This is a genomic window from Maribacter sp. (assembly GCF_039974175.1).
GTDB lineage: Bacteria > Bacteroidota > Bacteroidia > Flavobacteriales > Flavobacteriaceae > Maribacter_C.
The window spans coordinates 115,344-173,014 of record NZ_JBDWJN010000003.1 but is presented as its reverse complement, the minus strand read 5'-3'; the positions used below and the strand labels follow the sequence as shown (position 1 = coordinate 173,014).

Below are 57,671 nucleotides of genomic sequence, written 5' to 3'. Positions count from 1 at the left end.
CGAGTGCCATTAAGTGTTGCTATAGCAACAGATGGTGAAGACTGGAATCGCGTGTTCGATTTAGAACCATTAAGAGAAACGACTGATAAAAAGGAGGAAGAGTATTCTTATCCAACGGTAATACAAACTCAAAACAACCAAGTACATATCGTTTATACCTGGAATAGGAAAACAGTTAAATACGTAATTCTTGATCCAGATAAACTTTAATGAATACCAATAAGATCCCCCAATGGATTCACTAACACAAATCGTACTAGGCGCCGCCGTTGGTGAAGCCGTTTTAGGGAGGAAAGTAGGGAATAAAGCAATGCTTTACGGTGCGATTGCAGGTACCATTCCCGATTTGGATGTTTTGGCAAGGTATTTTGTTGATACCGTTACGGCTACCGAATGGCATCGTGGTTTTAGTCACTCCGTTTTTTTTTCGATCTTGTTTGCGCCCATTTTTGGATGGCTGATTTGGAAAATTAATCCGAAGTCAACAGCTACTTTTAAAGACTGGTCTTGGCTGATGTTCTGGGGCCTTTTTACGCATCCTATATTAGATGCTTTTACCACTTGGGGCACGCAGCTTTTTTGGCCATTAAAGATGCGCTTGGCCTTTCAGAGTATTTTTGTAATCGACCCTTTGTATACCTTACCTTTTTTGGTGTTTTTGATTTTAGCAATGGGTCAAAAACGAACTTCACCCAAACGTAGAAAATACAATCAATGGGGAATCTTAGTGAGCAGCAGCTATTTGCTCATCACCTTACTTTTAAAGGGAGTAGCTTATAAACAGTTAAAAAACGGGCTCATAACGCAGGGCATCACCTACAAAGAAATGGATATTCGCCCCACCCCATTTAATACACTATTGTGGACGGCGAATGTTGATACCAAGGACGCGTATTTGATAGGGAATTATTCTTTTTTTGACTCAAAACCAATTGCATTTTCATCCTATCCAAAAAATCATGAGTTATTGGGAAGTTTAGCAACAAAGGACAAGGTTGTTCGTCTCATAGCTATCACCGAAGGATGGTTTACGCTTTCTCAAGAGAACGAAAAATTGCTTTTCAATGATCTTCGGTTTGGTTTGTTAAGTCTAAAACCAAATGAGACTAAATTTGCGTTCACCTATGAGCTGAAGAATACGGAACACGGACTCGAGGTTGTGGAGGCGCCTAAAACACCATCGGATGCGGAAGGGCTTTTTGAGAGCTTATGGAATAGAATATGGGGAAATTAAAGAATAAAAGAAAATGAATAGATCCTTGGTATTTGCTCTGGGTGTCTTAGGAGCCCTATTATTTGTCATATCCAGTATTTTGGGAGGTTTATGGATAGATGGTTACAGTTTTGTTGGCCAATACATTAGCGAAAGTTTTGCCACCGGCGTGTCAAATGCGGAATACTTACGCTTTATGTATATAGCTAGCGGAATATTATTGTTTGTATTTAGCCTACTGACGCCCAATTTTTTTCCAAAATCAAAAGGTGGTCAAATTGGCTTTTTGGTGTTTGGAATTCTTTACGGATTGGGGAATGTTACTGTGGCCTTGTTTCCTTGTGATGAAGGCTGTCCTATGGGGATGGAAGATTCTAGCTTTGCTCAAATAGTTCATAATACTTCTGCCTTTTTCACTTATTTGATAATCCCTTTCTGTTTAATGGGAATTGGATTTTCATTAAGAAGTACACTAAAGGGCGAGAGTTTTCCAATGATCTCCATAATTTGTGGAGCTATCGCTTTTGCTTTTGTTGTACTTTTATTCGGAAACCCAACCGGTTCGTTCATTGGTTTGTTTCAAAGAATTATAGAGGGTAGCATCCTTTTTTGGGTGATCTATACTAGCTTTTATATCCGAAGAACAAATAATAATTAGTTTTTATGAAGAATTATTTTATTGCTTTTCTAGTCGGTTTATGCATTTGCTGTACTGATAAGGAAAAAGAGACCACCTTGATTAGCTACCAACAATGGCATACCATTACATTGCCTTTTGAAGGCCCTAATACGAGTGAGAACGCTGATGAAAACCCTTTTTTAAATTACAGATTGATTGTTGAGTTTGAGCATGAAGAAACCAAATATGTTGTACGAGGATTTTATGCTGCCGATGGCAATGCCGCGGAGACAAGTGCAGAATCGGGAGCTGTTTGGCAGGTGCATTTTACACCAGATCGTACAGGAGCGTGGAGGTATAAGGCACAATTACATCAAGGTGAAGAAATTGCATTAAAGGATGATACCATTGCCGGAAACGCATTGGCAATAACAAATGCTTCCGGAGAATTTATGGTAATCCCGTCAGATAAAAAAGGAGCTGACTTTCGTGCGCATGGGCGTCTTGCAAACGACCAAGGCTACTTTCGATTTCAAGGTTCCGGTAAATATTGGATAAAGGGTGGGGCAGATAGCCCTGAAAATTTGTTGGCTTACGAAGATTTTGATGGTACCTATCGTATGCAAAGTTCAAATGAAGATGGTGAAGCAAAAACCAATGATACCATACATAGTTATGCACCACATCTGGCAGATTGGCAAGAAGGTGACCCTACTTGGCAAAATGGTAAGGGAAAAGGCCTAATTGGTGCAATGAACTATCTAGCCTCCAAAGGTATGAACGTTGTTTACTTTTTAACACTCAACATCAAGGGCGATGGTAAGGATGTATGGCCGTATGCAGCTACGGATGACTTTACACGTTTTGACATAAGTAAGTTGGCACAGTGGGAAGTGGTTTTTCAACACATGCAATCGAAAGGCATATTGTTGCACATGGTTTTGCAGGAAACCGAGAACGAGACCATGCTCGATGAGGGCGATACGGGACCGATGCGACAATTATATCTAAGAGAAATGATGGCACGCTTCGGGCATCACTTGGCAATGAACTTTAATTTAGGTGAGGAAAACGGGTTTGCAGAATTTAGTCCGATATCGCAAAATGATGCGCAACGAAAAGCGATGACCGACTTTCTTACCAAAATTGACCCATACAATCATCCCATCTTGTTGCACACACATTCGCATGAACCGTATCGCGCATACATACTTGATTCTATTGTAGGTTTTAAGAACCTCGATGGACTCTCCCTGCAGGTTGACAAGCGCGAGGGGGCGGCAGCAGTTTTAGAAACCTGGAAAACCAAAGCCCATGAGTCGGGCCATGAATGGATGATTACCATGGATGAGATTGGTATGTGGCATACGGGTGCGCAATCTGATTCGATAACCCCGCATCACGATACCTTAAGACAGTATGTGTTATGGGGTACCTTATTGTCTGGCGGGGCAGGTGTGGAGTGGTATTTTGGTGCCAGAAATCGGTACAACGATTTAAATACCGAAGATTGGCGTACGAGAGATCGGTTATGGGAACTCACAGGGTATGCTATGGACTTTTTTCAACAACACCTACCCTATTGGGAAATGAGCCCGGCGCATCATCTGGTCAATGCCGAAGGAGCCTATTGTTTTCAAAAACCAGAAGAAGTATATGCCATTTACTTTCCGAAAGATCATGCGTTGAATCTACCGAACTCGAAAAGATATTCGATTAACCTAGCCACCCACGGAGATACACAGTATCAGGTAAGGTGGTATGATCCCTTAAATGGGGGCGATTTGAAGACCGGCTCTTTAAAGACGACTGATAATTCTGAAGGCAATGTTACATCATTGGGTAATCCGCCCTCTAGTGAGGAACAAGATTGGGTGGCCTTAGTGAAGCGGATAGCACACTAACAGTGCTCATGTTGACCCTTATGAGAATCTTGTCGTGCTATTGAAATCTGAAAAATGCTAACGACCGTTAGTGTATTGATAATCAAGGTCTAGCGCTATCAAAGGCTTCTTACCTGTATATCGTGAAAGGCATCTGCCTGCAATTTTAGGAGTTCTTCCGCTTTTTGTTTTTTATAAGCATAGACCTCTTCTTCCGCTGCAATTTCACCGTAAATCTTTTCGTTCAGTGAAGTGTCTGTATGCAATACTTGCTCGCGTTGTTGTACTTTTTGCACTACCCAGGTTTTGATAGCACTTTCTTCATCTTCCAATTTCAAGTCATATGCACCTTTAGGCGCTAAAAGCTTAGCAATAATAGGCGAGGTTTCGATGGCCAAAAACAGTAAAAAAATAAAAAATGAAGGCAACCAAGGTAGCTTTTCCAAAGCATTGATACGGGCCATGAGTCCGTCGAAGCCGTCTATGATGGGTTGGGAATTTTTCACTATATCAGCGTACTCGGTGTTCAAGGCCGCGATTTGGCTTTCGATCCCTGAGATTTTTGCTGCATTGGCTTCTTTAAGCTGTTTTAACTCGGCTAGGGCAGCGTCATGCTTCTCACGTTTTTCAGCATAAACAGGACCCTTTCCCAATAACATAGTGCCAGAGGTGCCCTCTGCTTCTGTGATATAGGTATCGTACAAAGCATTGGTTTCCGCCTCTTGGTCTACAATTTCCGCCTTTAGTACAGCAATGTCTTGATTTAATTTTTCCACTGCAGGCGTATACTGTAATGCCAATTGCTCCTTGTTGGCTAGGGTCATCGCATTCTTTTCTTCCAACAATACCTGATTGATTTCCTTTTCGAAAATCTTCATTTCCAAGGGTTTTGAAATGACTATGGCAATAATTACTGCTAATGCGATTCTTGGCGTGGCTTGCAAGAGCTCGCTGCTAAAACTATTTCTTTTTTTGATTGTTGAAACGATAAATCGATCGAGGTTGAAAATTAACAATCCCCAGATCAAGCCAAAGAAAATAGCAGCAACGATATTGTCGAAAACGGTGTAAAGCGCATAACTACTGGCAATGAATGCCATAACGGCCGTAAAAAACACTGTCGCGCCAATACCGGCATATTTGTTTTGTTCTCCTTCGGAACAGGTTTTTAAGATGGAAGAATCTGATCCAGAGCAGAGAATAAAGAAGTTTTGTAACATGATGTCGTTTTTTAGATCGCGCTGTAGGCGTGAAAGGTTGATGAATGATAATGCTAAAGTACAGTGTCAACCTGAGCATAGTCGAGAGGATTTAGGTTGGTTCTTGACGGTACTCAATCTGACTCTTGATTGCTATTAGAACGCAAACTAGGGGTTTTTGTTACAAAAAAAGCCCTCTAAATGAAGGCTTTAACATTGGTTTGTGATTAAGCTTAAATACTATCAAATGATTATTATGCCTTACTCCAAAAGTATACTCTGGGTTTCCCTTGTTTTGGTCGAATGGTGTTTACGCGTTCGATAAGACTATTTTTGGTAAGCCATAAGGCTTTCTCAGTTGTAATAGGGCTATCATTGTGATAAAAGAGTGCATCTTTGGCTATCATCTCTGTCAAGTCAATTGCAGCATTTGGATTTCTGTTTCGGTTTATATTTTGATTGTTAAATGCTTTCAAATCTGTGAGTTGAATGATATAACTTCCATCATTGTACGCCTTACTACTTACTTGAATTGAAGTGTTGTTGGTTAAAAGTCGATTGGCTTCGACAGAGGAAATTGGCCTGTCATTGAAATAGAATTTCGGATTGGTCTCAGAATTCTTTTTCAAAACCTTTCCGTTTTTATTTACCTGTTGCCCATTAGCATTAAAATAGGAAGTTACACCATCCTTTTTACTGTAGAAGCCCTGGTCGCCATTAATCTCTATGTTTCCTGTTTCAATAGATGTAGGAACGCCAGATCTATTGAGATAAATAGGTTCTTTAGAAATTTTCACTTTAGGTTTTTTAGACCGCTTTCCACTGCTTTGAATATTCAGATCTTGGTTGTTTTTTAAAAGTTCAATCGCCTTATCTGAAGTTATCTGTTGTCCTTCGTAGTAAAAAGTAGCTCCTAATTTGGCCATGTCAATGATATGGTCAAGTGGCGATTTAGGTGGCGGCGGTGCAACTGGGTTTTTCAATTCAACAGGCGCCTCAAACCCCATATTTTCTTCAACTTCTGCGACTTCCTCCACTTCTTCAAGCGCAACCGCTTCTTCAACTTCGGCGACTTCCTCTAATTCAATCTCTTGTGGAGAGGGTGGCGATGGCGGAATAGTACGCTTGTTCGCGTTTTTTGGCTTTGGTGCTTTTTGTTCTTTTAGTGCTGGGGGTGGGTCTGGGAATTCTGGAAAGGGTTCTGCGTCTGCTTTTTGTTTGGCAGACATCAATCCATAAATATATTCCATTCGCTCCACATCGTTCATTTGAATTCGAATACTCTTGCCTTCGTAAAGCATTTTGTTGTATTTTTTGGCCAAGGTAGTGTACTCAGCCATTAACTTTCGCGAAGCTCCGTCTTGGATGTTCTTGGGAAGACATTCAGGAAATGGTTGTGCATTTTCTTTTTGTACAGCACTCATTTTTTTGAAAATAGCTTCCAATACCTTAAGATCATCTAATGGTATTTTCCGCTGTTCTATGGCAATGGCATTGTATTTTGTAGCAAGCTTAGAGTAGTTAACCAACTCTTGATCGGAAGCTTTTTCCTGCATTGCACTATTGTTAATTGGAGTGCTAACTTCTATTAATTTGGTTTCGCTAAACGCCAAGAGCAGCACGGCAAGTAGCGGTAGTAGTAATAAACTCCTTAGAAAAACAGCTTTTTTCGATGTGTGTGTTTTCATGATGGTAAATCGTTTTTTGATTGATGAATAATTGATGGCATTGGCCAACTTTGACTGATACTTGTTCTGACTGTCGGGTGATAAGTACGACAGCAATGTATTTTGATAAGTAGTTTTATCAATGTTTTTATTAAGCACGGCTTGATCGGCTAAGAATTCATGATTTAACTTTATGGCCTTTTTAAATAGATATACTAAGGGGTTGAACCAAAAAATAACTTGTAGCAACTCGATAAAAACAACATCTAAACTGTGTTTTTGACGGGCATGAGTTTCTTCATGAAGCAGTACCTCCTGCGGTATTTCGTTGGCTTCAAATTTCTTTTTATTCAAGAAGATATATTTAAAAAAAGTATGCGGAGGAAAATTCTCTTTTATTAGTACTTGAATAAAGCTTGAGGATTTTTGCGTATGATTTTGCTGTACTCTGCGAAAAATCTGAAAAAGGTTTCTAATAAACCGCAAGCCGAAGAATAAGAATCCGCAGATATAAATAGTCCAAAGAATCGGTGCCACATCCAAAACATCATTTTCTAGAGCCACAGGTACTCCAATGTAATCATAATCCGTAGCGGGTAGCGATTGCACTTCGGCATAGGCAATAGGTTCTACCACAACATATTCTGTAAACACAAGGGCGGGTATCATTAATGAAGCTCCAAGTGCTAAAAGCAGATAGAAGCGCTTAAAAACATGCATGTTTTCTCGCTCCAAAAGGAGTTTGTAAAAGCCAAAGAAAATAGCCATACATGCCGCTGATTTGATAATGTAAATAAGCATGATTACTTCTTTTTGATTTCGTTATCTATTAAGGCCTTCAATTCGTGCAATTCCGCTTTACTTAAATTGGTTTCCTTGGTAAAAAAGGAAGCAAATTGCCCCGGACTATCATTGAAAAAGTTCTTGATGAGCCCGTTTACATGCTTTGAAAAATAGTCTTTCTTTCTTACCAGTGGAAAATACTCTCGAGACCTTCCAAAAGCTTTGTAATTCACAAAACCCTTATCGGTCATACGTTTTAAAAGGGTAGCAACCGTTGTGGTAGCGGGTTTGGGATCTGGGTAAGCATCTAACAAATCTTTCATGAAAGCTTTCTTTTTCTTCCAGATAATGTTCATGAGTTCTTCTTCCGATTTTGACAGCTGCATATGCTACGTTTTTGGCCCTGAGGTTTCAGGATTGTTCTACAAACATAGAATAAATTTTTTAATTCTACAAATGTAGAATATAAAAATATGCTTTAGCCATATAAGAATATAGGACTGCGCTATGAAATTTTTACTTGCTAAGTTCTTTTGAACTGGCCAAAATTGAGATTAGGGCGGAGAATAGTCCAATAACCAAAAGTAGGTTGCCGTTTAGCATGCCAAGTTCCCAGTTAAGAATTTTAAATAAAGAGGCCATCACAATGTAAACGGTGGCCAAATCGGCAAGGATAAACGATAGGTTCTCTCGATCAAAATTGCCAAGTAAAAGACCAGTGTTCTGAGTGATATCTTGAAAGGATAGAATGATTTTTTTAATATAAAGTATAAGAAAAGCTATGAGCGCCAACTTGGTTATCAAAGTAAGCACATTTACATAGGGCAAAGCAAAAAGGTCGAAGGCATAATTGGCTGAAAAGGAAATTATAAGCAGTAGTCTTGTATAATCGAGGGGTACTCTTTGCTCTTTTTGATAAACTTGAATGCTGAGAAAAGTCACCATGCCAGCGGCTCCGAGAATTATTAAGATTACGGGCATAAATTTAAAAAGTGCGCTAAATACAGTAACGGAAATACTCAGCCTGAAAAACAGGGCCGTTTTTTCTTTTGAAATCGACATGGAACATTATTTTGCATAGTAGGTCAGTCAAGAACGAATAAAAATAACTTCTAGTACTGCAAATGCGAATAATACGACCAACGGTCATTAATAAGCTATAAAGCGATAAGTTTGCACTGATGAAAAATAGCAAATGAGTTTATTTGAGCAATTAAAAGATAGAAGTAGATCACAATGCGAACTCTGTTCAGCGACAGATAATCTAAAAGTTTATGAAGTGCCCCCAGTATCAAAAGGCGGAATGGATGGAAGCCTTTTTGGCTGTGAAACATGTATTGGTCAAATTGAAAACCCCGATACAACTGACCCCAATCACTGGCGCTGCCTGAATGATTGTATGTGGAGTGAATACGATGCTGTTAAAGTTGTGGCCTGGCGAATGCTTTCTCGATTGAGGTCTGAAGGTTGGTCTCAAGACCTTCTCGATATGATGTATTTAGAGAATGAAACTTTAGAATGGGCCCAAGCCACCGGTGAAGGTGTAGCGGAGGGAGAGAAAATAATACATCGTGATGTAAATGGCGTAGTGCTCCAAAATGGAGATAGTGTTGTTCTTATTAAGGATTTGAAAGTAAAAGGCTCTAGTCTGGTTGCTAAGCAGGGTACCGCTGTACGCAGAATTTCTTTAGATCGTGAAAATGCCGAATACATTGAGGGCAAAGTTGGCCCAACACAAATTGTAATCATCACGAAGTACGTGAAGAAGATATAAATTTCGAGACATGAGACCAAACTTTATTTTTCACGGTCATGTTGCTAGCTTTTAAAAGCGAAGCGATCTTGATTCTTTTTAGGAATTCATCTCCTTAAAATACTGATAGAAATATGGAATCGTCTCAATACCTTTCAAGTAATTCCATACGCCAAAATGTTCATTAGGAGAGTGAATAGCATCACTATCCAATCCGAAGCCCATAAGAATTGTTTTGCTTTCTAACTCTTTTTCAAATAGTGCTACTATGGGTATGCTCCCACCGCTACGTTGCGGAATAGGTTTTTTTCCAAAGGTGGTTTCGTAGGCTTTAGAAGCTGCTCGATAACCTATAGTATTTATAGGTGTAACATAACCTTGTCCGCCATGATGAGGTGTCACTTTGACCTTTACCCCTTTGGGGGCGATATTTTCAAAATGGGACTTGAATAGCGCTGTGATTTCTTCCCAATCTTGGTTCGGAACCAAACGCATTGAGATTTTGGCGAATGCCTGGCTTGCGATTACGGTTTTGGCCCCTTCACCAATATAGCCCCCCCAGATGCCATTCACATCTAAGGTAGGGCGAATTGAATTTCGTTCGTTGGTTGTATATCCTTCCTCTCCGTAAACGGAAGTTATGTCTAGGGCATCTTGATAATCTTCCAAAGAAAATGGTGCTTTGGCCATTTCAGCGCGTTCCTCGAGAGAGAGTTGCTCTACTTTGTCATAGAACCCGGGAATTGTAATATGATTATTTTCGTCATGAAGACTAGCAATCATTTTGGTTAATATATTAATCGGGTTAGCAACAGCCCCGCCATAGAGTCCCGAATGTAAATCTCGATTTGGTCCTGTTACTTCAACCTCAACATAACTCAATCCGCGTAATCCTGTTGTGATAGAAGGTACATCGTTGGCAATCATTCCGGTATCGGAGATCAGGATAATATCGTTCGCTAATTTCTTCTTGTTGTTGGCTACATAGATACTTAAATTGTCACTGCCTACTTCTTCCTCTCCCTCAATCATAAATTTTACATTGCAAGGCAATTGATTCGTTTGCACCATATACTCCAAAGCTTTTACATGCATGAACAATTGCCCCTTGTCATCGCATGAGCCCCGTGCAAAAATCGCACCTTCTGGATGTACCTCGGTTTTTTTTATTACGGGCTGATAGGGCGGTGAATCCCATAATTCCAGAGGGTCAGCAGGTTGTACATCATAATGGCCATAAACCAGAACTGTTGGAAGGTTCGGGGCGATAATTTTTTCACCGTATACAATGGGATAACCATCAGTTTCATGAATTTCTGCAATATCACAGCCTGCTTTTAGAAGAGATGCTTTAATAGCTTGAGAGGCATCCAATACATCTTGTGAAAAAGCTGGATCTGCGCTTACTGATGGAATTTTCAGTAATTCGATGAGTTCGTTGATAAAACGTTCTTTGTTTTGGGCAATGTAATCCTTCGGGTCTTTCATGTATTTTAATATATCTAAAATCTAAATTAAGAAAAAGAACTTTTTGCTGCGCTACTATTTAGAGAATTGATTTTTTGCTTTATATTTGCACCCCATTATATGGGAAATACGCAGCTCCTTTAAAGTTTCGGAGTGCTGGTGTATAGAATTGTATTGAAATGCAGGCGTGGTGGAATTGGTAGACACGCTAGACTTAGGATCTAGTGCCGCAAGGTGTGAGAGTTCGAGTCTCTCCGCCTGTACAAAAGGAAAAGCTCTTCTTCAATGAAGGGCTTTTTTTATGCTCTGATCTTGGCGCACCACTATAGCAAGGAGCGATAAGAAGTTTGCCATAACTTTTTTGGGGTGGCCGCTTCGTAAAACGACCCCTTGTTACATTAAAAAAGGCCCGTCTTCTCAACGGGCCCGAATTATGGCAAAAGTCAAAATATTTAAAACATTAAATAGGTAATAAAGGTCGTTTGGGGAACACTATTCGTAAGGATTAAAAGACACCCACAGCCCATAGAATCATAGCCACGACGACGGAAAGCAAAATGCCAACCAAAACCACGACCATCACGCTGAGGAAACCGTTAAGTAATCTTGCTCCTTGAGTAATTTCCTGTTCCATTTTCTTGATAGTTTTCTCTAATTTACGAAATTACGGGCTAGATTACCCAGTTTTGGCCAATATTTCGACTAACTGTTTCGTATTTAACAGCTTCAGGGGATAAAATACCGATTTTATCGATAAGATGAATAGATGTTAATTTACTGATTTTCCTTTTTACTACTCAATTTTTTACTCAATTCTTCTAGGGCTATGCCCTTTGTCTCAGGCATTAAGAAGTGAACAAATAGGAGTTGAAGTACCATCATAAAGGCAAAAAATCCGAAAACCGGTCCAGGTCCTACCCAGGTAAACAGAAATGGAATAGAAGATGGTATCAACCAAGCCAAGACCCAGTGTACAGAGCTTCCAAATGCTTGCCCAGAACCTCTTAAGTGATTTGGAAAAACTTCTGATATAAAAACCCATATTACCGCTCCTTGACCAATAGCGTGTGAGGCAATAAATAGAAAAAGGAATATAGGTACGGCAATACCTTCCCAATTGAATAAAAATGCGCAAGCAACCAAGGTCAATGAGATGATATATCCAAAAGAACCGTAGTACATTAATTGTCTTCTACCCAGACGGTCTATTAAAAATATACCGACAAGTGTGAATATCAGATTCGTAACCCCAATGCCTACGCTGCTTAAAAGTGCTGTACTTTCACCTAAGCCAGCAGCTTCAAAAATTCTTGGCGCATAATATAGAAAGGCGTTAATACCAGAAAATTGATTAAAAAAAGCAATAAGAAATGCAAGCATAAGCGGAAAACGATACTTTTTAATGAAAATGTTTTCCGATGCATTGGTTCCTTCATTTGCGTGGGCTACATCCGCCTGCATATCAGCTAAGGTCATGTCATTGCTCATCGAAGCTAAAACGATTCGCGCTTCTTCAGCTCTGTTTTTGGTCAAAAGCCATCTCGGACTTTTAGGAACACTGGTAACAAATAAAGTATAGATTACAGCCGGAAAAGCTTCAACACCAACCATCCAACGCCAGTCGTTTGCAGCCACCCCGCTTAAAACATAATTCGAAATGAAGGCGGCAAGTATTCCAACTACTAGCATGAGCTGGTAAAAACCAACCAAGCGACCCCGGTGTTTTGCCGGTGCAATTTCTGATATATAAGCAGGTGCGGCCACGGTAGAAGCTCCTACTCCCAGCCCTCCTATAAATCTAAAAACACCAAAGGTAACTGGGTCAAGAGCAAGTGCCGACCCTATGGCTGAAACCGAATATAGTATACCAATCCAAATGAGGGTGTTTTTTCGTCCGATTTTGTTTGTGGGTATTCCACCTAAAATGGCGCCTACCAAAGTACCAAATAGCGCCATTCCTATAACTACGGTGCCATGAAAGGCATCAGAAGAATTCCATAAGAGCTGTAATTTTTTCTCAGCACCGGAAATAACAACTGTATCAAAGCCGAATATAAAACCGGCAAGTGCAACAATTAGCGATATTCGTACAATTTTAGGGTCCATAGGTTGGTTTTGTTGGTTTGTGTAAAACTAACAAAAAAACCTATATCATTGTTCCACCTAACTAGCGGATGGCGACTAGTGGCTTTAGTGTGTCGATCGCCTTTGACTTTTTCTTTTTTACTTCTTTATCAAGAGTTTTTTTGATAGGTTTATGCCTATGTGGTTTTGGAAAGGACTCCTCCGATTTTTGGCGGTCTGTTGAGGGAATCTCATTTTTTTTTGGATCAACCTCATGTTTATCGCTAATACCATTTTGACAGGAAATCAAATAGTATAGGAATAGTATCGCGAATACGATTCGGGAGAATTTCATAACTGCTAAACGTTGAGGCTACAGTAATTTACGAAGGTAATCGACAATTTGGATGCTTGCCCCCTTATTTTTAGCGATATAGGAAGCATTAATATCACCAGTTCTTTGAAGTAATTCTTGACTGTCTAAGAGTTTTTTGACTTGCTCACCAAAACTCCATTCATCAAATATAGGGAGTAGACCTTTTAAGGAAACAAGGTCTTCCGTTTCTTTAAAGCCGGCATAATTCGGGCCTATAAGTACCGGTATTCCATAAACTGCGGGTTCTAATGTATTGTGTAGTCCGGTTGCAAACCCTCCACCTACATAGGCCATATCTGCATAGCTGTATATCTTAGTAAGCATGCCTATGGTATCGATGATGAGTACCTCATAATCGCCAGGGTTATTTTCTTCAAGCTTGGAGTAAATTAAGGTCTTCTTGGTAATAGCACCGGCAAGGCCTAAAATCTTGTCCGTTTTAATGGTATGCGGAGCAAGAACGAATTTTAGATTTTTAGGGGCGTGGTTGATGTAGTTGATCAGAATTGACTCATCCTCAGGCCAGGTGCTTCCTGCAATAAAACAGCGACGTTCTTTTTTAAACGCTTCCATAAAGGGGAGTGAATTGTCTCTCTCTAGAATTTCAGAAACACGGTCAAGTCTTGTATCTCCAGATATGGTCGTGTTCTTTATTTGAATAGATTCTAGCAGTTGTTGCGAGTGTTCATTCTGCACAAAAATATGTGTGAAAGTTGCCAAGGCTTTTCGCATAAAGCTTCCATATCCTTTAAAGTAGATTTGATTCTTTGTAAAAATGGCAGAAACCAGAACTGTGGGAATTTTTTTGGCCTGAAGCTCAAATAAATAGTTTGGCCATATTTCATATTTTACAAAAATCGCTAGCTTGGGGTTGACGGTATCAACAAATTGTTTTACGTTATGACGTGTGTCCATCGGAAGATAAGTGACTACATCTGCCGCTGAGGTGTTCTTTTTAACCTCGTAACCCGAAGGAGAAAAAAAAGTTACGAGAATTTTATAAGCGGGGAACTCATGTTTCAACTTCTCGATGATAGGAAGACCCTGTTCAAATTCTCCTAAGGAGGCGGCGTGCATCCAGATAATAGCGTCGTTTTTGGAAATAGCTTTTTCAAGTATAGCAAAGGTTTCCTTTCTCCCATGTACAAAGAGCTTCATTTTTGAACTGAAGAGCGCCGCTATTTTCAAGTGGAACCAGGCAATATGTGCAATCAGATTGTAGATAAACTTCAAATCGAAATTCTTTGCAGCGAAAATACGTTTCTTTCAAAGAAAATCATTACCCGTGGTTTCGTATTTTTGTTGTGTAATTTTAGCACCTGATTGTAAATTCATCTAATTCTTTCGCATGAAGAAAATACATATGGTTGACCTCAATGGTCAATACCATGCTATCAAAGAGCAAGTAAACAATTCAATTTCCAGCATTCTTGAAACGTCGGCTTTCATCAACGGATCAGACGTGAAAGCTTTTCAAAAAGAGCTTGAGGCCTATTTGGGTGTAAAACATGTGATACCCTGTGCCAATGGAACAGATGCGCTTCAAATAGCAATGATGGGATTGGGGCTAGAGCCAGGCGATGAGGTTATCACAGCAGATTTTACTTTTGCAGCTACGGTTGAGGTGATTGCCTTGTTGCGATTGACACCGGTTTTGGTTGATGTAGAGCCAGATACCTTTAATATTGATGTTGCGGCCATTGAAAGGGCTATTACTTCAAAAACCAAAGCCATCGTTCCGGTTCATTTGTTCGGACAGTGCGCGAATATGGATGCTATTCTTGAACTCGCAGAAAGACATAACCTATATGTTATTGAAGATAACGCACAGGCCATTGGGGCAAACCATACATTTCAAAATGGCAAAAAACAGAAAGCCGGCACAATGGGGCATGTGGGTTCAACGTCGTTTTTTCCTTCCAAAAATTTAGGATGTTATGGTGACGGTGGTGCCTTATTCACTAATGATGACGCATTGGCCCATACCTTAAGAGGAATAGTAAACCACGGCATGTATGAACGTTATCATCATGATGTTGTCGGGGTTAATTCACGATTAGACAGTATACAAGCAGCAGTTTTAAGAGCCAAGCTTCCTAAGCTCGATGAATATTGCATGGAAAGAAGAAATGCCGCTCGAAAATACAACGGAGCTTTTGACGGTGTGGAAAATATCGTAATTCCAAAAACGGTGAACGACTGCAACGGAATTTGTGACAGCTGCGATTGTCATGTTTTTCATCAATACACCCTAAAGATTACCAATGGAAAAAGAGATGCGCTTGTTGGGCATTTGGCTGAGAAAGGAATACCATGTGGAGTGTATTATCCAATACCTCTACATCGACAGAAAGCATATCTAGACAATCGGTATAATGAAGCAGATTTTGTCGTAACAAACCAATTGGTGAAGGAAGTCATCTCCTTACCTATGCATACAGAGTTGGATGATGAACAGATCAACCATATTACCGCTACTGTTATCGGTTTTGTAAACGGTTAATGACATATATTTTTAGTTTAGCAGGTTATACACCCCTTAAATAAAAGCGCATGAAAATCCTTGTTACGGGAGGTTTAGGTTTTATAGGCTCGCATACCGTTGTGGAACTCCAAAATGAGGGTTTTGAAGTAGTTATCATCGATGACTGTTCTAACGCTGACGAAAAAGTCTTGGATGGAATTGGCGCCATTACCGGAAAGACTCCAATCTTTGAAAAAATAGATTTAAAAGAGAAAAATGATGTTGCTGATTTTTTTCAAAGACATCATGACATTGAAGGGGTTATTCATTTTGCGGCTTCTAAAGCCGTTGGGGAAAGTGTTGAAAACCCCCTGCTGTATTACGAAAACAACATAGGAACGCTTGTTTATATACTAAAGGCGCTGTCTAAAAAGGAGCGCTCCAACTTCATTTTTAGTTCTTCATGCACGGTTTACGGGCAGGCTGATGAAATGCCCATAACAGAAAATGCTCCGGTGAAGGTAGCCGAATCTCCATATGGCAATACGAAACAAATGGGAGAAGAAATTATAGCCGACACCTGTAAAGTGACCGAGGGTTTAAATGCGATAGCATTGCGTTATTTTAATCCAATGGGTGCGCATCCAAGTGCTGAAATTGGAGAATTACCTATTGGCGTTCCGCAAAATTTAGTTCCATTTATTACCCAAACTGGGGTGGGAATACGTGAAGAATTGTCTGTTTTTGGCGATGATTATCCGACTGCTGACGGTACATGTGTACGCGATTATATCTACGTAGTTGACTTGGCAAGGGCACATGTGGTAGCGCTCAAGAGGTTAATCGATAAAAAGAACCGTGCCAATTACGAAATATTCAATGTAGGAACGGGAACTGGAAGTTCGGTTTTGCAGGTTATTGAAAGTTTTGAAAGGGTCTCGGGCAAAAAATTAAACTATAAAGTCGTTGACAGAAGACCCGGAGACGTCATCTCGGCTTATGCCGATACTACAAAAGCCAATAATGAATTGGGATGGAAATCGGAATACACCTTAGATCAAGCCATGAAATCTGCTTGGGATTGGGAACAAAAGATTCGAAATAAGTCTTAAGTTAAAACGAAAAATCAAAAAGGGTAGTGCCACGGAAATTTGTATATTTCGTGGCATTTTTTATTTAAACCAACCTCTGATGAAAAAATTACTATTTGCAATTGCGCTTTTTTCCGTGACCAGCATTTCGGCCCAAGATATTTATCTGCAGTGCGGAAGCATTGTCGATACCGAATCGGGAAAAATTCTAAAGGAAAAAACTATTGTTGTTTCCGGGAATAAAATCAAAAGTATTCAAAACGGTTTTGTAAGTGGCTCTGCCGATAGTGAAACTATTGACTTAAAAACTAAAACGGTCCTCCCCGGATTTATTGATATGCATGTGCATATTGAGGGAGAATCTAGTCCTACTAGGTATATTGAGCGCTTTACAAAAAACCCTGCTGATGTTGCCTTTCAATCTACTGTTTACGCGGAGAGAACCTTGATGGCCGGATTTACCACAGTTCGTGATTTGGGCGGGTCTGGTGTGAATATTGCGTTGCGGAATGCCATTAACAAGGGAGTTGTAATCGGTCCACGTATTTTTACGGCCGGTAAAACAATCGCGTCTACAGGAGGTCATGGAGATCCTACAAACGGTATGCGGATGGATTTAAGGGGTAACCCAGGTCCGAAAGAGGGGGTGGTCAATTCTCCTGAAGATGGCATAAAAGCGGTGCGTCAACGGTATAAAGATGGTTCGGATGTCATTAAGATTACGGCTACTGGCGGTGTAATGAGTGTCGCAAAAAATGGTCAAAATCCGCAATTTACTACTGAGGAGATAACCGCAATTGTGAGCACTGCAAAAGACTACGGAATGCTTACTGCCGCACATGCCCATGGTGATGAAGGAATGCGTCGGGCCGTAGTAGCGGGAATTAAAACCATTGAGCACGGAACCTTGATGGAAGAAGAAACAATGGATTTAATGATAAAGCACAATACCTATTTGGTTCCGACCATATCTGCAGGAAAAGCAGCCGCGAAGATGGCTGATATTCCAGGTTTTCTTCCTCCTGTAGTGGCAAAGAAGGCACGTGAAATAGGGCCGGTAAGTCAGGTTACTTTTGGAAAAGCTTATAAGAAAGGGGTCGCTATTGCTTTTGGAACAGATGCAGGTGTTTCTCCACACGGTGATAATGGGAAAGAATTTGGTTTTATGCATGAGGCGGGAATGCCTATTATGAAAACCATACAAGCGGCAACCATAATTAACGCTGACCTTTTGGGAATGTCTAATGAGTTAGGGAAACTGAAGGAGGGTTTTATAGCCGATATAGTTGCGGTTGATGAAGACCCCACCAAAAATGTGCATACTCTTGAAAATGCTGTTTTCGTAATGAAAGAGGGTGTCATTTACAAACAATAGGGTTTGCGTTTTGAGGAGGGAGCCGTAGTGATGTCTTTTCGGTAAATAGTTTTGTCAACATGAAAATAGTACCAATACAAACGAAATGCTTCCAGACTTTTCCGATAGCACTGCTCTTTTTCAAATGGCCCAAAAAGAGCAATTGTACCAAAAGTTAGTAGTGCAGTTGCAAAAGGATTTCTCCTTAGCCAATGTCAATATTGATTTGTTGCCTGATACAGCCCCTGCTGAATTAAAAAAGCTGCTTCATGAAAAACTCTACTACCTAATTTTAGAAAAATTCGCTGAGTATCTCAACCTATTGTACGTAATCGATGTGCCAGAAAAGGCGTTTAAAGACATGCAGCTAACCGATATTGTCGACGTTTCGGAGCAAGTGACCTTGTTGGTATTAAAGCGAGAGTTGCAGAAAGTCTGGTTAAAGACCAGATACCGTTGAAATCATTCAAATAGCTCTGCTAGAAAATTGGTCAAACTTCTCCACGAACGATTCGTTGATTTTTTGTTGAAGAGCATTCCGGTTTCTGGCGAATTTGCATTGGGGTTCGTGAACGCATGGCCCGTATGTCCATAGGCACAGATATTCCAATCCGCATTTCTTTCGGTGAGTTCTTGTGCGAGTGCTACCGTTTGTTTTGGTGTTGCAAGAGGGTCCTCCCATCCATGGAAAACTAGTACTGCGGCTTTTATAGGGGTATTTTGATTTAGTTCGGGTTTGTCGTAAATGCCATGAAAAGATGCTACTCCCTTTAAGTTTTCACCTGATCTTGCCAGATCAAGAACACATTTACCACCAAAACAAAAGCCAATAGCTGCCATTTTTGTCGGATTGGTAAGTTCAAATTCTTGGGCCGTTTTTAGGCCGAGTTGAATGCGCGCCAAAAGCTCCGCTCTATTTGCATTTAGTTCTCCCATGAGTGACCGGGCTTCTTCTGGTGAGCTTGCCCTCTTGCCTTTTCCGTACATATCAATGGCAAAACCTACATACCCTATTTCAGCCAAGGCAATGGCTTTTTCCTCTTCGAATTGAAGTTGCCCGAAATAGGCATGTGCTACCAAAACTGCCGGTCTTTTTGCTTGAGAAGAACTATCCCAGGCGACGACACCCTGAAAAATGTCTTGGCCGTTTGTGTAGCTGATTTTTTTCGTTTTAATCATTTTAATACTTTAAAAATAAACGCGAACGAAGGGTAACCATGCATTTGCATAGATGCTATCGTTATCATCGTAAAGCACATCATAACGAATGCCAATCGTAAAATTTTGATCGGTATAGCCAACACCTAAAAATAGAGCAGGTGCCCAATAATTTCGTTCTAAGCGAATTACAGTATCATCAAAGGAGCGATTAATGCGCAATTGTTCTAATTCGGCAGAAAGTTGAAGAAATGGAAGTGGGTTGTAAAGAGAAAGAACACTACCTCCATATGCCAGTAGCTTGTCATCTCTAAATTTCGCATAATTAAAATTCAAACTAACACCCGCAGCAAACTGATTGTTGAATTGGTAAATGGCACTAGGCGATATTGAGCCGTTAAAACTGCCATTGGCAAAACCAAGACCAATGCCACCGCCAAAACGCACTTTCTCCCAAAATTGACTTTTTTGGGTTGGATTCTGTGAGAAACCATTAAGACATCCTAGGCAAAGACAAATTCCGAAAACCAACATTTTTAAACCTGAGGGAACAATTTTGTTCATAATATTCGTTTTTTACTAACTAATACCTCCTAAGATACGCCCAGAAATGGGAAATATCGTATTTTTGATATGAATTTATTCCGAGGAGAGATAAAAATTTTATGGATAAATATTCCTTTTTAAACGCTGCACACACTTCTTTTTTCGCGGCGTTATATGACAAGTATTTAACGAGTCCTGATAGTGTTGAGCCTAGCTGGCGCGCCTTTTTTCAAGGCTATGATTTTGGAATGGAAAGTTCTTTAGAAGAGCTTGATCTTCCATCTTCAAATGGAACTGTGGTTATTCCCCAATCGCTTCAAAAAGAATTTCAAGTAGTGAAATTGATTGACGGATATCGCAGTAGAGGGCATTTGTTTACGAAAACAAATCCCGTTCGAGAAAGACGTAAGTATGAGCCAACGCTGGCTATTGAGAACTTTGGCTTGAATGATGCCGATTTAGATACGGTATTTACTGCTGGAGAAATATTGGGTATAGGTCCAAGTTCTTTGCGTAACATCATTAGGCATCTTACCAATATCTATTGCAGCTCTATTGGAGTTGAATATATGTATATTCGAAAGCCCGAACGTGTTGAATGGATTCAGAATTGGTTAAATATCAATGATAATCAACCGAATTACGATAGTGATCGTAAAAAGCATATCCTTAAAAAGCTAAGTCAAGCAGTTTCTTTTGAGAGCTTTTTACATACGAAATATGTAGGTCAGAAGCGGTTTTCCTTAGAAGGGAACGAATCGTTAATTCCTGGGCTGGATGCCATTGTTGAACGTGCAGCTGAAATGGGGGTGGAGCAGTTTGTAATGGGTATGGCTCACCGAGGTAGGCTTAACGTCTTGACCAATATTTTTGGGAAGGCAGCCAAGGATATTTTTAGCGAGTTCGACGGCAAGGATTACGAACAGGAAATCTTTGATGGTGATGTAAAGTATCATTTGGGTTGGACCTCAGATCGCATGTCGGACAACGGCAATAAGATTAAAATGAATATCGCTCCAAATCCTTCTCATCTAGAAACGGTTGGGGCAGTTGTTGAAGGGATTGCAAGGGCCAAGCAAGATACGCAGTATGCCGATGATTTCTCTAAAGTGCTTCCGATCGTTGTACACGGAGATGCAGCCATTGCCGGACAGGGTTTGATTTACGAAGTGGTGCAAATGGCAACACTAGATGGCTATAAAACCCATGGAACCATCCATATCGTGGTTAATAACCAAATAGGTTTTACCACCAATTATCTTGATGCAAGGTCATCTACCTATTGTACTGACGTAGGTAAGGTTACTTTGAGTCCGGTATTACACGTAAACGCCGATGATGCTGAGGCTGTAGTTCATGCTTCTCTTTTTGCATTGGAATATAGAATGCGGTTCAATAGGGATGTTTTCTTAGATTTATTGGGGTATCGAAAATACGGTCACAATGAAGGTGACGAACCTCGTTTTACACAACCTAAGTTATACAAGGCGATAGCCAAGCACTCAAACCCAAAAGATATCTATGCGGCAAAACTAATCGCCGAAGGTATCATTGAGGAGGCTTATGTGAAGGAACTTGAAAATGAGTACAAAGCTTCTCTAGAAGAAGAATTAGAAGATTCGCGAAAAGAAGATAAAACGGTCATAACACCTTTTATGGCAGATGAATGGAAAGGCTTCGAAAACGTTCGTGAATGGGAAATGTTAGATGCAGTAGACACCAAATACAACAAAAAGAAACTAACTGCTATCGCCAAGGTCATTACCGAATTACCTAAAGACAAGAAGTTTTTGCGTAAGGTAGAGCGCTTGGTCAACGATCGGAAAAAAATGTTTTTTGAAACGGATAAGCTCGATTGGGCCATGGGCGAACTTTTGGCCTATGGAAGTTTACTCGAAGAAGGCTACGGAGTACGAATTTCAGGGCAAGATGTAGAACGAGGCACCTTCTCGCACCGTCATGCCGTAATGAAAGTTGAGGAGAGCGAAGAGGAAGTATTGTTGTTGAATAATCTATCTGAAAAGCAGGGGAATTTCCAAATCTATAACTCTCTTTTATCAGAATACGGAGTCGTCGGTTTTGATTATGGATATGCCATGGCTAGTCCGAATACTTTGACCATTTGGGAAGCTCAATTTGGAGATTTTAGCAATGGAGCCCAAATCATGATTGATCAATACATTTCGGCTGCTGAAGACAAATGGAAATTGCAAAACGGATTGGTGATGTTACTGCCTCACGGCTATGAAGGTCAAGGTGCGGAGCACTCTTCAGCTCGGATGGAACGCTATTTACAACTCTGTGCAAGAGATAATATGTACATCGCAGATTGTACCACACCAGCCAATCTTTTTCATTTGCTACGAAGACAAATGAAAGCCAACTTTAGAAAACCCTTAATCGTATTTACTCCTAAAAGTTTACTGCGTCACCCGAAAGCCGTTTCCACCGTCGAGGAATTGGCTTCAGGAGGTTTTCAAGAACTTATTGACGATGCATCTGCCGACCCAAAGAACATAAAGACATTGGTATTTTGTACCGGTAAGTTCTATTACGATTTACTTGCAGCCAAAGAAGAACAAAAACGCGATGATGTGGCCTTAGTACGCCTAGAGCAATTGTTTCCCGTTCCGGCTGATAAAATGCAGGCGATCATTAAAAAATATAAGCATGCTGATGATGTCGTTTGGGCACAGGAAGAACCGAGAAATATGGGGCCTTGGAGTCACCTTTTAATGCACTTTGCAGATGCTAGTAAATTTAGAATTGCTTCGCGGCGTTTCTATGCTTCGCCGGCGGCAGGTAGCTCAGTGCGATCTAAAAAGCGTCACCAACAAGTAATCGACTTTGTCTTTGACAAGACTAAGGATAATATGACACGACCAAAAACGAAAAAGTAATACAGCTAATTATAGATTAATTATGATATTAGAAATGAAAGTTCCCTCTCCTGGGGAATCAATAACCGAAGTGGAGATAGCAGAATGGCTAGTGGAGGACGGAGATTATGTGGAAAAGGACCAAGCGATTGCAGAAGTTGACTCTGACAAGGCAACGCTTGAGCTTCCCGCAGAACAAAGTGGTACCATTACCCTGAAAGCTGAAGTAGGAGATGCTGTAGCTGTGGGTGCTGTGGTTTGCTTAATAGATACATCAGCCGCGAAACCTGAAGGCGGGGAGGCTCCTCAGAAAGAAGAAAAGAAGGAAGAGCAGAAAGCTGAGGTTAAGAAGCAAGATGAAAAACCAGTTGCCAAGGAAAGTTACGCGACTGGAACGGCCTCACCTGCTGCCAAGAAAATATTGGATGAAAAAGGTATTGCGGCATCAGCGGTAAAAGGAACAGGTAGAGATGGGAGAATCACCAAGGAAGATGCTGTAAATGCTATTCCATCTATGGGTACACCTACTGGCGGAAATCGAGGTGAATCGCGTTCCAAGCTTTCCATGCTACGAAGAAAAGTGGCTGAACGTTTGGTTGCTGTGAAAAATGAAACCGCAATGTTGACCACGTTCAACGAAGTAGATATGTCGCCTATTTTCAATTTGCGTAAACAATACAAGGAAGATTTCAAAGCCAAACACGGCGTAAGCTTAGGCTTTATGAGTTTCTTTACAAAGGCTGTTGTTCGCGCTTTAGAAATGTATCCTTCTGTAAACTCAATGATTGACGGTAAGGAAATGTTGTCTTTCGATTTCTGCGATATTAGTATTGCAGTGTCTGGACCGAAAGGATTGATGGTTCCCGTAATTCGAAACGCGGAAAACCTGACGTTCAGGGGGGTCGAGTCTGAAGTAAAACGCCTTGCTATTCGTGCTCGTGAAGGAGAAATTACGGTAGATGAAATGACAGGAGGCACCTTTACCATTACTAATGGCGGTGTATTCGGATCTATGTTATCTACACCTATTATCAACCCTCCTCAAAGTGCGATTTTGGGAATGCATAATATCGTGGAAAGACCTATCGCCAAGGATGGGGCTGTTGTAATTGCACCTATTATGTACGTGGCCTTATCGTATGATCATAGAATTATTGATGGAAAGGAATCTGTTGGATTTTTGGTCGCTGTCAAAGAAGCATTGGAAAGTCCAGAAGAACTGTTGATGGATAATAATGTGAAGAAGGCCTTGGAAATGTAGTAGGCAATAAAATTTATTTAAAGGGTCTCAGGGGTATATACTGCTGAGACCTTTTCTTTTAAAACTGTTTTTATAGTTTCAAGTACACGCAGCTTTTCTTGTAATCTATAATCGCCTTCGCTTTTTTAAGAACGTCCGCCCCGATAATGCCATCAACAGCTAAGGCCTTATGTGCAGTAAGGGCTTCATTTACATGTACAAGATCGAATAAAACAATTTTTAGTTTGTTCTTTTTCCATCGCCCGATTTCTATTTGATTTTTGGTCGAGATTAGGGTTTCCATGTTTGTAGCGCCAGCACCGGCAGCTTTAATTTTAGATTCCTTTGAGCTAAGATTGAAGAACTGTAATTTGTCAAAACCAATGCATGTATTTGATGCTCCGGTATCTAGTATAAACCTTCCGCTTATACCATTAATTTTAGCCACAATTTCGAAGTGGTTCGTAGCGGTAAGTACTAAAGGAATTTTAATGTAGTCTTTTCGCAATAGAAACTTTTTCAAACTTGCCATGTATTCGTTTTCTGCAAAGATAAGTCTATTTTTGCGCCATGATTTTGACTGATACCCATACACATTTATATAGTGAAGCCTTTGATGCAGATCGCGATGAAGTAATTCGCAATGCGATCGAAAAGGGTATAGAACGTTTCTTTATTCCTGCAATTGACTCTACCTATACTCAGGCTATGTTCAATCTTAAGAACGCCTTTCCGGAGCATATGTTTTTAATGATGGGATTGCACCCTACACATGTCAAGGAAAACTATAAGGAAGAGCTGAAGCATGTGGAAGAAATGTTAGCAGCACACAAGTTTTATGCAGTGGGTGAAATCGGAATAGATTTGTATTGGGATAAGTCCTTTTTAAAACTGCAACAAGAAGCCTTTCGGTTTCAAATTCGTTTGGCCAAGCAATACAAGTTGCCCATTGTAATTCATTGCAGAGAAGCATTTGATGAAATTTTTGAAGTGTTGGAAGCGGAAAAGGGAGATGACCTTTTCGGAATTTTCCATTGTTTTACAGGAACACTAGATCAGGCACATCAGGCTATGACGTATAATATGAAGCTTGGTATAGGTGGAGTGGCAACCTTTAAGAATGGAAAGATTGATACTTTTTTAAATCAAATTGATTTAAAGAACATTGTTTTGGAAACAGATTCACCGTATCTAGCTCCGGTACCCTATAGAGGTAAGCGCAATGAAAGTAGCTACCTTATTAAAATACTCGAAAAGTTATCGGATATTTACACCTTGAATGTAGCGGAAATAGCCCGAGTAACAACTGAAAATTCAAAGCAAGTTTTTGGAGTTTGATTTGATTTGATCTTTCTCCGAAAAATCCAACAATCTATTTTGGTGACAAAACAAACTAACATACTATTAATTTATACGGGAGGTACCATCGGTATGGTAAAGGACTATGAGTCTGGAGCTTTAAAAGCATTTAATTTTAAAAAGCTTTTGAAAAACATACCGGAACTGGAACAATTGGATTGCCATATTGATACCACCTCTTTTGATACGCCCATTGATTCATCCAATATCGATACGATACATTGGGTCGAAATTGCTAGTGTCATCGGGACGCATTACGAAAGTCACGATGGTTTCGTTGTGCTTCACGGTAGCGATACCATGAGCTATTCGGCTTCAGCCCTAAGTTATATGTTAGAAAACCTTCGTAAACCTGTAATCTTTACAGGTTCGCAACTGCCTATTGGTGATCTGCGTACCGATGCCAAGGAGAATTTAATTACATCAATTCAAATTGCAGCGCTTCAGGAGCGTGGAAAACCAGTTGTTCAAGAGGTTGGACTCTACTTTGAATACAAATTGTATCGCGCGAATCGAACAACAAAAATTAATGCCGAACACTTTGAGGCATTTGCATCTTTGAATTATCCTCCTTTGGTAGAATCTGGAGTACATCTAAAAGTTTATAAAGAATATCTGCTGCCAAAGAAGAGGGTAAAAAAATTCTTTGTTCATAAGAAGTTAGATAACAACGTTGCCATTCTAAAGCTTTTTCCAGGGTTTAATGAGAACCTTTTAAAAAGTATCCTTGAAACAAAAAATTTAAAGGCTTTGGTTTTGGAAACCTATGGTGCAGGAAACGCACCAACCGAAAGTTGGCTGATTGAAAACCTGAGAAAGGCCATCAAAAACGGCTTACATGTTGTCAATGTTACACAATGCTCCGGTGGTAGTGTCATTATGGGTCAATATGAAACCAGTGAGCAGCTTAAAAAGCTACAACTTATTAGCGGTAAAGACATTACAACGGAAGCTGCAATTACCAAACTAATGTACCTTTTGGGGAGTGAAGTTTCCACCTCCTCTTTTAAAACTGTATTTGAAACTTCCTTACGGGGGGAAATGCAGTAAAAATAACGGTTATAATTTCTGTAACTAATATTTTTTTTGTTATTTGGCCAACCTTTAAGGCTCAACTAGAGAGGTGGCCGAGTGGTCGAAGGCGCACGCCTGGAAAGTGTGTATACACCAAAAGTGTATCGAGGGTTCGAATCCCTTCCTCTCTGCATCGAAGTTTTACTTTTATTATTGCTATTTTTTTTTATCTTTAACCCGATTGATTAACTAACTAAATTTTAAGTTTGAAAGAAATGAAAAGATTATTCTCTATCCTAGCACTGGCTGGGTTGTTTGTATTAAGTACAAATACAGTAAATGCAAAAGCAACTACTGCTACGGTAGTTTCAAATTTATCAACCACAGTTGCTGCTACGGCCGTGATGCTACAAGATGATGCTCCTGCCGCAGCCGATAAGAGTTTTACGCAGGTTCTAAAAGAACAATTTATCAAAGGTGGTGCAGGCTTCATGAGCTTTGTATTGATTTGTTTAATCTTAGGATTAGCGGTGGCTATTGAAAGAATTATTTACTTGAATTTAGCGACTACAAATACATCGAAACTTAGACAACAAGTTGAAGATGCATTAGCGTCAGGTGGAGTAGAGGCTGCTAAGGAAGTTTGTAGAAATACAAAAGGTCCCGTTGCGTCGATTTATTACCAAGGCTTAGATAGGGCTGGTGAGAGTGTTGAAGCTGCTGAAAAAGCAGTTGTCTCTTATGGTGGAGTTCAAATGGGTCAACTAGAGAAAAATGTTTCTTGGTTATCTTTATTTATTGCAATTGCACCAATGCTTGGTTTCATGGGTACTGTAATCGGTATGATTCAGGCTTTTGAAAAGATTAGTGCGGTTGGTAACTTAAGTGCCTCTTTAATTGCAGGTGATATTCAAGTGGCGCTATTAACTACGGTATTCGGACTTATTACAGCGATTATACTTCAAATCTTTTACAACTACATTATCGCCAAGATCGATAGTATTGTAAATGATATGGAAGACTCATCAATCTCGTTGATTGATATGTTGGTAGATCACAAAAAATAAAAGTCCAACCTAATACCAAAGTATAATGTATAAAATTGTAAAAATTGGATTGATAGTTATTAGTGTAATTGCTTTTGTACTATTATTCTTCATGCCTGATAAAGATATGCCCATGGCCGATGCCATGGATAGTGGAGGGCTAAATGCCATGCACTGGTTGGCTTATATCTTATTGTTTATCGCTGTGGCATTGACAGTAGTTTTCGGTTTGAAAAATATGGTTTCTACTCCAGGCGGACTTAAGAAATCATTGTTCGGCATTGTTGGCCTGCTAGTGGTTCTTGGAATTGCATATGGCCTTTCAAGCGGAACCGACGTTAGCGCGGAAGACATGTTAAACCTTAATAACATTGAAACCGATGAAAGCGAAATCAAGAAAGTAGGTGCTGGTATTAACATGTTCTTTATCATGTTACTGGTAACGGTAGGCGTAATCGCATGGGGAGCTATTAAGAAAGCAACCAGTAAATAAGAAATTATGGGTAGAAGAGCAGGAGCACCGGAAGTAAATGCAGGTTCTATGGCAGATATAGCATTCTTGCTGCTTATCTTTTTCTTGGTAACTACTACCATTGAAACTGATGCAGGTCTAGATCGTATGTTGCCTCCTATTGAACCGCCTGAAACGGATGTGATCATTAAGCAGAAGAACATCTTTCAGGTGAATATCAACAAGAACGGCCAATTGCTAGCCGATGATAATTTGATTGATCTTAAAGATCTAAGGGAGAAAGCCAAAGAGTTTTTAGATAACAATGGAGATGGTACTTGCACGTATTGTAAAGGCAAGAAAGACCCTGAGTCATCTGATAATCCTTCAAAGGCGATTATTTCTCTTAAGAACGATAGAGAGACAAAGTACAGTACGTATATTACAGTTCAAAATGAATTGGTAGGTGCCTACAATGAACTCCGAAACCGTGAAGCCGAAAGATTGTTTAATAGAACTTTTGTAGAAATGGAGGCGGATTATTTGAATCCTGAAACAAAAGACAAATTAGACGAGGATGCATATGATGAGTTGAAGGCTAAAGTGAAGAGGATACAGGAGCTATTCCCTCAGAAATTGTCTGAAGCAGAAACTTCTACATCTGCGTCTTCTAGTTAATTTTAAAAGCTAAAAAAGAATATATATGTCAAAGTTTGCAAAGAAAAAAGACGGTGAATTACCTGCAGTATCAACTGCTTCTTTACCTGACATTGTTTTTATGCTTTTGTTCTTCTTTATGACGGTTACCGTTATGAAAGATAGCTCGCTAAAGGTAAATAATACGTTGCCGATAGCAAGTGAGATCAAAAAGTTAGAGAAGAAAGACAGAGTAATTACAATTTATGTTGGAAAACCGAATCGAGAATATGAGAAGGTTTTTGGTACTGAACCAAAAATTCAATTGAATGATAAGTTTGCAAGCCCATCTGAAGTAGGAGATTTCATTTTGATGGAACGTGCTAAGAAGGCTCAAGAACTGCAAAATGTACTTACCACTTCTTTAAAGGTAGACAAGGATGCCAATATGGGTATTATTTCAGATATTAAGTTAGAGTTACGTAAGGTTAATGCTTTGAAGGTTAATTACACAACTAGTAAGGGTGATGCTTTTAACAACTTATAGTAACTAGATCATAAAATTTCAAACTTATAAAACGCCTCAAACATTGTTTGAGGCGTTTTTAGTTTTATCGGAAGTCGTTTGGAAACGAAAAGTTCGAACAAGTTCATTAACTTTGATTGCATGAAGCAATTTCTTTTATGGCTTTTGATCCTCATTCCCCTAGGCCTGTATTCGCAATCTGAGCAGGATACAACTAAAGTGAATCCACGTTATTTTGAAGATCAATTTTATGCAGGAATTACCTATAATTTTATTCTGAATCTACCCGAAGACGCCAGCCAGCGAAATTTCTCTTACGGACTCCAAGCGGGTTTTGTAAAAGACATTCCGATGAATAGTGATAGAACTGTGGGTATTGGATTGGGTTTAGGACTTGGTTTGTATACGTACTACACAAATATTAGAGCCCTGGAAAACGGGAATGAAATTTCATATCAGCTTGTAGACAATAATCCCGACTTTAAACGTAGCAAACTAGAAACTCATGTATTGGAAGTGCCACTCGAGTTTCGTTGGCGAAACTCAGACCCAGAAACCTATAATTTTTGGCGTATCTATGCCGGTGTAAAGTTGGGCTATGTGATCAACACACGATCAAAATATGTTGAAACTTCGCAAAAAAGAACCTTTTCAAATTCTGATATAAAAAGCTTGCAATACGGCCTTACTTTTAACTTTGGGTACCATAATTTCAATATGCATGCCTATTATGCCTTGACTGGGCTTTTTAATGATGGGGTAACTTTAAATGGAACTGACATTGATATGAGTGCCCTCCACATCGGTCTTATTTTCTATATTCTTTAATTGCCTTACTTCGTTTTAGTAGTGTTTTCTTATCGTTAACATTAACACTTCTTTAAGATTTGGCATGCTTCTTGGTGCATACTATTTTAGAAACTCTTTTAAGGATTTCTGATCTGATTTGACCCTATATCTCGAATAGAACTGCTACTACTTTTATTGGCTCAAGAACATTGTTTAATATCTAAAATAGTACAGTATGCCCAGTAGAGAAGAAGCACCCAAGGTTAATGCGGGTTCGATGGCCGACATTGCATTCTTATTACTTATCTTTTTTTTGGTAACAACCACTATTGAAACCGATGCAGGTCTTGATCGTAGGTTGCCTAGAAAAGACACTGCCCCTCCGCCACCAGTACCCGAACGAAACATTCTTCAGGTTTTATTAAATGGGGGAGACCAATTGATGGTTGATGATGCACTGGTTGATTTAGTTGACCTTAAAACTATGGCCATTGCTTTTTTAGATAACGGGGGTGCACCCCCAGAGAGCCCATATTATTGCAATTATTGCCAAGGAGAACGTGACTTGCAATCGTCCGATAACCCTGATAGGGCTATAGTATCTTTAAATAGTAATCGAGAAACTACCTATGGGGTCTATATTGCTGTGCAAAACGAATTGGTAGGGGCGTACAACGCCTTACGGAATAGAGAGGCACAAAGACAATATAAGACTGACTTTACTGCTATGGAAGCAAAGTATGCTGACGCGAAAACTCCTCTCGCGTTAAAGAAAGAATTGAAAACTAAGATTCAGAGCATACAGAAATTGTACCCTATGCGATTGTCGGAAGCTGAGCGTCAATAAAAAGGAAGCTAAATATCGTTTTCCGCTGTTGGGGTAATGAAATTAAAAAAATAAGAATATGTCAAAATTTAAATTTAAAAAGAACGAAAACACTCCTGAAGTATCAACAGCATCCTTACCGGATATTGTTTTTATGCTGTTGTTTTTCTTCATGACGGTTACGGTAATGAAGGATGATTCGTTAAAGGTTGTTAATGAACTTCCAAATGCAACAGAAATTAAAAAGCTTGAAAAGAAAGATCGGGTAATTACCTTATATATAGGCAAACCAACAAAGCCTTTTGACCAGATTTTGGGAGAGTATCCAAAAATTCAGATCGATGATCGATTTGTTGGAGTTGAAGAAGTCGGATCTAGAATACTAGAGGCTATCAACGAGAAACCTGAACACCTTAGGGATTTTATTACAATTTCTTTGAAAGTGGATAAGAAAGCGGCTATGGGATTGATTGATGATGTCAAGGAAGAACTTCGGAAAATAAATGCTTTAAAAATCAATTATACGACCTATGAAGGAGATATCTATAACAATTTAGAATAGCCTAAAGCCAAAACTTTACAGTCAATAGTTGAGAAATGACTCCCAACAAGAAACCAACCAAAAGTGCTGCTCTTCCATGAGACTGCAGATAAAGACGAGAGGTTGCGACTAGACCTGTGGCTAGTATTACCAAACTTAGGGCAATTGTAATATTGATTTCAAAATGTACGCTAAGGCACACTAGGTACATGAACAAACTTCCCATGCCCATGAGGTGAATACTACTCTTAAAGTTAAAAAAAAGTAACACTATCGAAGCGAAAGTCGCCCCGATCAGTCCTACAAAATAGAAATGCAGTTCTATGGCATAGTTATTCGGAATTACCTTGTAAACGACCATTAGCAGTAACGAAATACCTATATAAAGTAAATATTTACGTTCAGCAATGTTGGGCATAAAAACGGCGGCAATAACGCCCACATTTTTAAGTATTAAAAAGGCGATGATGGGAATGATTACGGTTAAGATAAAAATAGGTAGGATGTTTCCGCTCTGAAATTCATTCGGGGTATACCTTGGGGTAATCATAAAATAAGCCAAAGTGCCTGCAATGGGAATAAAAAGGGGGTGAAATAGATAGGTAATTACTTTTAAAAACAGCTTCATTATATCTGTTTTCTCAGTCTTGCTACGGGAATATCTAGTTGCTCTCTGTACTTGGCGACTGTTCGCCTAGCAATAGGATATCCCTTTTCTTTTAAGATTGCGGCTAACTTATCATCAGTCAAAGGTTTCTTCTTTGACTCTTCACGAATTACATTCTCAAGTATTTTCTTAATTTCTTTGGTTGACACGTCTTCTCCCTGATCATTTTTCATCGATTCGGAAAAGTACTCTTTAATCAATTTCGTTCCATAAGGGGTATCGACATATTTGCTATTGGCGACGCGCGAAACCGTTGATACATCCATGTCAATTTTATCTGCAATATCTTTCAAGATCATAGGGCGCAGATTACGCTCATCACCAGTTAAAAAATATTCTTTTTGATACTGCATAATGGCGTTCATTGTAATAAACAAAGTCTGCTGTCGCTGTCGTATCGCGTCAATAAACCATTTTGCAGCATCGAGCTTTTGCTTAATAAACATCACCGTATCCTTCTGTGCTTTTGACTTTTCTTTTGAGTCTTTATAGCCCTTGAGCATATTATTATATTCTCTAGACACGTGAAGTTCTGGGGCGTTTCGTCCATTGAGCGTCAGTTCGAGTTCACCTTCTACAATTTTTATCGAAAAGTCTGGAACTACATGTTCTATCATTCGATTGTTTCCTGAATACGACCCTCCGGGCTTCGGGTTCAGTTTTTCGATTTCCGAAATAGCATCTTTTAGTTCCTCCTCAGAGATATTGTGTTTTTGAATCAGCTTCTTGTAATGCTTTTTAGTAAACTGCTCAAATGACTTTTCTAAAATCGCAGTTGCCAATTCAACGCTTGGAGTAACTTCTTTTCGTTTCAATTGAATAATCAAACATTCCTCAAGAGATCGGGCAGCTACCCCAGGAGGATCGAGCTCTTGAACAAGTGCCAAGACTTTTTCAATGGTTTTCTCTTCGGTGTAAATATTTTGAGTGAAGGCCAAATCATCTAAAATGTCGCTAATGGGTCTTCTGATGTAACCACTTTCATCGACACTCCCTACAAGAAATTCAGCAATACTCCACTCTTCATTGTTTAGATACGATGTATTAAGTTGATTCAGTAAATATTTGTTGAATGATATGCCCGCGGCATACGGAACGCTTTTTTCCTCATCATCGGCACTATAGTTATTGGCCTTGGTGCGATAATCGGGTATTTCATCGTCGCTTAGATAGTCATCAATGTTAATATCTTCCGTATCAATGCTATCGCTGTCTGAATCTGCTTCATAAGTATCATCAAAATCATCTGATAAGCTGTCAGACTCTTCCTTACCACTTTCCAAGGCCGGATTTTCTTCCAATTCTTGTTTAAGACGCTGCTCAAAGGCCTGTGTAGGCAACTGTATCAGCTTCATCAGCTGTATCTGCTGAGGTGATAGCTTTTGTGATAATTTAAACTGTAAATATTGTTTTAGCATTGGGGTATACTTCTACCTTTCTAAAGTTAATGAAAAAAACAGCATTTTATTTTATTCCACTAGTAGATAATCGTTTAAAATTCGGCATTTTGTGGTGTTCTAGGGAAAGGAATTACATCGCGAATATTACCCATACCCGTGGCGAAAAGTACCAATCGTTCAAATCCTAGTCCGAAACCACTGTGTTCTGCCGTACCAAATTTGCGTAAATCAAGGTACCACCACAATTCTTCCTCAGGAATGTCTAGCGCTGCCATTTTTTCCTTCAGTACATCCAAACGTTCCTCACGCTGCGAGCCTCCTACTATTTCTCCAATTCCTGGAAAAAGAATATCCATGGCGCGTACCGTTTTTCCATCTTCGTTCAATCGCATATAAAAAGCCTTAATTTTTGCCGGGTAGTCAAAAAGAATAACGGGACACTTGAAATGCTTCTCCACCAAGAAACGTTCGTGTTCGCTTTGCAGATCTGCACCCCATTCATCAATAGGGTATTGGAATTTCTTCTTTTTATTGGGCTTACTATTGCGAAGTATTTGTATGGCTTCGGTATACGTAACGCGTTTAAAGGTATTTTCAGAAACAAATTTCAATTTCTCAATTAATGCCTTTTCGCTACGTTCAGCCTGCGGCTTGGTTTTTTCTTCATCCAACAATCGCTTTTCCAAAAACGCGAGGTCATCTGCACAGTTTTCCAAAATGTATTTGATCACATTCTTAATGAAGTCCTCAGCCAAATCCATATTGTCGTCTAAATCATAGAAGGCAACTTCGGGCTCAATCATCCAGAATTCGGCTAGGTGTCTTGAGGTATTTGAATTTTCAGCTCGAAAGGCAGGCCCAAAAGTGTATACTTTTCCAAGGGCCATGGCGTAGGCCTCGGCTTCTAGCTGACCTGAAACGGTTAGATTGGTTTCCTTACCGAAAAAATCTTCTTTGTAATTTACTTCACCCTCCTTAGTTACAGGTGGATTTTTAGCATCTAAAGTGGTCACTCGAAACATTTCCCCTGCTCCTTCAGCATCAGAACCGGTTACAATTGGTGCATGGAAGTAATAAAATCCATTTTGTTGAAAGTACTGATGAATTGCAAAAGACAATGCTGAACGCACCCGCATTACTGCAGAAAATGTATTCGTTCGAACGCGTAAATGAGCGTGCTCACGAAGAAATTCCATCGAATGTTTCTTGGGTTGTATAGGGTAAACTTCTGGATCAGCATTACCGTGAACAAAAATTTCTTTTACCTGAATTTCAACGCTTTGTCCTCTACCTTGACTTTCGACCAAAATTCCTTTGACCTTTAAAGCAGAGCCGGTATTAATCTGTTTCAAAATTTGCTCATCGCTGTTTTCAAAATCTACAACGCACTGAATATTGTGAATGGTAGAGCCATCATTGAGGGCAATAAAACGATTGCTTCTAAAGGTTTTTACCCATCCGTCTATGACAACTTCCTGTGAAGTTGGATTGGTAGAAAGTAGTTCTTTTACACTTGGTGACTTCATGCTAAAAAATTAAAAATCAAAGATAGCCTTTTGACAAAAAAGAATGGTTCTAGAAATTGGAAAATCGCAGTAGAATCCGCGTAAATCGCTATAAGTTTCAGCCCAAATAGTGTGAGGCAAATAACTTATTATATCAAGCCAAAGTTTGTAGTAACTTAAATTAGCATCTTATTGGGGTATTTTGGAGCTGGTATCCTCATCTTTAGGAAGGATATCAATTTGTGGCTTTTTAAGCACTTCTTTATTCGCAATACTTTTTTCTAGAGATAAAAGTAGTGAAGGTAGCAACACCAAATTGGCCAACATAGCAAATAATAAAGTCGCTGAGACTAGTGCTCCAAGGGCCACCGTTCCTCCAAAATTTGAGATTACGAAGACAGAAAATCCGAAGAACAAAACGATTGAGGTATAAAACATACTCACGCCAGTTTCGCGTAAAGCTGCATAGACCGATACTTTTATTTTCCAATTATTCGCCATCAGTTCTTGCCTGTACTTGGCCAGAAAGTGAATCGTATCATCTACAGAAATACCGAAAGCTATGCTAAATACTAAAATAGTAGAGGGTTTAATAGGTACACCCACAAACCCCATAACTCCTGCAGTTACAACCAATGGCAGTAAATTGGGGATTAGTGAGATTATGATCATACGAAACGAGCGAAAGAGATACGCCATAAATAGAGCAATCAATCCAATGGCTAATGTCAACGATAGGATAAGGTTTTTCACTAAGTATTTTGTACCCTTTAGGAAGAGCAAAGCACTACCAGTCATATATACGTTGTAGCGTTCAATGGGAAACAACTTGGTGATGTTTTCTTGAAGCTTGCCTTCGATCTCTTCCATGCGCTCTGTGCTCACATCTTTCATGAAAGTGGTTATACGTGCGTTTTGGCCGGTGCTATCAACAAAGCTTTTTAACAAATCGCCATCGTTAGATGATTTACGAGCAACATCCATAATAAAGGTGTTCTCCTGCGACGTAGGAAGTTGATAATACTTCGGAATTCCGTTGTAAAAGGCCTGTTTCGAATACTTGATTAAGTTAACCACCGATACTGGCTTTGAGAGTTCTGGAATTTCCTCAATAACATCGCCAAGTTGGTCAATGCGCCTAAGAGTTGCCGGTTTCAAAACGCCTTTCGGACGTTTGGTGTCCACAACGATTTCCACAGGCATAATGCCATCGAATTCTGCTTCAAAAAATCGAATATCCTTGAAAAACTGCTCTTTTTTAGGCATGTCTTCGATAGGGCTACCTGAAATGTCAATTTGATAAATGCCAATAATACTTGTTACCAAAAGAATGATGGAAATTATGTAAATGGCGATTCTTTTTTCTCGTACCACCCGTACTGTCCAGTTTACGAAAGCATCGATCCAGCGCTTATTCAGATGTTTTAGATGCTTTGTTTTAGGGGGGTGTAGAAAGCTGTACACTATTGGTATAATCAGCAGTGATAAAATGAAAATTCCAATAATATTTAGGGAAGCGACAATACCGAATTCTTTTAATAGTTTGCTATCTGTAACGATAAAGGTTGCAAAACCAGAAGCTGTGGTGACATTTGTCATTAAGGTAGCATTCCCGATCTTAGAGATGACCCGTTGCAGCGAAAGTGCTTGATTGCCGTGTTTTTTTATTTCTTGTTGGTATTTATTGATCAAGAAAATACAGTTTGGAATTCCAATAACGATTATCAATGGCGGTATCAAAGCTGTTAAAACCGTTATCTCATATTGTAGCAAACCTAAAATACCAAAGGCCCACATTACGCCAATAATCACTACTCCCATAGATATTAGAGTGGCCCGTAAACTTCTAAAGAAAAAGAAAAACAACAAGGAGGTAACGCCTAAGGCCGCTCCAATAAACCAGCTTATTTCATCAATGATGTTTTGCGAATTCTTTGTACGTATGTAAGGCATTCCTGAAATTCTGACATCAAGATTGGTTTCTTCCTCGAAGTCCTCCACCAAATTGGTCATATCTTGCAAAATGAAATCCTTCCGTACCGAAGTATTCACGATGTCTTTGTCAAGATACATCACTGTACGTAGTGTACCGCTGTTTTTATTGAATAGCAGACTTTCATAAAACGGAAGGTCATTAAATAGATGTTGTGTGATGCTATCAACTTCCGATTGTGTGTCGAGATTCTTTTGTATTAAAGGGCGAAGCACAAATTCTTGTTTGTCTTTATGCTTGATTAGTTCTTGAAGGTTGTCTGTGGAAACTACAAAATCAACTTCAGGGAAAGCGTCGAGCTGTTTACTCAGTTTGTTCCAACGGTTAAAATTTTTAGGAGAAAACAAAGCACTGTCTCTGATTGCGAAAACAACGGCATTACCTTCTTCACCAAATTGATTTAGAAAACTTTGGTATTCCAAATTTACAGGATGGTCATCGGGCAAAAGGTTGGCTTGAGAGCTAGAAAAACGCATGTTTTTCCATTGCATGCCCAAGAAGACTGTAAAAGCAGCAACGAGCAGTAAAATCAATACCCTATTACGAAGAATGATTCGAGCTGTTTTCGCCCAAAAGCCTTGTGTGAATTTTTTAGCCATTGCAGATTTACAGTTTGCAAAGGTAGAAAATGAACTGTTGTGTTCCTAGAATTGTAGCCTTGAAATAATTCTTAGAAAACCGCCTGAAAAACAAAGAGCGACCTTATTATAGGTCGCTCTTTGATATTTTTTTACAAGAGTCCTATACCTTCATTATCTCAGCTTCTTTATTGTCTAAGAAAGTATCTATTTTTTTGGTGTAGGAGTCCGTAAGGTCTTGCACATCGGTTTCGGCATTTTTCTTTAAGTCGTCAGAAGCATCATCCAAAGCTCGAATCTCTTTGTTGGCATCTTGTCTTGCTGTACGTACACTAACCTTGGCATCTTCGGCCTCGGCTTTTGCCTGTTTTACAAGATCACGCCGGCGTTCTTCAGTAAGTGGCGGTACATTGATAATTATCATATCGCCATTGTTCATGGGGTTGAAGCCTAGATTAGCGTTCATGATGGCTTTTTCGATTTCTTGCAACATTGCTTTTTCCCAGGGCTGTACAGAAATTGTTCTGGCATCGGGTGTATTGACATTGGCAACCTGCGATAAAGGCGTTTGAGAGCCATAGTAGTCAACTTTTACGTTCGATAACATCGATGGATTTGCCTTTCCCGCACGAATTTTCATAAATTCCTTTTCTAAGTGCAGCATAGCCGCATCCATACTTTCTTTGGCGGCCTCAAGTATAAAAGTAATTTCTTCGTTCATAATCTAAATTTTAATAGGTAGCTGACAGAAATTATGCCAAAATTATACATTTACAACTGTTCCGATATTTTGACCATCAACTATTTTCAATAAATTTCCTCTTGTATTCATATCAAAAACAACAATTGGCAGTTCGTTTTCTTGACTAAGTGTAAAGGCGGTAGTATCCATCACCTTTAATCCTTTAAGTAAAACATCAGCAAAAGAAATGCTATCAAATTTGGTCGCGGTTTTATCTTTTTCAGGGTCAGAAGTATAAATACCATCTACTCGAGTGCCCTTTAAAATAACATCAGCTTCGACCTCAATAGCTCTTAAAACAGCTGCTGAATCTGTTGTAAAATATGGATTTCCGGTACCGCCTCCAAAGATTACTACACGCCCTTTTTCCAAGTGACGCATTGCGCGTCTTCTAATAAACGGTTCAGCAACTTCGTTGATTTTAATGGCGGATTGTAACCTAGTCTGTACCCCTATATTTTCAAGGGCGCTTTGCAGGGCCAAACCATTAATAACAGTTGCAAGCATACCCATATGGTCACCTTGAACGCGATCCATTCCGGTTGCCGCACCGGCCAATCCTCTAAAGATGTTTCCACCGCCAATGACAATAGCTACTTGAATTCCTTTTTCAACAACTGCTTTGATCTCTTCAGCATATTCGGCAATTCGAAGCGGGTCGATGCCATATTGTTTTTCGCCCATAAGCGCTTCGCCGCTCAACTTCAAAAGTATTCTTTTGTACTGCATTCTTATGTTATTATTTCGAACAAAAATAGTCAAAAAAAGTTATGAAACGATTTTGGCCAACATCCGATAACCACCTTAATTATTTCCTAATATTAACAATTGAAAGTATTCTTTTTTATATTCTTGCAAAGCAATTTAGCAAAGGATGCTTTTTATCCATAGAAAATTAAAAAAAATGAAGAAAATAGCTATTGTATTTTTAGTGGGAGCGGTATTGTACGGATGTGGGTCTACCAAAGCTTTGGTAACTGCCGATAAAGCTCCAGTACTGGTAGATATTGATTTGGTAAATGTTGCTGACGACAAAGTGATGGTAAAGGTCGATCCAGGGGCATTTACTTCAGAAATGGTTTCTTTTTACATTCCGAAAACTGTTCCTGGTACGTATAGTACCGATAACTATGGAAAATATGTAGAAGGGTTTAAAGCCTTTGATTATGATGGTAATGAACTTTCAGTGTCAAAAGCAGATGACAATACTTGGAACATTTCCAATGGGCAACGATTAGATAAAGTAAGTTATTGGGTAAACGATACCTACGATAGCGAAGGTGAACAGGAAGAGGCTGTTTTCTCTCCGTCAGGAACCAATATTTTGGCAGGTGAAAACTTCGTGCTCAATCTACATGGGTTCGTTGGTTATTTTAAAGGATTAAAAGAAGTGCCATATACCTTAGTTATCAACAAGCCCGCAGATTTAGTCGCGACGACTTCATTGCCAAAAGGCATGATTGACAATACGGAAAATACCAAGGATTTCTTCTCCGCAGACCGCTATTTTGAGGTCATTGACAACCCCATTATGTATGGTAAACCGAATAGTGAAACTTTTCAAATCAATGATATTACGGTCACGCTCAGCGTCTATTCCCCTAACGGCACCTATACGGCAACCAGTTTGAAAGATCGCATGGAGAAGATGATGAGTGCTCAAAAGGCATTTTTAGGTGATATTGACGGAACAAAACAGTATTCTATTTTATTATATCTATCGGAAATGGGCGCGAACGATGCCAATGGATTTGGCGCTTTGGAGCATCACACTTCTACTGTAGTTGTGCTTCCGGAGGTAATGCAAAAAGAACGATTGGAGCAGGCTATGGTAGATGTCGTTTCACACGAGTTCTTTCACATTGTGACCCCCTTGAATGTTCATTCTAAAGAAATACAGTATTTCGATTTCAATGACCCGCAAATGTCTCAGCATCTTTGGATGTATGAAGGTACAACTGAATACTTTGCCAATCTTTTTCAAATTCAACAAGGTTTGATAGACGAAGCTGAGTTCTATAAGCGCGTAATGGGTAAAATCAGCAATGCAAAAGCGTATAATGACGCCATGTCTTTTACTGAAATGAGTAAAAATGTGTTGGAGGAACCTTATAAAGCGGAATATGCAAACGTATATGAGAAAGGCGCCTTGATCAATATGGCTTTAGACATCACCCTTAGAGAACTGAGTAATGGCGAGAAAGGAGTGCTTTGGTTGATGAAAGAACTTTCTAAGAAATATGGAGATATGACACCCTTTGAAGATGAGAAACTCATAGATGAGATCGTTGCCATGACCTATCCTGAAATACGTAGTTTCTTTGACACCCATGTGCTTGGTGATACGCCAATAGACTATAACGCCTACTTCGCCAAAGTAGGGCTTGCCTCAGGTAGTGTTGAGCAATCTTGTGGGCGCTTTTTTCTAGATCAGGAGGTTCCTTTTATTGATGCTGACCCCTCAAATGATAATGCTATATTCGTTCGCAAAGGTATTTCGCTGAGTAGCTTTTTGACCGATTTAGGAGCGCAAGGAGGCGATATCATCAAAAACATTAATGGTACTCCAGTGACTATGGAAGGCATTGGACCTATTCTGCAGCAGAGTTTTGTATGGCCTGCCGAACAAGAGGTTACCATGGTGGTGCAAAGAGGTGAAGAAGAGCTTACTTTAAAGGGAACTGCCGGTACTCCGGTAGTAATGGTCGAAAAAGTGACGGCTATTGAAGGTCTTACTGCTGCTCAAACAAAGCTTCGCGAGGCTTGGATGAAAGGATAGTAGCCGATTCGCCCTTAACTAGATTAAGAAAGCACCACTTTATAAGGGGTGCTTTTTTTGTATAAAAAAAGTACCTTAAGAAAAAATTGAAGGTTTTTTTGTAACCTTTTCTCGAATTGATAGTTTATCCTTTTGTAGACAGAAAAAACAAATGCAAGAACTGACCAACAACGCATTAATGCTAAAAGTGAAATCTGGTGATCTAGATAAACTCGGATTGTTGTACGAACGTCATAAAAAGAGGCTTTTCGGATTCTTTTACAATATGAATGGCAATGCTTCTTTGAGCGAAGATTTAGTGCAAAATGTATTTGAACGAATGTTAAAATACAAACACACCTTCACGGGTGAGGGCTCATTTTCTGCCTGGATGTTTCGAACAGCGCGCAATGTGAATTATGATTATTACCGAAAAAATAAAATGGCCTTTAAGCAAAACGAAGTCTCTACAATAGCGTATAAGCTTGAAGACACAGATTCTATTGAAAATACGATGCAGCAAAGAGACGATATATCAATACTTAACCGCGCCCTGCAAAAATTACCTCCTGAAAAAAAAGAGGTTTTGGTTTTGAGCAAATTAAAAGGGATGAAGTTTATCGAAATAGCTGCCATCTTAGGGTGTAGTGAAGGGGCAGCAAAAGTAAAGGCGCATCGGGCATTAAAAGATTTAAGAATGATTTTTCTACAATTGGAAACGCGATAGTTATGGAACAAGAAAAATTTGAAATGTGGATGATGGAGTACTTGTCTGGCGCGCTTGATGAAAGCCAACGAAATGATTTTGAAAATTACCTTCAAGAGCACCCACAGCACAAGGAGGAGTTTGAAGAAATGTCTGGTACTTGGATTGAAATAGACAAGATTCAGGTACCTGAACCTTCGGAAAGAATGGATGCTGCTTTTTTTAATATGTTACACACTGAAATAGAAAAGAAAGAAGATAAAAAACTGGGCTGGTATCAAGGCCTACAATCCTTTTTTAGTGCGATGCAAATGCCCCAATTGGCCTTTGGTGTACTCTTGCTAGCCATAGGTTTAGGTATCGGGTATGTATTGAAGACAAATCCTGTTCAAGCCCCTATTGAGTCGGTAGTGTCAACTCCAAATTCAGAGACTGAAGAAGTTAGGGAGCAATTGGTGCTAACCCTATTAGAACAAACATCCGCGAATAAAAGATTACAAGGGGCTAATGAGGCCGCCAAATTAAAAGATGCCAATGAGCTTATTATTAAGGCGCTCTTTACCACCTTGAACAATGATCCTAATATTAATGTGCGTTTGGTTGCCATTGAATCATTGGCAAAATATGTTGAAACGCCAGAGGTACGAATGGGACTTGTGAAATCAATAGCGTTGCAAGACTCCCCTTTGGTTCAAATAGCTCTGGCAGATTTGATGGTCACACTACAGGAGAAAACTTCTATAGAATCTATGAAGCAGCTATTAGAGCAACCTGATATCGACAATACAGTGAAACAGAAATTAGAAGAATCTATCAATCATATCATATAATAATCAAAAAACGAACAATCATGAAAACTGTTAAAATTACGATGTGGCTTTTCGCACTTTTATGTTGCCATCTGGTTACATCACAAAAATCTAATGAGACCATTTCTAAAGTACTTAACTTTTCTACCAAGTCTGATCAAAATAGGTTGGTGGTAAAAAACATCAACGGACCGATACGTGTTGAAGGCTATGATGGTAGCGCTATTAGATTAGAGGCAGAAAAAAGTATTTCGGCAAAACGAGAAAGTTATTTGGAAGAAGGTAAGCAAGAAATTAAAATCAAAATAGAGGAACTCAATAATCGAATTTATGTATATGTTGAAACGCCAAATAATAATTTTAATACGGCCTCAGGAAGGTATGAAAATAGCAGAAACAACCGATGGGTAAAACTGGATTATCGCTTTCACGTGAGTTTCACATTGAAGGTTCCCAAGTCTACTAGTGTTGAATTGGCAACGATGAACGATGGTGATATTTACGCTAAAGACGTTCAAGGCAATGAAATTATTGTAAACAATCTGAATGGGGCTATTACTTTAGAGAATATAGCGGGTAAGACTGATGTAAACGCACTGAATAAAGACATCAACATTACCTATTATAAAAACCCCAATGGCGACTCGAAATACCATTCGTTAAATGGTGATGTCAATGTCACTTTTCAAGAAAAACTAAACGCCGATGTCTCTTTCAAAAGCTTGAATGGAGATATGTATACGAATTACGATACAACCGCCTTAAAGCCCGAGTTGGTGAAAAGTAAATCAAAAAACGGAAAGGGAATTAAATATAATATGAGCGCGAACCAATCGTATCGAATTGGAAAAGGAGGGATTAGGCTTGATTTTAATCTTCTTAATGGAGACGCTACTTTAAAAAAATAAAATTATGAGAAATAGAACAATACAAATAGTCGGGTTTTTATTCTTTTTCCTCTCGTTAGGAAGTCTATTTGCCCAAACGGAGAGCGAATCAATTTCCATTCCGTTGAGCAATCCTGGGAAAGATGGTAAATTAAAAATAGGACTGCTTTATGGTTCAATAATGGTAGAAGCACATCAAGGGCAAGATGTTGTTGTAGAGACAAAAAGTAGCACAAAAACTAAACCTCCAAAAACAAAAGATGGTATGCGTAGAATTGGTGATACCTCTCTTGAATTTAGTGTGGAGGAATATGATAATAAGGTGACCGTTAGGTCAAAGAAGCAAAACAAAAGAGTAGATTTTATTATTAAGGTTCCCGAAAATTTCTCACTAGACCTTCGTGCTACCAACAACGGAAACATCAAGGTAGAAGGGGTAAGAGGAGAAATGGAAATCAGTAACCTTAATGGCGCCATTACTCTTACTAATATTGGAGGTTCGGTGATCGCTGATGCTTTAAATAAGGATATTGTGGTAAGCTTTACCAAGGGGTATGAGAAAAGTCCAATGGCTTTTACCAGTTTAAATGGTGATTTGGATGTTACATTTCCGAGTAACCTTGCGGCCAACATAAAGGCCAAGACTGATCAAGGTGAAATATATACAGATTACGAAATGGAAATGACTAGAAACCTAAGTAAGGATGAAAAGAAATCATCATCAGGGGTCTATAAGGTAACTGTTGATAAATGGGTAACCGGAACCATAAATGGTGGAGGGCCCGAACTACTTTTCAAAACCATGAACGGTGATATTATGATTAGGTCTAATTAGCGACCATTTCGACAACCTTAAAATGTACAATAGCGAAAGGCACTGTTTATAGCAGTGCCTTTTTGTATGTTGGCATCTGTAACAAATCAGGGTAAAACACGTCTATTCAATGATTTGCCACTTGATTTTCAACTATGGCCCTATCGTTATTTTCGCAGAAATAAACTTCAATGAAACTACTAGCCGATTTTGTCTTAGTATCAGGATTTGCTGTTGCCTTAGTTATATTGGTAATGTTGACCATTTCTAAAAGAAAGGAACTACCGCAGATTCTTTTGATGTTTATTTTGGGTCTCATTGCGATTATTTTCGTCACACTCTATGCCTCTTTACACAAGATAGCACCACTTTTCAATCTTGCCCATTTTTTTGAAGATGGTGCCCGTTTTATGCTTGGTCCGCTGGTATACATCTATATTAAGTCGATCTTTATCAAGGATAAAGGGCTAATCAAAAAGAATTTAGTTCATTTCTTGCCCTTCCTACTTTATTGGGGTTTTTTTACCGTTCCTAAAGTATATGGTTTGTATTTTGGTGAAGCTATTTTTGATTATCTAGAGTTTTTTCGCGGCACGGCTTACCTCGCAATCATAAAGGATATTTTCGTACTGCTGTATATCCTTTTATCAATACGATTGTTTTATGAATTTAAATTGGCGATGAAGTCGAACTACTCAAGTTTTACCAACACCAATTACGGATGGTTGCGAAAATTTTTAATCGGGCTACTTTTGGCTACTCTATTTGACCTTGGAGTAGGTATTTCCTATGCTGTTTATAAACCTTCCGTTGACTGGGATGTAGGCATTATTTCCGCGATGTTTTTAGTACTAGTTACTATTTATTTAGGATATCATGGGCTAAAACAATCCATGATTCATTTGCCAAGATTTATTATGGATAATGCGGAAGTTGAAAAGAACAGCAATGGACAAAGTGCCAAATTAAATTTGGCAAAAGAAGAACTAGACCAAATAAAGAATACACTAGATGATGTGCTTGCCAATGAAAAGCCTTATCTGCAACAAGAATTGACATTGAATGGATTGGCAGAACTTATAGGCACTTCTGATAAAAAACTATCTACCCTTCTAAATCACTCCTTAAATATTTCTTTTTATGATTTCATTAACCGATATCGCGTTGAAGAGGTAAAGGAAAAGTTGAAACTTGAGGAATACGAAAAGTATTCCCTTTTGGGTTTAGCATATACTTGTGGATTCAATTCTAAAAGTAGTTTTTACCGCTCGTTTAAAAAGGAGACAGGCATTTCTCCAACAACCTATAAGAAAGAAAAAAGCTCGTAATAGCGTCTCATAGATTCTAATGAGACCCCTATACAATGCCTGAAGCGTATGTTGCTTTTGAAAAGCTTCTTAAATACCATAAAAACTTTGAATGATTACCATAAATACGTCCCGTTTCTTTTCGTGGGACGCTTACAAAGATCCTTTATGTTAAATTTCCAATTGGAATTATAATCTATTCCAACACTAAGAAATATGAAACAAACCACTTTTGTTCTTGGCTTACCCTAAGTTCCATTAAACAACCTGGCTAAATGCTAAAACTTATGAAGAATGGGCGGTTTAGGAAATGCAAAAATCATTCTTAAAAGGTGAACAGCCATGGAATGGATATACAATTTGCAGCAAAGATGTGCTTTGGTATCCTAACCTTTTAAGGATAGATAAGAATTTAGAAAACAATTTAATAGCACTATGCTTAAAGATAATTCAAAATTTAAGGCTTTTCTTTTCACTATTGGAATCTGCGCTGCCGTAGCAGGTTTGGCATTGATAATTTCGGGCAATCGGATGGGAGTATTTGGCTTTTTATCAGGGGTGTTTGTTGCTTATTTCGGATTTAAAAAGAACAATCAGCCTTACTAAAAAATATTTTTGGACCACAAATATGCCCAATAATGCCAAAGAATAAATTTTGGACACCCGATAGAATTGTAACCATTTTTGCAATTTCAATTAGCTTGTTTACTTTAATTGTCTTTGCGCGACAAACAAGTATTATTGAAAAGCAAAGTCGATTATCGGTTATGCCCTACCTGAATATGGAAACCGGCTATAATCCCGAAGAGGACTTTATTACGCTTACCCTGAACAACTATGGGGTCGGGCCAGCCGTCATTGAAGAGATGAAGATTTTCTTCGCGGGTAAAACCTACGAAATGGACTTTGCTGAATTCTTGCTAAACGATGCTTTTCAAAGCGATAGCGTAGCCGTTTTAGCAAGCGCAAGTATTGATAAGGGCTTAGCGATTCCGGCTGGTGCAGAGCGTATGGCAGTCAAATTTGGGGGGTCTGGAGACCGATATATCAAAACCGAGAAGTTTTTGCGAAAACTCGAAAGAAATGAATTTGATTATGAAATCATTTATAGCTCGATATACGATGACAGGTGGCGTATTCGAAGAATAGATGACATTCCAGAAGAGCTGTAATGCAAAAAAAATAGTTATTGAACATAGCGTTCTGAGTGTGATTAATTTCAAATTATAAACCATATGAATTCACAAAGAATAACCAACGTATTGCTATTTGCTTCATTGTTTGTTGTATGCGGTGTTGTATTTGCTCAAAAAGACTCAAATAGTGCGGCCATAACGATCGAAAAAGAGGTATTGCTTTCAGATGTTGATTTTCTAAAAAGGAACTTAGAATTAGGACAGCCCGGCCTTTACAATTATACGACTAAAGAGGAGATTGATGCCTTTTTTGACGAAGTACGAAGCCGTATTACCGACAAGATGAGCAGTATTGATTTCTACCGATTGATTGCGCCATTGTCCAATCTTGTAAAAAACGGACATACCATTTTAGTGCCTTCATCTGAATGGGAAGATGAGGTCATAACAAATGCTAGTTTGTTACCCTTAGACCTCTATTTTTATAAAGATCAATTGTATGTTTTACATAATGTTTCTGATCAAACTGAACTAGCTGCAGGTTCCCTATTGAAATCTATAAATGGCAAGCCTGCCATGGAAATTTTTAACCATATGGTCGACCGCTGGTTCAAAGATGGGCATAACCAGACTCGACCACGCGAAATTGTGGAAGAGGAATATCGCTTGCTCTACACACACTTTTTTGGAGACGCTGAGCAATATGAGCTGGCAATAGTTAGCCCAGAAGGGGAAGATTTAATTTTCGAAGTAAAAGGTATACAGGAACCGGAATTCAAAAAAAGGCTGACAGAACGTTTCAATATCGAATACGTTCCTTGGTGGCGACGAGCACCAGAACCCTTATCTTTTAAGATAATGAATGAAACGGCCTATCTCAAGGTAACTCAATTTAGCAATGGTACCAAAAGTAAGGATGGACGACGCTTTACAAAATTCATTAAAAGTTCTTTTAAAACCATAAAAGACAAAGGTGTCGATAACTTGATCCTAGATTTAAGAGGTAATCAGGGAGGTAATGTAAAGCCACAGTTAGAGCTATTAAGACACCTTATTAACGAGCCTTTTCATTTGTATAGCGAAGTTTTTGCGAATTTACGTTCACTTCCCAATCCGGAGTATTATGAATTCGATCTTTTGTCGAGAACGGAATTTAAAAAGAATTTTTCTAGCGAAAAAGTCGATGGTGTTTACCCTATGAAAAGTCAACTCGGATTTGAAGAAAACCCGCAACAACCTTCAGAAAACCTTTTCCAGGGTAATTTATTTGTACTGATTGACGGATGGTCTTTTTCGGCAACGGGAGAGGTATGTGGTAAAATTAAAGAACATTTAAAAGATGCCGTTTTTGTTGGGGAGGAAACTGGGGGAAATCCAGTGACCAATATAAGCGGTATACAAACATTCTTGACCTTGCCCAACTCTAAAAATCGAATTCTTATTTGCTTAGTGAGTTATACTACTGATGTTTCTTTTAAAAATGATGGTCATGGAGTAGTTCCTAAACATTGGGTTCGAAATACTGTGGAACAGGAAATCAATAAGAAGGATAGTGTGCTTGATTTTACGCTTGAGTTAATAAACCGAGAATGAGTACCTACAAAGATGTTTAAAGCTACTTTTTGAACTACAAATTTAAATTCTGAACATAAAAAAACCGCCTTGCAAAATGCTCAGCGGTTTTTTAGAGTTAGCTTGATGTTAAAAATTATCCTAAGGCTACACGTTTGAAATCAGTGACTTTTAAAGAAGAATCAACTGATTGTACATATTGAGCAACACTTTGTTTACTGTCTTTGATAAAGGCTTGATTAACTAAAGTATTGTCTTTGAAAAAACGCTTTAGTTTTCCCTTTGCAATATTATCTAACATTGCTTCAGGTTTACCTTCTTGACGCAACTGATCTTTCGCGATTTCGATTTCTTTATCGATTACAGATTGGTCTACACCTTCTTCGTTCAATGCAACCGGATTCATTGCAGCTGCCTGCATGGCAACATCTTTAGCAGCGACGGCAGCCCCGTCAACAGCATCAGAGAGACCAACCAAAGTAGCAATCTTGTTTCCTGCGTGTATATAGCTTCCAACGAAAGGAGCATTTAATCTCTCAAACCCACCGATTTCGATTTTTTCACCGATCACACCAGTTTGTTCAGTAAGTTTTTCCTGCACAGTAATCCCATTAAAATCAGCGGCTAGAAAAGCGTCTTTGCTGTCAAAGTTCAAGGCTAAGTCTGCCATTTTATTAGCAAGGGCAACGAAACTATCGTTCTTAGCGACGAAATCAGTCTCACAATTCAAGGAGATAACCACTCCTGAATTGTTTTCTGTATTTACTTTGGCAATTGCAGCACCTTCAGATGAATCTCTATCGGCTCGTTTTGCAGCTACCTTTTGACCTTTTTTACGGAGTATTTCAATTGCTTTATCGAAATCGCCATCTGCTTCGACTAGGGCATTTTTGCAGTCCATCATTCCTGCGCCCGTTGTTTTTCTTAGTTTGTTTACTTCTGCGGCGGTAATTTTTGCCATAATTATTTTTTTAATTGCCATTCCCACCGAAATGGGAATATGTTTTTAATTTTCTATCGTTCTTGAAGTTTATTCAACCCCACCTTTAGCCTTATCTTGCCAAGCTTTTAATTCGTCCCATTTTTCGTCGGCAGCCATTTTCGCTTGTTTTGGCCAAGATGTAGTGTCTAAATGCGCTAATCTAGAACTAGCTTCTGTTAAGATCTCTTTCATCTTGTCAGCTTTAGCTTTGGCTACTTTCGCAAAAGTTTCAAGCCCGGCATTTGTTAAGGCTTCGGCGGCTTTCGGGCCAACCCCTTCTATTTTAGTTAAGTCATCACCTTTTGAAGCTTTCGCCTTTTTAGGGGCGGCCTCTTTCTTAGCTTCTTTTTTAGGTGCTTTCTCCTCAACTTCTTCTTTCGCTACGGCCACAGTTTCTTCAACCGCTGGTGCTTCTTCAACTTCAGGTTCGGCTTTTGTCTCAGCTTTGGCTTCAGTTTTTGGAGCCTCAACCTTTGGAGCCGCTGCCTTTACTTCTTCTTTACCTTCTTTCTCGCCCTGTTTTTCTGATTTACGTTCTGCTAAACCTTCTGCAATAGCATCAGTAACTTGGGTCATGATAATGTCAATTGATTTTGATGCATCATCGTTAGAAGGAATTAAGTAATCAACATCTCTTGGGTCTGAATTGGTGTCGACCATTGCAAAAATAGGAATGTTCAATTTTTGAGCTTCCTTAACGGCAATGTGCTCACGCATGGTATCAACAACAAATAAGGCACCTGGTAAACGCGTCATTTCAGAAATAGACCCTAAGTTCTTTTCTAATTTCTGACGCAAACGGTCAACTTGCAATCTTTCCTTTTTAGACAGCGTAAGGAAGGTACCATCCTTCTTCATTCTATCTATGGAAGCCATTTTTTTCACAGCTTTACGAATCGTCACAAAGTTGGTCAACATTCCACCCGGCCATCTTTCTGTAATGTAGGGCATGTTTACATTGGCTACTTTTTCAGCAACAATATCTTTTGCCTGTTTTTTGGTGGCTACAAAAAGAATTTTTCTTCCTGAAGCAGCAATTTTACTAAGGGCCTCATTGGCCTCATCTAGCTTTGCTACTGTTTTGTACAAATTGATAACATGAATTCCGTTGCGCTCCATGTAGATGTAGGGCGCCATGTTAGGATTCCACTTTCTGGTTAGGTGTCCGAAATGCACACCCGCTTCTAATAACTGTTTTACTTCGACTTTCGCCATTTTTAAATTTAGTTTACGTTCTTTTGAATTAGCAATGTTAGAGTGGTAATCGCGGTGACGATAGCCTCTATCATTTAGATGCTAAACTAACTTGCCCTGAACTCGAATCAGGGTCAATACCTAGGTCCAATTAGAATAGACTTTGGATTTTTAATTGTTTCCTGAATTTCAGAAAACTTTCAATGAACTTTGTTAATAAATATAAATAAAGGTGTCTCTGAAGAGACACCTGAAATCTTGAATTAACGCTTAGAGAACTGGAACTTCTTACGGGCTTTCTTCTGACCGAATTTCTTCCGTTCTACCATACGTGGGTCTCTGGTTAATAACCCTTCAGGTTTAAGTGTCAATCTGTTCTCAGCATCTATCTCGCACATCGCTCTTGACAATGCCAAACGAATGGCTTCAGCTTGACCGGTGATACCTCCTCCATAAACATTCACCTTTACATCATAGTTGCCTACGGTGTCAGTCAAAGTAAAGGGTTGATTTACCTTATATTGTAAAGTTGCTGTTGGGAAATATTCATTCAAATCTTTTGAATTGATAGTAATTTTTCCTTTTCCGTCGGAAAGATATACGCGTGCAACAGCTGTTTTTCTTCTTCCTATTTTATGAATCGTATCCATTATTTGAAATCGTTAAGGTTGATTGCAGTTGGTTTTTGAGCTTCCTGATCATGTTCAGAACCAACATATACTTTTAGGTTTCTAAAAAGGTCAGCACCTAATCTGTTTTTTGGAAGCATTCCTTTAACCGCTTTTTCAACTATTCGGCCTGGATTTTTTTCCAACAGTTCCTTAGCGGTAGTATACCGTTGCCCACCTGGGTAACCCGTATAACGTGAATAGGTTTTGTCATCCCATTTGTTACCAGAAAGGGTCACTTTCTCCGCATTAATTACAACAATATTATCTCCACAATCAACGTGCGGTGTATAATTAGGTTTGTGCTTTCCTCTTAATAATTTTGCTACTTTAGAGGCAAGGCGACCCAAGGCTTGACCTTCAGCATCAACCAATAGCCATTGCTTGTCAACAGTCTTTCGGTTTGCCGAAATAGTTTTGTAACTTAATGTATCCACTACTACTTTATTTAACGATTAAATACTTCAATCCCTATAAACGGGGTGCAAATGTACAACTATTAAGTTGAATTACAAATGCATATTTCTGATATTTTTTAGATTTTTTAGCGCTTTGGTTTAGCGCTCGGTTGGCTTTGTTTTTCTGAATAAAACTTGAAAACCTGCGTGATTACAAATAAGCGCTTCCTTGAGCTGTGTTATATTTGATTATCTTTAATCCAATTGAATTCAAAATTTGCAATAACGCTATGAAACGTATTGGTTATTTTTTACTACTATTCTCTTTTATTTTTGCTTCTTGTTCTTCAGATGATGGCCCTGCACAAGAGATTTCCATTGTGGGAACTTGGACGGCTACCTCATTCCTTACTTCACAATCATTTGATCTCGATGGAGACGGCCAAGAATCGAATGATATCATTGAAGAGTTAGATTGCTATATGTCTGTATTGACCTTTCGGGCAGATGGCACGTTTTCGTCCGCTACCTCTGATATTATTTTAGAAGCGGATGGCACAGGAAGTTGTGATTTGGTAGGGTCATCTGCTTCGGGCACCTATGTTTATGAGAATGGAAGGCTATCAACTATCAACAACGGTCAAAGTATAACATCTACCGTTGATCTTTCAGCTGATACCCTTGTATTAGGTGGTCAAGATCAGAACTTAGGCACTTTAACCATTACCTACTCAAGAAACTGATGTTCATTACTTTAAATAATTAATTAGGTACAATCTTAAAATATTAGATAGGTTTTTACGTTCAATGGGTAGGCAATTAAAAAGCAAAGTCTCATGAAACGCAACGTATTTATACTTATTCTAACCACAATACTTTTTATCTCTTGTTCAACAGATGAAAATGAACCAGCAAAGGTTGATCCAACAAGTGCCATCTTAGGCTCTTGGAGGGCGACAGAATTCAAGGCTGCCGATCCCAATAGTTCCAGCGTAAATTTAGGAGCTGAAATATTAGACAAACTAACGGCTGAGCAATGCTATATCATTACGTTTACATTTAACTCAGATATGACACTTACTGGTGAAAGTGGTGTAAACTACCTCCAAATCAATGCTACGGCTACCGGTTTAGATGTGCCATGTCCGACCCAAAGAGATACCCAGTCAAGTACATACACCTACGATGGTACCACCCTAACTACTGTTGATACAGATGGGGTGACCGTAATGGTTAAAGTTAGTATTGATGGTAATACCATGACGGCGGATGCCGGTGATTTGGATATTCCTAATTTTGACGGCGCAGGAGAAATCATTTTTGAGAAGTTTTAGAAAACCCTCTAGCATCAAGTAAGAGCCCTTTTGGATTTTCCAAAAGGGCTCTTACTTTCAATTTTTTATAGTAGTATGAACGCTTGACTAAGTGATATTAACTACTAATATTTTAACAACTACCTGGCTGTTACGCTAAAAACTAATTCGGGATTGTATTATATTTATTGAAGCATTAAGGTAACTTCATATTCATGATACAACTAGTGAGACGTTCTTTTAAAAAAAGTGCGCAGGTTTGCCTGATCTTGCTAGTAAGTTTTAGTTGTACCGATCCTGTAAAGCCAGAGTTTGACTTCGAAGAAGGTTTGATTTTTATTGAAGGTTTGGCATCAACCGTTGCCGGAAGTTCCTATACGAAAATCACAGTATCTGCCATTGAATTTGGAGTTTACAAAAATATAGATGTCAGTGATGCTAAAGTTGATTTTATAAATGTTTCTTCAAGAAGTGTGATGCCTTTGCAATGGAATGGCGAGCTATATATTCCATCGCAAGATTTTGCCGTTGCTTTGGGAGAGGAATGGCAAATAAAGGTGATTTTGCCTGATGGACGTGAATATCGATCCTTACCGGAACAGGCGACGAAACCTGTAGATATAGGTGCTTTAGAAACTTCTTATAATCCTGAACTTAGGTTCGACGTGGGTTTGAATCGCTTCATTCCTGGGCACAGGTTGTTGGTTTCATTTGAAGATCCATCCGATACGAAAAACTACTATTTTTGGCAATTTCGCACTTTTGAACGTATTGTAATTTGTAAGGTTTGTACAAATGGTTATTTCCGTGAAGAAATGTGTCAATCCTTTGATCCGGCAATCCCAGCCGACGAATTGCCTCCATACTACACGTATACATGTGAAGAGACCTGTTGGCAAATACGTTATGGTCAAAGCATAAACCTATTTGAAGATCAATTTACTAACGGAATTTCGACCAATCAATTTCCCGTTGGAGAAGTTTTCTTATTCTCAAAAAGAGATCTTTTAATAGAATTACAACAGTTTGCCCTGTCGCAATCGGCCTTTGATTATTATCAAACACTAAAAGATATTATTGATGATAATGCCGGTTTCAATGCACCTTTGCCTGCATCATTGGTTGGTAACCTATTCAACGTGAACGATAGCAACGAGTTTGTATTGGGAAGGTTTACCGTTACTGCGGCCTCAACGAAACATCTATTTTTAGAACGGGCAGCAATCGCTGAGCCGGCTCTTGAAACTATTTTGACCCTTTCGCCTGAAGGGTTTGGTTCCTTGGCGCCAGACCCCAAAATATTGCTAGCTACTTGTCAGGAAAGTAGGTATCGAACTGCCATTCGACCCGAAGGTTGGAAAGATTGAAAGTTCCTAAGGTCGGTAAGGAATAACTTACTATATTTAAATATAATTGCTTGATTTGTTTAGAAAAAAAACGATTTCTCCGGTAGTTCTCCTTTTAGCACTTTGCGGCTTACAGCTTAGCTGTACAGATGCGGTAACCCCAGAATTTCAATTTGAAGAAGGGTTGATTTTTGTCGAGAGTATAGCTTCAACATCAACTAAAGCCTCTTTTGTTACGATAAAAAGCTCGGCCATTGAATTTGGAGTGTACGTGGTAAATTTTGTCGAAGAAGCTTCAGTAGAATTCGAGAATGTAGCAACCGGTGAAGTAGTTGCTTTAATAGAAAACAGAAACTCCTATATACCCCCTGATGATTTTGTAGTGCGCTCGGGCGAAACCTGGAAATTGAACATTCAGCTCCCAAACGGGAAGAAAATAGAATCCTTACCTGAGTCCGTCTTGGATGTAGTACCTATTGATAACATTGCAGTGCGTTACGACCCTGAGTTGACGTTTCGTGAGATTTATGGTGGCAGGTTCGTGCCCGGTCACCAAGTGTCGATCAATTTCAGTGATCCTCCAGATTCGGAGAATTACTACTATTGGACATACAAGAGCTTTGAAAACCTAGATTATTGCGAGCAGTGTGTGGAAAGCATATGGAGAAACGGAGAATGCACACCAGTAGAAATAGCACGTTTTAGAAGCCGTTATTTTGACTATGCCTGTGACATAGATTGTTGGCGTATTCGTTTTCCTGAAAGCGTAGCTATTTACGACGATCGTTTTTCAAATGGTAGCGCTGTAACTGAATTACCAGTTGGTGATTTACTCCTGCATACCAAAGAGAATATGGTGGTTGAAGTGCAACAGTTTTCCATTACCCCTGCCGCTTATCAATATTATAAGGTGCTGAAAGATATAGTGGATAACAGCAGCGGACTAAATGCGCCGCCACCAGCTGCGCTGATTGGCAACCTATCTAACCCAGACAATGCCGAAGATTTTGTGTTTGGCCGTTTTACTGCCGCAGCCACGTCAACCGCCACAGCCTTTATCAATAGATCATTAATCGCGGAACAACCTTTGGAGTTCAGAAACCCAATCATTCTTGAACCTCAGATTGCCTCTCCATATCCCCCGCCGGCAACCGTGATTGCACCTTGTTCTGAAAACAGGGAACGAACTTCAAATGAGCCAGATGGTTGGCAAGAAGAATAGGTTCTATTGTACACTGGAATAATTTTTGATGCTTATGACCCAAATAATATCACAATGAATACCGGGAAGAAAGTACATAGCTATTGGGGGAAATGCACTTTGTTTATGGCGATTGCATTAACATTCCTTGGCAGTTGTACAGACCCTGTTACTCCCGAGTTTGAATTTCAAGAGGGGTTGATATTTGTAGAAGGTTTCATTTCGACAAGTCCGGGAGGTTCATTTGTTACGGTGAGCAAATCGGCCATTGAATTTGAGGTATATGTTGTGCGATTTCAAGGAGGGGCAACAGTAAGCTTTGAAAACATAGTTACAGGAGAATCGGTTTCATTGATAGAGGTTGAGGATGCATATACGCCCCCGGTTGATTTTAAGGCTAAGCCCGGTGAGGAGTGGAAACTCATTGTAAATTTACCGAATGGTGTTCGGTATGAGTCGTTTCCAGAAAAAGTATTAGAACCTGTAGCTATACGTGATATAGAAGTGAGATATGACAAGGAATTGGAGTTTAGGGAGATTTTTGGCGGTAAGTTTGTGCCTGGGCATGAGGTGTTTGTGTCGTTAGATGATCCAGTAGATAGAACGAATTATTACTATTGGACCTATCGTACTTATGAAAATTTAGATTTTTGTGAACGTTGTTATGCGGGTTATTACAGAGATAGTGAATGCATAAGTTTTCCATCGAATGTATCTGGAATACCGTATTACGATTATTTATGTGAAAGTGATTGTTGGCGCATTCGCTTTCCAGAAAGTATAGCAATCTATGACGATAAGTTTACGAATGGCCTTACCGTAAATGACATTTCCATCGGTAATTTGCTACTCTATACTAGAGAAAATATGGTGGTTGTTGTTCAGCAACTAGCTTTGACTCCAGAAGCCCATGAGTACTACAAAATATTAAAAGACCTAGTAGACAACAATAGTGGAATAAATGCACCTCCACCTGCAGGTTTGGTTGGTAATGTGTTCAACCCAGATGATGATGAAGATTTCGTTTTTGGACGTTTTACGGCGGCCGCTAGTACAGAAGCCTTTCTGTTTATTGATCGCTCTGAAATAACTGAAGAGCCTTTAGAAAATAGGGGAGTTAATTTATTTGAAAAAACAGATGACCCCGTTCCTCCACCAATAACAACAATAATAGAATGCTCCGAAAATAGATTCAGAACACCAATACCGCCTCCAGGGTGGATAGACCAATAATAACAAAACAAGACAAACATGATGAGGAAAGCGTATTTTTTTGTACTACTTATAATTTTAGGCTGTAGCAACATATGGGGTCAAGTGCAAGAGTACGGATTATCATTTGAAGTACTTGATCAAGTCAATGGACTCCCTCTTTACGATGCTCAAATTAGCATTACTCCCTGTGATTGTGGCGGTGTGGCAAATGACTCGGGGCGTTTCTCTATTTCTTTGCCAGCCGGTGTCTATACGGCCACCATCTCATTTATTGGCTATGAAGACCAAGTACAAACCATCAACTTAGATCAAAGTGTTGTGCTTAAAATTGAAATGGTTGAGGAGCAAGAACAGTTGTCTGAAGTAGTGGTACGGGCCAAAAATAGACTAAGTAATGTTGAAACCCCACAGATGGGGGTCTTAAATTTAGATGCCAAAGATCTGAAAAAGATACCAGCGGCGGTTGGTGAGTTTGATGTACTTAGAGGAATGACCCTGCTGGCTGGGGTAAATAACGCAGGAGAGATAAGTAACGGACTTTCAGTTCGAGGAGGTTCGTTAGATCAAAACCTTTTACTCTATGATTATGCACCTGTTTTTAACCCAACACACCTGTTTGGCCTCTTCTCTGTTTTTACGCCTGATATGATTTCTTCAGTGGACCTATATAGAGCCAATATTCCCGCACGTTATGGCGGTAGAATTACTTCGGTTCTAGATGTAAAAGTAAAAAACCCATTTGTTGAAAAGACAAAGTTTTCAGGTGGAGTAGGTTTGGTGTCTAGCAGGTTCAATTTAGAGACACCTTTAATCAGAGACAAATTGATGCTCAATATAGGGGGGCGAGCGGGTCTTACGGGCTTCCTGATTCCACTTTTTTCGGAACGCTTAAAGAATACGAAGGCAAACTTTTATGATAGCACCATGAAACTTTTGTACCTCCCAACAGCTAACGACCAGATTTCGCTTACGGCCTTTTACAGTAAAGATTTTTACCAATTGGATCTAGTGAGTCAAATAGAAAATATAAACGCAGAAAACAACCAGTATGATTTTCAAACCTTAAACGGCACGTTAAATTGGACACATACTTTTGGCGATGAGTCTAATCTTAGAAATATCATAGTGGCTAGTGACTATTCACCAAAAACCATTTTTCCAGAACGTGATAATGATAATGAAATACTGTATCAGGCACGCATCAACTACCTAAGTTTTATCTCAGAATATTCTAAAATAGTTTCAAATGATTTTGACTACTATGGAGGCATACAGGCTAATCAATACAAAATTGACCCGGGAGAGTTAGATCCGGGATCAGGCAATAGTATTTTACCTGTGGCATTAGAAACGGAGACCAGTTATGAAATGGCGGCATTTGGCAATGTCAATTGGAATCCCACAAAAAATCTGTCGTTGTCAGCAGGGCTCCGGTTCAATCATTTCGTATTTGTTGGGCCTTATACTGAGGCTACATTCGATGAATTTTCAGGAGATCTTTTAACCACTACTGAATTTGAAAAAGGAGATGCAGTA

At 39.2% G+C, this 57,671-nt stretch carries 56 protein-coding genes and 2 tRNA genes (2 of these 58 cut by a window edge); 37 read left to right on the top strand and 21 right to left on the bottom strand.

The features are described from left to right. The 4 genes in view from ABJN95_RS01835 to ABJN95_RS01820 are tightly spaced (at most 22 nt apart) and all read left to right on the top strand, a layout consistent with a single transcriptional unit that may run on beyond the window. Positions 1-210, top strand: the end of a protein-coding gene (locus ABJN95_RS01835; RefSeq protein ID WP_348368283.1) for a sialidase family protein. It extends 873 nt beyond the left edge of the window; the window shows 210 of its 1,083 coding nt (coding positions 874-1,083); its start codon lies beyond the left edge, outside the window; its stop codon occupies positions 208-210. A 22-nt stretch (positions 211-232) separates the two neighbouring features. Then, entirely contained in the window at positions 233-1,234 is a 1,002-nt protein-coding gene (locus tag ABJN95_RS01830; protein WP_348368282.1) for a metal-dependent hydrolase, read from the top strand. Positions 1,235-1,247: 13 nt separating this feature from the next. Then, positions 1,248-1,871 carry a DUF998 domain-containing protein gene (locus ABJN95_RS01825; RefSeq protein ID WP_348368281.1) on the top strand — a complete coding sequence of 208 codons (624 nt, stop codon included), beginning with the start codon at positions 1,248-1,250 and terminating at the stop codon, positions 1,869-1,871. A 5-nt stretch (positions 1,872-1,876) separates the two neighbouring features. Further along, the gene (locus ABJN95_RS01820; RefSeq protein WP_348368280.1) at positions 1,877-3,736 is read left to right on the top strand and encodes a DUF5060 domain-containing protein; all 1,860 of its coding nucleotides are present in this window, start codon (positions 1,877-1,879) and stop codon (positions 3,734-3,736) included. A 98-nt stretch (positions 3,737-3,834) separates the two neighbouring features. On the opposite strand, the gene ABJN95_RS01815 is transcribed toward ABJN95_RS01820, so the two are convergent. The 4 genes from ABJN95_RS01815 to ABJN95_RS01800 form a co-directional block, all read right to left on the bottom strand. Then, entirely contained in the window at positions 3,835-4,935 is a 1,101-nt protein-coding gene (locus tag ABJN95_RS01815; RefSeq protein WP_348368279.1) for a DUF4407 domain-containing protein, read from the bottom strand. Between the two features lie 233 nt (positions 4,936-5,168). After that, positions 5,169-7,382: a M56 family metallopeptidase gene (locus ABJN95_RS01810; RefSeq protein WP_348368278.1), complete on the bottom strand. Its 2,214-nt coding sequence runs from the start codon at positions 7,380-7,382 to the stop codon at positions 5,169-5,171. Between the two features lie 2 nt (positions 7,383-7,384). Continuing rightward, entirely contained in the window at positions 7,385-7,750 is a 366-nt protein-coding gene (locus ABJN95_RS01805; RefSeq protein WP_348368277.1) for a BlaI/MecI/CopY family transcriptional regulator, read from the bottom strand. 130 nt (positions 7,751-7,880) lie between these two features. Then, entirely contained in the window at positions 7,881-8,426 is a 546-nt protein-coding gene (locus ABJN95_RS01800) for a hypothetical protein (RefSeq protein WP_348368276.1), read from the bottom strand. A gap of 133 nt (positions 8,427-8,559) precedes the next feature. Here ABJN95_RS01800 and ABJN95_RS01795 point away from each other — a divergent pair, with 133 nt between their 5' ends. After that, positions 8,560-9,138, top strand: coding sequence for a PhnA domain-containing protein (locus ABJN95_RS01795; RefSeq protein WP_348368275.1), 579 nt, complete (start codon positions 8,560-8,562; stop codon positions 9,136-9,138). Positions 9,139-9,216: 78 nt separating this feature from the next. Here ABJN95_RS01795 and ABJN95_RS01790 read toward each other — a convergent pair whose 3' ends face one another. Then, a complete protein-coding gene (locus tag ABJN95_RS01790; protein WP_348368274.1) occupies positions 9,217-10,605 on the bottom strand; it encodes a dipeptidase in 1,389 nt (462 codons plus the stop codon). A 160-nt stretch (positions 10,606-10,765) separates the two neighbouring features. On the opposite strand from ABJN95_RS01790, the gene ABJN95_RS01785 reads away from it, so the two are divergent. Continuing rightward, positions 10,766-10,847 (top strand) — tRNA-Leu (locus ABJN95_RS01785). Positions 10,848-11,358: 511 nt separating this feature from the next. Here the strand turns inward: ABJN95_RS01785 and ABJN95_RS01780 are convergent. From ABJN95_RS01780 to ABJN95_RS01770, 3 genes are all read right to left on the bottom strand, one after another. Further along, entirely contained in the window at positions 11,359-12,690 is a 1,332-nt protein-coding gene (locus tag ABJN95_RS01780; RefSeq protein WP_348368273.1) for a sugar porter family MFS transporter, read from the bottom strand. A gap of 61 nt (positions 12,691-12,751) precedes the next feature. Next, the gene (locus ABJN95_RS01775; protein ID WP_348368272.1) at positions 12,752-13,003 is read right to left on the bottom strand and encodes a hypothetical protein; all 252 of its coding nucleotides are present in this window, start codon (positions 13,001-13,003) and stop codon (positions 12,752-12,754) included. An 18-nt stretch (positions 13,004-13,021) separates the two neighbouring features. Continuing rightward, entirely contained in the window at positions 13,022-14,257 is a 1,236-nt protein-coding gene (locus tag ABJN95_RS01770; protein ID WP_348368271.1) for a glycosyltransferase N-terminal domain-containing protein, read from the bottom strand. 115 nt (positions 14,258-14,372) lie between these two features. Between ABJN95_RS01770 and ABJN95_RS01765 the strand changes: the two genes are divergently transcribed. The 4 genes from ABJN95_RS01765 (at position 14,373) to ABJN95_RS01750 (ending at position 18,393) form a co-directional block, all read left to right on the top strand. After that, positions 14,373-15,527 carry a DegT/DnrJ/EryC1/StrS family aminotransferase gene (locus ABJN95_RS01765; protein ID WP_348368270.1) on the top strand — a complete coding sequence of 385 codons (1,155 nt, stop codon included), beginning with the start codon at positions 14,373-14,375 and terminating at the stop codon, positions 15,525-15,527. A 50-nt stretch (positions 15,528-15,577) separates the two neighbouring features. After that, positions 15,578-16,600: a UDP-glucose 4-epimerase GalE gene (galE, locus tag ABJN95_RS01760; RefSeq protein WP_348368269.1), complete on the top strand. Its 1,023-nt coding sequence runs from the start codon at positions 15,578-15,580 to the stop codon at positions 16,598-16,600. 79 nt (positions 16,601-16,679) lie between these two features. After that, the gene (locus tag ABJN95_RS01755; protein WP_348368268.1) at positions 16,680-17,954 is read left to right on the top strand and encodes an amidohydrolase family protein; all 1,275 of its coding nucleotides are present in this window, start codon (positions 16,680-16,682) and stop codon (positions 17,952-17,954) included. An 85-nt stretch (positions 17,955-18,039) separates the two neighbouring features. Then, complete coding sequence (locus tag ABJN95_RS01750) at positions 18,040-18,393, top strand: hypothetical protein (RefSeq protein ID WP_348368267.1); 354 nt, start codon at positions 18,040-18,042, stop codon at positions 18,391-18,393. A gap of 2 nt (positions 18,394-18,395) precedes the next feature. Here ABJN95_RS01750 and ABJN95_RS01745 read toward each other — a convergent pair whose 3' ends face one another. Both ABJN95_RS01745 and ABJN95_RS01740 read right to left on the bottom strand, forming a co-directional pair. Next, the gene (locus ABJN95_RS01745) at positions 18,396-19,112 is read right to left on the bottom strand and encodes a dienelactone hydrolase family protein (protein ID WP_348368266.1); all 717 of its coding nucleotides are present in this window, start codon (positions 19,110-19,112) and stop codon (positions 18,396-18,398) included. Between the two features lie 9 nt (positions 19,113-19,121). Then, complete coding sequence (locus ABJN95_RS01740) at positions 19,122-19,655, bottom strand: alpha-ketoglutarate decarboxylase (protein WP_348368265.1); 534 nt, start codon at positions 19,653-19,655, stop codon at positions 19,122-19,124. A 101-nt stretch (positions 19,656-19,756) separates the two neighbouring features. Between ABJN95_RS01740 and ABJN95_RS01735 the strand changes: the two genes are divergently transcribed. Both ABJN95_RS01735 and odhB read left to right on the top strand, forming a co-directional pair. Further along, positions 19,757-22,537 (top strand): 2-oxoglutarate dehydrogenase E1 component, encoded by a 2,781-nt coding sequence (locus ABJN95_RS01735; protein ID WP_348368264.1) that lies wholly within the window; start codon positions 19,757-19,759, stop codon positions 22,535-22,537. A gap of 22 nt (positions 22,538-22,559) precedes the next feature. Then, positions 22,560-23,777 carry a 2-oxoglutarate dehydrogenase complex dihydrolipoyllysine-residue succinyltransferase gene (gene odhB / locus ABJN95_RS01730; protein ID WP_348368263.1) on the top strand — a complete coding sequence of 406 codons (1,218 nt, stop codon included), beginning with the start codon at positions 22,560-22,562 and terminating at the stop codon, positions 23,775-23,777. Between the two features lie 70 nt (positions 23,778-23,847). On the opposite strand, the gene ABJN95_RS01725 is transcribed toward odhB, so the two are convergent. Beyond that, positions 23,848-24,288, bottom strand: a complete 441-nt coding sequence (locus tag ABJN95_RS01725; protein ID WP_348368262.1) for a retropepsin-like aspartic protease — start codon at positions 24,286-24,288, stop codon at positions 23,848-23,850. 38 nt (positions 24,289-24,326) lie between these two features. On the opposite strand from ABJN95_RS01725, the gene ABJN95_RS01720 reads away from it, so the two are divergent. The 10 genes from ABJN95_RS01720 to ABJN95_RS01675 all read left to right on the top strand — a co-directional run bounded on the left by ABJN95_RS01720 (position 24,327) and on the right by ABJN95_RS01675 (position 30,965). Next, positions 24,327-25,094 (top strand): TatD family hydrolase, encoded by a 768-nt coding sequence (locus tag ABJN95_RS01720; RefSeq protein ID WP_348368261.1) that lies wholly within the window; start codon positions 24,327-24,329, stop codon positions 25,092-25,094. Between the two features lie 42 nt (positions 25,095-25,136). Next, on the top strand, positions 25,137-26,165 hold the full coding sequence (locus tag ABJN95_RS01715) for an asparaginase (protein ID WP_348368260.1): 1,029 nt from the start codon (positions 25,137-25,139) through the stop codon (positions 26,163-26,165). 67 nt (positions 26,166-26,232) lie between these two features. Further along, positions 26,233-26,320: transfer RNA gene (locus ABJN95_RS01710), tRNA-Ser, on the top strand. A gap of 84 nt (positions 26,321-26,404) precedes the next feature. Continuing rightward, positions 26,405-27,196 carry a MotA/TolQ/ExbB proton channel family protein gene (locus ABJN95_RS01705; protein ID WP_348368259.1) on the top strand — a complete coding sequence of 264 codons (792 nt, stop codon included), beginning with the start codon at positions 26,405-26,407 and terminating at the stop codon, positions 27,194-27,196. Positions 27,197-27,221: 25 nt separating this feature from the next. Further along, positions 27,222-27,668 (top strand): hypothetical protein, encoded by a 447-nt coding sequence (locus tag ABJN95_RS01700; RefSeq protein WP_348368258.1) that lies wholly within the window; start codon positions 27,222-27,224, stop codon positions 27,666-27,668. Between the two features lie 6 nt (positions 27,669-27,674). After that, complete coding sequence (locus ABJN95_RS01695) at positions 27,675-28,304, top strand: biopolymer transporter ExbD (protein WP_348368257.1); 630 nt, start codon at positions 27,675-27,677, stop codon at positions 28,302-28,304. Between the two features lie 25 nt (positions 28,305-28,329). Beyond that, entirely contained in the window at positions 28,330-28,809 is a 480-nt protein-coding gene (locus tag ABJN95_RS01690; RefSeq protein ID WP_348368256.1) for a biopolymer transporter ExbD, read from the top strand. A 120-nt stretch (positions 28,810-28,929) separates the two neighbouring features. Continuing rightward, entirely contained in the window at positions 28,930-29,616 is a 687-nt protein-coding gene (locus tag ABJN95_RS01685) for a porin family protein (protein ID WP_348368255.1), read from the top strand. Positions 29,617-29,812: 196 nt separating this feature from the next. Continuing rightward, positions 29,813-30,424 (top strand): biopolymer transporter ExbD, encoded by a 612-nt coding sequence (locus ABJN95_RS01680; RefSeq protein WP_348368254.1) that lies wholly within the window; start codon positions 29,813-29,815, stop codon positions 30,422-30,424. Positions 30,425-30,482: 58 nt separating this feature from the next. Continuing rightward, complete coding sequence (locus ABJN95_RS01675; protein ID WP_348368253.1) at positions 30,483-30,965, top strand: biopolymer transporter ExbD; 483 nt, start codon at positions 30,483-30,485, stop codon at positions 30,963-30,965. Between the two features lies 1 nt (position 30,966). Here the strand turns inward: ABJN95_RS01675 and ABJN95_RS01670 are convergent, their stop codons facing one another. The 6 genes from ABJN95_RS01670 to pyrH all read right to left on the bottom strand — a co-directional run bounded on the left by ABJN95_RS01670 (position 30,967) and on the right by pyrH (position 38,558). After that, positions 30,967-31,572, bottom strand: a complete 606-nt coding sequence (locus ABJN95_RS01670; protein ID WP_348368252.1) for a hypothetical protein — start codon at positions 31,570-31,572, stop codon at positions 30,967-30,969. Beyond that, on the bottom strand, positions 31,572-33,029 hold the full coding sequence (gene rpoN, locus ABJN95_RS01665; protein ID WP_348368251.1) for an RNA polymerase factor sigma-54: 1,458 nt from the start codon (positions 33,027-33,029) through the stop codon (positions 31,572-31,574). The genes ABJN95_RS01670 and rpoN overlap by 1 nt, the downstream gene beginning before the upstream one ends. A 74-nt stretch (positions 33,030-33,103) precedes the next feature. Beyond that, positions 33,104-34,537 carry an asparagine--tRNA ligase gene (gene asnS / locus ABJN95_RS01660; RefSeq protein ID WP_348368250.1) on the bottom strand — a complete coding sequence of 478 codons (1,434 nt, stop codon included), beginning with the start codon at positions 34,535-34,537 and terminating at the stop codon, positions 33,104-33,106. A gap of 168 nt (positions 34,538-34,705) precedes the next feature. Beyond that, entirely contained in the window at positions 34,706-37,108 is a 2,403-nt protein-coding gene (locus ABJN95_RS01655) for an MMPL family transporter (protein WP_348368249.1), read from the bottom strand. A gap of 142 nt (positions 37,109-37,250) precedes the next feature. Next, positions 37,251-37,808 carry a ribosome recycling factor gene (gene frr, locus ABJN95_RS01650; RefSeq protein WP_348368248.1) on the bottom strand — a complete coding sequence of 186 codons (558 nt, stop codon included), beginning with the start codon at positions 37,806-37,808 and terminating at the stop codon, positions 37,251-37,253. Positions 37,809-37,850: 42 nt separating this feature from the next. Next, on the bottom strand, positions 37,851-38,558 hold the full coding sequence (gene pyrH, locus ABJN95_RS01645) for a UMP kinase (protein WP_348368247.1): 708 nt from the start codon (positions 38,556-38,558) through the stop codon (positions 37,851-37,853). Positions 38,559-38,733: 175 nt separating this feature from the next. On the opposite strand from pyrH, the gene ABJN95_RS01640 reads away from it, so the two are divergent. The 9 genes from ABJN95_RS01640 (at position 38,734) to ABJN95_RS01600 (ending at position 47,839) form a co-directional block, all read left to right on the top strand. Then, complete coding sequence (locus tag ABJN95_RS01640) at positions 38,734-40,608, top strand: peptidase M61 (protein ID WP_348368246.1); 1,875 nt, start codon at positions 38,734-38,736, stop codon at positions 40,606-40,608. A 151-nt stretch (positions 40,609-40,759) separates the two neighbouring features. Further along, positions 40,760-41,314 carry an RNA polymerase sigma factor gene (locus tag ABJN95_RS01635; protein ID WP_348368245.1) on the top strand — a complete coding sequence of 185 codons (555 nt, stop codon included), beginning with the start codon at positions 40,760-40,762 and terminating at the stop codon, positions 41,312-41,314. Positions 41,315-41,316: 2 nt separating this feature from the next. Continuing rightward, positions 41,317-42,123 carry a hypothetical protein gene (locus ABJN95_RS01630; RefSeq protein ID WP_348368244.1) on the top strand — a complete coding sequence of 269 codons (807 nt, stop codon included), beginning with the start codon at positions 41,317-41,319 and terminating at the stop codon, positions 42,121-42,123. Positions 42,124-42,143: 20 nt separating this feature from the next. Continuing rightward, positions 42,144-43,010, top strand: coding sequence for a DUF4097 family beta strand repeat-containing protein (locus ABJN95_RS01625; protein ID WP_348368243.1), 867 nt, complete (start codon positions 42,144-42,146; stop codon positions 43,008-43,010). A 4-nt stretch (positions 43,011-43,014) separates the two neighbouring features. Continuing rightward, on the top strand, positions 43,015-43,824 hold the full coding sequence (locus tag ABJN95_RS01620) for a DUF4097 family beta strand repeat-containing protein (protein ID WP_348368242.1): 810 nt from the start codon (positions 43,015-43,017) through the stop codon (positions 43,822-43,824). Positions 43,825-43,994: 170 nt separating this feature from the next. Beyond that, positions 43,995-45,131, top strand: a complete 1,137-nt coding sequence (locus ABJN95_RS01615; protein ID WP_348368241.1) for a helix-turn-helix domain-containing protein — start codon at positions 43,995-43,997, stop codon at positions 45,129-45,131. A 414-nt stretch (positions 45,132-45,545) separates the two neighbouring features. Next, positions 45,546-45,716, top strand: coding sequence for a hypothetical protein (locus ABJN95_RS01610; RefSeq protein ID WP_348368240.1), 171 nt, complete (start codon positions 45,546-45,548; stop codon positions 45,714-45,716). A 32-nt stretch (positions 45,717-45,748) separates the two neighbouring features. Next, a complete protein-coding gene (locus ABJN95_RS01605) occupies positions 45,749-46,282 on the top strand; it encodes a hypothetical protein (protein ID WP_348368239.1) in 534 nt (177 codons plus the stop codon). 63 nt (positions 46,283-46,345) lie between these two features. Continuing rightward, positions 46,346-47,839, top strand: coding sequence for a S41 family peptidase (locus tag ABJN95_RS01600; RefSeq protein ID WP_348368238.1), 1,494 nt, complete (start codon positions 46,346-46,348; stop codon positions 47,837-47,839). A gap of 115 nt (positions 47,840-47,954) precedes the next feature. Here ABJN95_RS01600 and tsf read toward each other — a convergent pair whose 3' ends face one another. The 4 genes from tsf to rplM all read right to left on the bottom strand — a co-directional run bounded on the left by tsf (position 47,955) and on the right by rplM (position 51,099). After that, positions 47,955-48,779 carry a translation elongation factor Ts gene (tsf, locus tag ABJN95_RS01595; protein WP_348368237.1) on the bottom strand — a complete coding sequence of 275 codons (825 nt, stop codon included), beginning with the start codon at positions 48,777-48,779 and terminating at the stop codon, positions 47,955-47,957. Between the two features lie 69 nt (positions 48,780-48,848). Continuing rightward, a complete protein-coding gene (gene rpsB, locus ABJN95_RS01590; RefSeq protein WP_348368236.1) occupies positions 48,849-50,015 on the bottom strand; it encodes a 30S ribosomal protein S2 in 1,167 nt (388 codons plus the stop codon). A 242-nt stretch (positions 50,016-50,257) separates the two neighbouring features. Further along, positions 50,258-50,644: a 30S ribosomal protein S9 gene (rpsI, locus tag ABJN95_RS01585; RefSeq protein WP_348368235.1), complete on the bottom strand. Its 387-nt coding sequence runs from the start codon at positions 50,642-50,644 to the stop codon at positions 50,258-50,260. Continuing rightward, positions 50,644-51,099: a 50S ribosomal protein L13 gene (rplM, locus tag ABJN95_RS01580; RefSeq protein WP_348368234.1), complete on the bottom strand. Its 456-nt coding sequence runs from the start codon at positions 51,097-51,099 to the stop codon at positions 50,644-50,646. Before rplM ends, rpsI begins: the two co-directional genes overlap by 1 nt. A 251-nt stretch (positions 51,100-51,350) precedes the next feature. Between rplM and ABJN95_RS01575 the strand changes: the two genes are divergently transcribed. The 6 genes from ABJN95_RS01575 to ABJN95_RS01550 form a co-directional block, all read left to right on the top strand. Beyond that, on the top strand, positions 51,351-51,803 hold the full coding sequence (locus tag ABJN95_RS01575; protein WP_348368233.1) for a lipocalin family protein: 453 nt from the start codon (positions 51,351-51,353) through the stop codon (positions 51,801-51,803). A gap of 93 nt (positions 51,804-51,896) precedes the next feature. Continuing rightward, the gene (locus tag ABJN95_RS01570; RefSeq protein WP_348368232.1) at positions 51,897-52,394 is read left to right on the top strand and encodes a lipocalin family protein; all 498 of its coding nucleotides are present in this window, start codon (positions 51,897-51,899) and stop codon (positions 52,392-52,394) included. A gap of 194 nt (positions 52,395-52,588) precedes the next feature. Next, the gene (locus ABJN95_RS01565) at positions 52,589-53,740 is read left to right on the top strand and encodes a DUF4249 family protein (protein ID WP_348368231.1); all 1,152 of its coding nucleotides are present in this window, start codon (positions 52,589-52,591) and stop codon (positions 53,738-53,740) included. Between the two features lie 55 nt (positions 53,741-53,795). Then, on the top strand, positions 53,796-54,941 hold the full coding sequence (locus ABJN95_RS01560) for a DUF4249 domain-containing protein (RefSeq protein WP_348368230.1): 1,146 nt from the start codon (positions 53,796-53,798) through the stop codon (positions 54,939-54,941). Between the two features lie 54 nt (positions 54,942-54,995). Beyond that, positions 54,996-56,153 (top strand): DUF4249 domain-containing protein, encoded by a 1,158-nt coding sequence (locus ABJN95_RS01555; protein ID WP_348368229.1) that lies wholly within the window; start codon positions 54,996-54,998, stop codon positions 56,151-56,153. An 18-nt stretch (positions 56,154-56,171) separates the two neighbouring features. Then, positions 56,172-57,671, top strand: the 5' portion of a protein-coding gene (locus ABJN95_RS01550) for a TonB-dependent receptor (protein ID WP_348368228.1). The gene runs 915 nt beyond the window's last position; the window shows 1,500 of its 2,415 coding nt (coding positions 1-1,500); its start codon is at positions 56,172-56,174; its stop codon lies off the right edge, out of view.

Coding starts and splice junctions, on each gene's coding strand:
- ABJN95_RS01755 (WP_348368268.1), top strand. CDS start 16,680: ATGAAAAAATTACTATTTGCAATTGCGCTTTTTTCCGTGACCAGCATT.
- ABJN95_RS01620 (WP_348368242.1), top strand. CDS start 43,015: ATGAGAAATAGAACAATACAAATAGTCGGGTTTTTATTCTTTTTCCTC.
- ABJN95_RS01565 (WP_348368231.1), top strand. CDS start 52,589: ATGATACAACTAGTGAGACGTTCTTTTAAAAAAAGTGCGCAGGTTTGC.
- ABJN95_RS01745 (WP_348368266.1), bottom strand. CDS start 19,112: ATGATTAAAACGAAAAAAATCAGCTACACAAACGGCCAAGACATTTTT.
- odhB (WP_348368263.1), top strand. CDS start 22,560: ATGATATTAGAAATGAAAGTTCCCTCTCCTGGGGAATCAATAACCGAA.
- rpsB (WP_348368236.1), bottom strand. CDS start 50,015: ATGGCGAAAGTCGAAGTAAAACAGTTATTAGAAGCGGGTGTGCATTTC.
- ABJN95_RS01685 (WP_348368255.1), top strand. CDS start 28,930: ATGAAGCAATTTCTTTTATGGCTTTTGATCCTCATTCCCCTAGGCCTG.
- ABJN95_RS01775 (WP_348368272.1), bottom strand. CDS start 13,003: ATGAAATTCTCCCGAATCGTATTCGCGATACTATTCCTATACTATTTG.
- ABJN95_RS01725 (WP_348368262.1), bottom strand. CDS start 24,288: ATGGCAAGTTTGAAAAAGTTTCTATTGCGAAAAGACTACATTAAAATT.
- ABJN95_RS01765 (WP_348368270.1), top strand. CDS start 14,373: ATGAAGAAAATACATATGGTTGACCTCAATGGTCAATACCATGCTATC.
- ABJN95_RS01735 (WP_348368264.1), top strand. CDS start 19,757: ATGGATAAATATTCCTTTTTAAACGCTGCACACACTTCTTTTTTCGCG.
- ABJN95_RS01750 (WP_348368267.1), top strand. CDS start 18,040: ATGCTTCCAGACTTTTCCGATAGCACTGCTCTTTTTCAAATGGCCCAA.
- ABJN95_RS01830 (WP_348368282.1), top strand. CDS start 233: ATGGATTCACTAACACAAATCGTACTAGGCGCCGCCGTTGGTGAAGCC.
- ABJN95_RS01615 (WP_348368241.1), top strand. CDS start 43,995: ATGAAACTACTAGCCGATTTTGTCTTAGTATCAGGATTTGCTGTTGCC.
- ABJN95_RS01825 (WP_348368281.1), top strand. CDS start 1,248: ATGAATAGATCCTTGGTATTTGCTCTGGGTGTCTTAGGAGCCCTATTA.
- ABJN95_RS01700 (WP_348368258.1), top strand. CDS start 27,222: ATGTATAAAATTGTAAAAATTGGATTGATAGTTATTAGTGTAATTGCT.
- ABJN95_RS01555 (WP_348368229.1), top strand. CDS start 54,996: ATGAATACCGGGAAGAAAGTACATAGCTATTGGGGGAAATGCACTTTG.
- frr (WP_348368248.1), bottom strand. CDS start 37,808: ATGAACGAAGAAATTACTTTTATACTTGAGGCCGCCAAAGAAAGTATG.
- ABJN95_RS01675 (WP_348368253.1), top strand. CDS start 30,483: ATGTCAAAATTTAAATTTAAAAAGAACGAAAACACTCCTGAAGTATCA.
- ABJN95_RS01740 (WP_348368265.1), bottom strand. CDS start 19,655: ATGAACAAAATTGTTCCCTCAGGTTTAAAAATGTTGGTTTTCGGAATT.
- ABJN95_RS01800 (WP_348368276.1), bottom strand. CDS start 8,426: ATGTCGATTTCAAAAGAAAAAACGGCCCTGTTTTTCAGGCTGAGTATT.
- ABJN95_RS01625 (WP_348368243.1), top strand. CDS start 42,144: ATGAAAACTGTTAAAATTACGATGTGGCTTTTCGCACTTTTATGTTGC.
- ABJN95_RS01600 (WP_348368238.1), top strand. CDS start 46,346: ATGAATTCACAAAGAATAACCAACGTATTGCTATTTGCTTCATTGTTT.
- ABJN95_RS01635 (WP_348368245.1), top strand. CDS start 40,760: ATGCAAGAACTGACCAACAACGCATTAATGCTAAAAGTGAAATCTGGT.
- ABJN95_RS01605 (WP_348368239.1), top strand. CDS start 45,749: ATGCCAAAGAATAAATTTTGGACACCCGATAGAATTGTAACCATTTTT.
- ABJN95_RS01705 (WP_348368259.1), top strand. CDS start 26,405: ATGAAAAGATTATTCTCTATCCTAGCACTGGCTGGGTTGTTTGTATTA.
- ABJN95_RS01805 (WP_348368277.1), bottom strand. CDS start 7,750: ATGCAGCTGTCAAAATCGGAAGAAGAACTCATGAACATTATCTGGAAG.
- ABJN95_RS01810 (WP_348368278.1), bottom strand. CDS start 7,382: ATGCTTATTTACATTATCAAATCAGCGGCATGTATGGCTATTTTCTTT.
- ABJN95_RS01820 (WP_348368280.1), top strand. CDS start 1,877: ATGAAGAATTATTTTATTGCTTTTCTAGTCGGTTTATGCATTTGCTGT.
- ABJN95_RS01790 (WP_348368274.1), bottom strand. CDS start 10,605: ATGAAAGACCCGAAGGATTACATTGCCCAAAACAAAGAACGTTTTATC.
- tsf (WP_348368237.1), bottom strand. CDS start 48,779: ATGGCAAAAATTACCGCCGCAGAAGTAAACAAACTAAGAAAAACAACG.
- ABJN95_RS01795 (WP_348368275.1), top strand. CDS start 8,560: ATGAGTTTATTTGAGCAATTAAAAGATAGAAGTAGATCACAATGCGAA.
- ABJN95_RS01640 (WP_348368246.1), top strand. CDS start 38,734: ATGAAGAAAATAGCTATTGTATTTTTAGTGGGAGCGGTATTGTACGGA.
- ABJN95_RS01655 (WP_348368249.1), bottom strand. CDS start 37,108: ATGGCTAAAAAATTCACACAAGGCTTTTGGGCGAAAACAGCTCGAATC.
- pyrH (WP_348368247.1), bottom strand. CDS start 38,558: ATGCAGTACAAAAGAATACTTTTGAAGTTGAGCGGCGAAGCGCTTATG.
- ABJN95_RS01610 (WP_348368240.1), top strand. CDS start 45,546: ATGCTTAAAGATAATTCAAAATTTAAGGCTTTTCTTTTCACTATTGGA.
- ABJN95_RS01570 (WP_348368232.1), top strand. CDS start 51,897: ATGAAACGCAACGTATTTATACTTATTCTAACCACAATACTTTTTATC.
- ABJN95_RS01815 (WP_348368279.1), bottom strand. CDS start 4,935: ATGTTACAAAACTTCTTTATTCTCTGCTCTGGATCAGATTCTTCCATC.
- ABJN95_RS01670 (WP_348368252.1), bottom strand. CDS start 31,572: ATGAAGCTGTTTTTAAAAGTAATTACCTATCTATTTCACCCCCTTTTT.
- ABJN95_RS01630 (WP_348368244.1), top strand. CDS start 41,317: ATGGAACAAGAAAAATTTGAAATGTGGATGATGGAGTACTTGTCTGGC.
- rpoN (WP_348368251.1), bottom strand. CDS start 33,029: ATGCTAAAACAATATTTACAGTTTAAATTATCACAAAAGCTATCACCT.
- ABJN95_RS01720 (WP_348368261.1), top strand. CDS start 24,327: ATGATTTTGACTGATACCCATACACATTTATATAGTGAAGCCTTTGAT.
- asnS (WP_348368250.1), bottom strand. CDS start 34,537: ATGAAGTCACCAAGTGTAAAAGAACTACTTTCTACCAATCCAACTTCA.
- ABJN95_RS01680 (WP_348368254.1), top strand. CDS start 29,813: ATGCCCAGTAGAGAAGAAGCACCCAAGGTTAATGCGGGTTCGATGGCC.
- ABJN95_RS01780 (WP_348368273.1), bottom strand. CDS start 12,690: ATGGACCCTAAAATTGTACGAATATCGCTAATTGTTGCACTTGCCGGT.
- ABJN95_RS01690 (WP_348368256.1), top strand. CDS start 28,330: ATGTCAAAGTTTGCAAAGAAAAAAGACGGTGAATTACCTGCAGTATCA.
- ABJN95_RS01695 (WP_348368257.1), top strand. CDS start 27,675: ATGGGTAGAAGAGCAGGAGCACCGGAAGTAAATGCAGGTTCTATGGCA.
- ABJN95_RS01575 (WP_348368233.1), top strand. CDS start 51,351: ATGAAACGTATTGGTTATTTTTTACTACTATTCTCTTTTATTTTTGCT.
- galE (WP_348368269.1), top strand. CDS start 15,578: ATGAAAATCCTTGTTACGGGAGGTTTAGGTTTTATAGGCTCGCATACC.
- rpsI (WP_348368235.1), bottom strand. CDS start 50,644: ATGGATACGATTCATAAAATAGGAAGAAGAAAAACAGCTGTTGCACGC.